This window comes from Streptomyces sp. NPDC001858 (assembly GCF_053594615.1).
This window is the reverse complement of sequence record NZ_JBSFEV010000006.1, coordinates 1-57,671: the sequence shown is the minus strand read 5'-3', so window position 1 is coordinate 57,671 and position 57,671 is coordinate 1. Positions and strand designations below refer to the sequence as shown.

The following is a 57,671-nucleotide window of genomic DNA, read 5'->3' as shown; positions in this document are numbered from 1 at the left end:
GGAAACACCGATCTTCTCTTTCTGCAGCTGGACGTACCAGTCCTGCATACGTGGATTCACCACGTTGTCGCCGGCCTTGTCCAGTGCGGCGACGCCCGACTTCAGGCCCGGGGTGAGCGTGATGCCGTCCGTGCCGCCGTTGTACGCGGTCAGCGACTTGACCTTGGAGGTGAAGTTCCTCGAGGACGCCTCGCTGAGCATGATGCGCAGTTGTTCCATGCCGCCCGCCGCGTTCTCCGCCTTGGCCGGGATGACGAACGGCTCGCCGCCGGAGGCCCAGATCGTGCCGAAGGGCATCTTGTCGGAGGAGTCGATGCCGGTGGGCGCGGAGACGGCGAGGTCGAAGTCCTTCGGGATGACGTTCGCCGACTCGTTCTCCACCCAGGATCCGTTGGGGATGAACAGCGCCTTGCCCTTCGCCCACGCCGTCTGCGACTGGATGTGGTCCAGGCCCGGGGTGCCCTGGAGGATGTAACCCTTCTTGTAAAGCTCGTAGTACGCGTCGAAACACGCCTTCACCGCAGGGTGTTTCCAGGCGTTCGGCTCCAGGTTGTCGATGGCGTCGAGAACCTCACGACCGCCCACCTTGCCGATCATCGGGTACAGCGAGAAGGGGATGTAGTACGGGTATTTGCCCGCATATGTCCAGCCCGCCATGCCCTTCTTCTTGGCCTTCTCGCAGACGGCGAGCATCTCGTCCCAGGTCTCCGGGTACGTGGCGTCGAGCGAGTCCAGGGCCTTCTGCGAGTACCAGACGCCGTAAACGGTATAGGCGTAATACATGATCCAGACCGGGTCACCGTCGAACTGGCCCATCTCGACGATGCCGGGGCGCAGCGTGTCGCGGACCTTCTTGTTCGGGTCGTCGTAGGAGGCGGCGTCGAGGAGCGGGGTGAGGTCGGCCAGCTGACCCTTGCCGACCAGGACGCCCATGTCCATCTGCTCGGCGCCGGAGTTGTCGATCAGGTCCGGCGGGGTGCCCTGGTTGAAACGGGGCTGCAGCGTCGACTGGATCTTCTGGGTGGCCGAGAACTTCACCTTCGCCTTCGGGAAGCTCTTCTCGTAGATCTTCACGGCGTCCTCGGCGTACTCCTTGCCGAAACCGCCGTCGAACAGGACGAATTCCAGCTGGGCGGTCTCGTTGACCGCGAGGGGGTTCTTCGCGGTCTTCTTCCCGGCCTCCGCCTTGTCCTCGTCGCCCCCGCCGCTGCTGGCGCAGGCGGACAGAAAGCTCATCGTGGGAACGGAGATCAGGCCCAGTGCCGCCGACCTCTTGATCAGGTCTCTGCGGCCGACACCAGCGGAGCCGTTGCTCTCAGTGCCGTTGATCTCGGAGCCGTTGTTCTCGGAGCCGTTGTTCTCGGTGTGGGATCCCATGCTCAAGTCCTCGCCTTCTCCAGGACTCAGGCGGTGCACCGGATCCTTCCCGGCACCGCGGTCAGGTCAAGCAGGGTCGTGCGGATCACGTGGTTCGACGGTTACGACGATCTCGACGGACGGACGCATCGACGCGCGTATCGACGCTTCGACGATGAATTGCCGACAGGTATAGTCCACTTCTGGTCGACGGAGCAAGATCGAATGCAAGGTTGACCGTTGGTCTTTTCCGAGTTGAGACCTCCCGGAAATATGAAGGACCGGTGGGCGCCTTGCCGGAAAATTGCATGACATGACCCCCGTCTGGCGCAATCAACATCCTTGACATCACTGTCCACTTGGCTCCCTACTGATTCCTGCGCAACCAGGAGGACAACGTTGTCCGAGGCGTTGTCCGGCGCGCGGGGAGGGTGCTCACGCATGCAGCGGTTCGGACGGTTGCGGGCGGTCGTGGTCACGGCCGCTCTGATCATGACGCTCGGCACAGCGGAAACAGCGGTGGCGCTGCCGTCGCCGCTCCCCCTTCCGAGCCGGGGCTTCGCCTCGTCCTTCGAAACCGGTCAACGCACCCCGGACTGGCTGAGCACGGTCGACACCACGCCGGGCGGCGGCAAACGGGCCTCGGGCGTCGACGGCGGCTACGGCGGCGGGCTCCCGGGCGACGTGACCGACCGGGTCACCGATGTCCGGGCGAGCGCGGAGAACACGGCCGGCGGCGAGGTGAAGGACAACCTCGTCGACGGCGAGGCGAGCACCAAGTGGCTGACGTTCGCCGCCACCGGGTGGGTCGAGTTCGATCTCGACGAACCTGTGCGCGTAAGCGGTTACGCGCTCACCTCTGCCAATGACTTCGCCGAGCGCGACCCGGCCGACTGGACGCTCTATGGCTCGACGGACGGCACCGCCTGGACGCCGCTGGACTCCCGCTCCGGGGAGTCCTTCGCCGAGCGGTTCCAGACCCGCACGTACGGTGTCGCGGCCCCGGCCGAGTACCGGCACTACCGGCTGGAGGTCACCAGGAACCACGGCGCCGGGATCCTGCAGCTCGCCGACGTGCGGTTCGGCACGGGCGGGAGCGACGGGCCCGTCCCGCCGGACATGCTCACCGTCGTCGACCGCGGCCCGAGCGGCTCGCCGACCGCGAAAGCGGGCGCCGGTTTCACCGGGCTGCGGGCGCTGCGCTACGCCGGCCGGCACACCGCCTCCGGCCGGGGATATTCGTACAACAAGGTTTTCGACGTGAACGTCCGGGTGGGTTCGCTTACGCAGCTGGCGTACCGGATCTTCCCCGCGATGGCGGAGGGCGACCGGGACTACGCCGCCACAAACGTTTCCGTGGATCTGGCCTTCACGGACGGAACGTATCTGAGCGGCCTGGGGGCGAGCGATCAGCACGGCTTCCCGTTGTCGCCCCGCGGGCAGGGCGCCGCCAAGGTGCTGTACGTCAACCAGTGGAACGACGTGGTGTCGGGGATCGGAGCGGTGGCGGCCGGCAAGACGGTCGACCGGATCCTCGTGGCCTACGACTCCCCCGGCGGACCGTCCCGGTTCCGGGGCTGGGTGGACGACATCGCGCTGCGCACGGCTGCCCCGGAGGCGGCGAAGGTGCATCTGTCGGACTACGCGGTGACCACGCGCGGCACCCACTCCAGCGGGAGCTTCTCGCGCGGAAACACGTTTCCCGCGACGGCCGTGCCGCACGGCTTCAACTTCTGGACCCCGGTGACGAACGCGTCCTCACTGGGCTGGCTGTACGACTACGCCCGCGCCAACAACGCGGACAACCTGCCGACGATCCAGGCGTTCAGCGCGAGCCATGAGCCGAGTCCGTGGATGGGAGACCGCCAGACGTTCCAGGTGATGCCGTCCGCTGCGGCCGGCGTTCCCGACACCGGCCGGACGGCCCGTGCGCTGGCGTTCCGGCACACGAACGAGACCGCCCGCCCGTACTACTACGGAGTACGTTTCGAGAACGGTCTCACAGCGGAGATGGCGCCGACCGACCACGCAGCCGCTCTGCGCTTCACGTATCCGGGCGCGGACGCGAGCGTCGTCTTTGACAACGTCACGGATCAGGCGGGGCTGACGCTCGACGAGGAAACCGGAGTCGTAAGCGGTTACTCGGACGTGAAGTCGGGGCTGTCGACGGGCGCGACCCGGCTCTTCGTGTACGGCGAGTTCGACGCACCGGTGACGGACGGGGCGTCGAGCGGGGTAAAGGGTTACCTGCGTTTCGACGCGGGCGCCGACCATGCGGTCACCCTGCGTCTGGCGACCTCGCTGATCAGCGTCGACCAGGCCCGGGACAACCTCCGCCAGGAAATCCCGGAGGGAACCGCTTTCGACACGGTCCGGTCGCGTGCCCAGCAGCAGTGGGACAAGCTTCTGGGCACGGTGGAGGTCGAGGGCGCGAGCCAGGATCAGCTGACCACGCTGTACTCCAGTCTCTACCGGCTGTACCTGTACCCCAACTCCGGTTTCGAGAAGGTCGGTTCCAAGCACCAGTACGCGTCTCCCTTCTCACCGATGCAGGGCCCCGACACTCCGACCCACACCGGGGCGAAGATCGTCGACGGCAAGGTGTACGTCAACAACGGTTTCTGGGACACCTATCGGACGACCTGGCCGGCATACGCCCTGCTGACGCCCACGCAGGCAGGTGTGCTGACCGACGGCTTCGTGCAGCAGTACAAGGACGGCGGCTGGACCTCGCGCTGGTCCTCACCCGGTTACGCGGACCTCATGACCGGCACGTCGTCGGACGTGGCCTTCGCGGACGCATTCGTCAAGGGCGTCGGCTTCGACGCCAAGGCGGCGTACGAGGCCGCCCTGAAGAACGCGACGGTCGTGCCCCCGACCTCGGGGGTGGGTCGCAAGGGCATGGCCACCTCTCCCTTCCTCGGCTACACGAGCACGGCCACGCACGAGGGCCTCTCCTGGGCGCTGGAGGGATACCTCAACGACTACGGCATCGCCCGCATGGGCCAGGCCCTGTACCGACAGACCGGGGAAAAGCGTTACCGGGAGGAGGCCGACTACTTCCTCAACCGGGCGCAGGGCTACGTCCATCTCTTCGACGCGAAGGCCGGGTTCTTCCAGGGGAAGGACGACAAGGGCGACTGGCGGGTGTCCTCGGAGGACTACGACCCGCGCGTATGGGGCTACGACTACACCGAGACCAACGGCTGGGGCTACGCCTTCACCGCCCCGCAGGACAGCCGGGGTCTGGCCAACCTGTACGGCGGCCGTGCTGGTCTGGCGAAGAAACTCGACGCCTACTTCGCCACGCCGGAAACCGCTTCCCCCGAGTTCGCGGGCTCGTACAACGGGGTCATCCACGAGATGACGGAAGCACGGGACGTACGAATGGGCATGTACGGGCACTCCAACCAGGTCGCCCATCACGCGATCTATATGTACGACGCCGCCGGGCAGCCCTGGAAGGCCCAGGCCAAGGCCCGCGAGGTGCTCGCCCGGCTCTACACCGGCAGTGCGATCGGACAGGGCTATCACGGCGACGAGGACAACGGCGAACAGTCGGCCTGGTATCTGTTCTCCGCCCTCGGCTTCTACCCGCTGGTGATGGGCAGCGGCGAATACGCCGTCGGCTCCCCGCTGTTCACCAAGGCGACCGTGCATTTGGAGAACGGCAAGGATCTGGTCGTGAAGGCGCCGAAGAACAGCGCGAAGAACGTCTACGTGCAGGGTCTGAAGGTCAACGGCCGTTCCTGGAAATCGACTTCGCTCCCCCACACGCTCCTGGCGAAGGGCGGCGTCCTGGAGTTCGACATGGGACCGCGGCCGTCGGCCTGGGGAACCGGCAAGACGGCTGCTCCGGTCTCGATCACCCAGGACGACAAGGCGCCGGCACCCCGCGAGGACGTGCTCCAGGGCGAGGGCCCGCTGTTCGACGACACATCGGCGACGCAGGAAACGGTTTCGGGAACACTCGACCTGCCGGTCAGGACGGGCGCGAAGGCGGTGCAGTACACACTGACGTCCGCCGATCAGGCGCAGGCTCCGGAGAGCTGGACCCTTCAAGGCTCCTCCGACGGACTGACGTGGACCGATCTGGACCGGCGCTCGGCTTCGGACTCCGGTGACATGTTCCGGTGGGACCGGCAGACCCGGGTGTTCACCGTCGCCCGGCCGGGCACGTACGGGCACTACCGACTGGTCCTCGGCAGCGACGCACACCTGGCGGAGATCGAGTTGTTGTCATGATCTCGTAACTAACAGCAATGACCCGCTGTACCGGGCGTCACCGGTGTTCCAAAATCATCAAGCCGCCCACGGACGCATCGGGCGGTCCGTCATGGAGGGGGAAAGCGGTTGTGAGCATCATCAGACGGTTCACCGGACTGGTCGCGGGTGCGGCGCTGGGGGCGGGGGCCCTTTTCGCCACGGCGGCTCCGGCGCAGGCGTACAGTCCGAACCCGACGTTCCACGCGTACTACTACGACACCGACAACTGCCCGTGCAGCGGCGGCAACCTGACCGACCCGTTCGACAACACCTACTTCGCGAACGACGCCGGCGGCTATGCCGTGAAGATGGAGTTGATCAACTCCGGCTCCTTCGTCGGCAAGGTGGAGTTCCATCCGAACGACGAGAAGCTGTGGGTGTACGACACCGCCAACGACAGTGACACCTACTACGTCAAGGTGAGCTACATGTCCGGCGGCACGACGCACAACCTGGGCACGTTCAGCCCGCCCGGGACCACGGCGGTGCTGGACTACGAGATCCAGGACTTCGACATCCCGGAAGGCGTTTACGTCGACATTTCCGTGTACGACGACGCCGGGCTCACCGACCTCATCGGTGCCGCGCGCGGCACCGCAGCCGCCGTCGCCTAACGACTCGTCCGGCCATACCCGCTGATCACGGCCGATCACGGCCGACCACGACCGGGCATGTCCCGGGCAAGCCCGTACCACTGGAGGGACACCATGCCGATCACCGTGCCCGTCCTGCCCGAGGGGGTCGACCCCGCCTGGCTGCCGCCGGACGCGTTCCGGCCCCTGGGCTCCCGGCGGACCCTGGTCCGCGGCTCGGGACCACTGGCGGACACGGTGCACGGTGAAGTGGCCTACGCCGGCGCGAAGTTCGGCGGAGAGGTCGTACGGGACGCCTCGGACGCCCCGTACGACCTCGTGCTGCGGTTGGCCGGTGAGGCTGCCGAGAGCCGGAGCCGCGCTGGGACCGGTGATGTCGACGACCTCAGCGATGTCGGCAATGTCAGCGATCTCGGTGATCTCGGTGACGAGGGGTTCGTCTTCGAGCGTTCCGACGGAACGACCACGGTTACGGCAACTGGTCAGCGCGGGCTGCTGTACGGGCTGTTTCACGTCGTGCGGCTCGGTGAAAACGCTTTCCAGGGCACGCGGGAGCGCGAGGTGCACCGCCCTGCGACCGCACTGCGGATGCTGGACCACTGGGACAACGTCGCCGTGCATCCGGTCATGGGCCAGGTGGAGCGCGGTTACGCCGGCGGCTCGCTGTTCTGGCAGGACGGGCGGGCGCGTGAAGAACCGGAACGGGTAAGGGCATACGGCAGGCTGCTCGCGGCCTGCGGGATCAACGCCGTCTCGGTCAACAACGTCAACGTGCACGAGACCGAGGCGCACCTCCTCACCGACCGCATCGACGAAGTCGCCCGGCTCGCGGGGGCGTTGCGGCCGTACGGAATCCGCACCCATCTGTCGGTGACGTTCGCCGCGCCGATCGTGCTCGGCAGACTCTCCACCGCCGATCCCCTGGACGAGTCGGTTCGCGGCTGGTGGGCGGAGGCCGTGCGCGGGGTGTACTCGGCGATCCCCGACTTCGGCGGGTTCGTGGTGAAGGCCGATTCGGAGGGCCAGCCGGGCCCGTTCACCTACGGCCGCTCGCATGCGGACGGCGCGAACATGCTGGCCGCCGCTCTCGCCCCGCACGACGGCACGGTCCATTGGCGGGCGTTCGTGTACGACCACCGCCAGGACTGGCGGGATCGTTCGACGGACCGGGCGCGGGCCGCCTACGACCATTTCGCCCCGCTGGACGGGGAGTTCGCCGACAATGCGGTGCTACAGGTGAAGCACGGGCCGATGGACTTCCAGGTACGCGAGCCGGTGTCACCGGTCCTCGGCGCGCTGCCGCGAACGCGGGTCGCCCTGGAAGTGCAGGCCACGCAGGAGTACACCGGGCAGCAGCGGCACGTGTGTTGGCTCGGACCGATGTGGAGCGAGGTGCTGCGCCTCCGCCCTGGCGGTGAACAGAGCCCGGCGGTCGGTGAGTTGGCGCGCGGCGGGCTGGTGGCGGTGTCCAACGTGGGCGACGACCCGTTCTGGACCGGGCATCCGCTGGCGCAGGCGAACCTCTACACCTTCGGCCGGCTCGCGTGGCAGCCGGACGTCGATGCGCGTCGGATCCTGGACGAGTGGATCGGGCTCACCTTCCCGTCCGCCCCCGAGCCCCTCGCCGAGGGGCTGCGCGCCGTGCTGCACGGCTCCTGGCGGACGTACGAGAAGTACACCGCGCCGCTGGGCGTCGGCTTCATGGTGCAGCCGGGACATCACTACGGCCCCAGTGTCGACGGCTACGAGTACAGCCCCTGGGGGACGTACCACTTCGCGGACCGGGACGGCGTCGGCGTCGACCGGAGCGCGGCGACCGGGACCGGATACGCGGCGCAGTACACCAAGGCGTGGGCCGAGGTGTACGAGTCGCCCGACTCATGTCCGGACGAGCTGCTGCTGTTCTTCCACCACGTGCCGTACGGGCATGTGCTGAAGAGTGGGAAAACGGTTGTCCAGCACATCTACGACACCCATTTCGAGGGCGTCGAGGAAGCAGAGGAGGCCCGCCGGGTCTGGGCGGGCCTCGTGGACCTGGTGGAACCGGCGTGGCACGCACGCGTGGCGGAACGGTACGAGGAGCAGGTGCGCAGCGCACGGGAGTGGCGGGACCAGGTGAACAGCTATTTCCTGCGGAAGTCCGGAGTCCCGGATGAGCGAGGACGCACGATCTACTGAAGCCGCAGGTTCTACTGGAGCCGCAGGACGGCCACGCCGAGCGGGTCCAGCGTCAGCGCCTCGCCCTGGTCGAACCCTTTGCCGGTGAGGAGGTCCGTGGCGGGGGCGTGAGCGGTCAAGTGGGCAGGTCGGACATCGTGGTTGAGCAGGAAGAGGAAGCGGGTGCCGTCGGGGCTGACGCGGGTGGCGGTCTCGACGGTGCGGTGGTCGGCGTAGGGGCCCACCAGATCGTGGCGGGCGAGGACGCGGCGCATGACATGGTCGACGCCTGGTTGGTCGAGGGCTGTCGCCACGTACCAGGCTTCTCCCGCCCCGAAGTCGTTGCGGGTCACGGCCGGGGTGCCCGCGTAGAAATCGGTACCGTAAACGGCGACCGCCTCTGCGCCGCGGAGCTGGACGATCTCGAAGACGAGACGTGCCTGGGCGGTGAGCTCCCCCAGGTCGACGGGCTGTACGACGTCTTCCGGCCGGGCGTCCCATTCGTCGACGCGGATGCCCATGAGGGGGGCGAGCGGGCCGGGGATGTCGGTGAGGAAGGCGCGGTCGTGCTCATCGGAGCGGGCCGTGAGAAACGTCGTGAGAACGGTTCCCCCACGTCCGGCCACCGCCTCCAGGCGGGCCGCCAGGTCTCCCTTGACCAGGTGGAGCACCGGTGCGAGGACCACGTCGTACGCCGTCAGATCGGCGGTCACCGCCACGACGTCCACGTCCGCGCCGGCCTCGCGGGCGGCACGGTAGTAAGCGTGTACGACGTCCGGGTAGCGGACCAGTCGCGAGGGGCCGTCGGAGATCTCCAGGGCCCACCAGCTGTCCCAGTCGAAGAGGAGGGCGACGCGGGCCGGGGTCCGGGCTCCCAGGGTGACCTCGCCGATCTCGCTCAACTCCCGTCCCAGGTCGGCGACTTCGGTGAAGACACGGGTGTCGTCGCGGCCTGCGTGACCGATGACCGCGCCGTGGTACTTCTCGCAGGCACCGCGTGAGGCGCGCATCTGGAAGTACAGAGCCGCGTCCGCGCCATGGGCGATGGCCTGCCAGGTGGCAAGGCGGAGCTCGCCGGGGCGGCGGAGCGGGTTGACGTCCCGGCAGGCGGTGGTCGACGGGGTCTGCTCCATCAGCCAGAACGGGGCGCCGTCCTTGAGGCCACGCATCAGGTCGTGGGCGAGGGCCGGACGCGTGGGCGGGGCGTCGAGGGGCGGGTAGTTGTCCCACGAGGCGAAGTCGAGGTGGGGCGCCCAGCGGTGGTAGTCGAGCGGGCGGTAGGCGCCCATGAAGTTGGTGGTGACGGGAGTGTGCGGGTCGTGGGCGCGGATGGCCTTCTTCTCCGCGATGAAGCAGCCGAGCAGGGCGTCGGTCATGAAGCGCTGGTAGTCGAGCGTGATGCCCTGGAAGGCGGTGTGGTCGGGGCCGCGCCAGTGCTCGGTGAGGGCGCTCGGCGGCTCGATCTCGTCCCAGTCGGTGTAGCGATGCGACCAGAACGTCGTCCACCAGGCGTCGTTGAGGGCGTCCAGCGTGCCGTGCCGGTCGCGCAGCCAGGCGCGGAAGGCGTCGGCGCACAGGTCGCAGTAACAAGCGCCGCCGTATTCGTTGTTGATGTGCCAGGCCAGCAACGCCGGGTGGGCTGCGTAACGTTCGGCGAGGCGGTCGGCCATGGCCGTGGACAGTCGGCGGTAAGCGGGCGAGCTGGGACAGAAGTTGTGCCGTTGGCCGTAGCGGTGGCGGCGGCCTTCGAAGTCGGTGCGGTTGACCTCGGGGTACTTTTTCGCGAGCCAGGGCGGGAGTGCGGCGGTCGCTGTGGCGAGGCAGACCTGTCGGCCCTCGGCGGCGGCCCGGTCGAGGATGCCGTCGAGAACCGTGAAGTCGTAGACGGCCTCGGCGGGTTGGGTGAGCGACCAGCTGAAGACTCCGACGGTGAGCGTGTCGATGCCGGCCTGGGTGAAGAGGCGGTGGTCCTGGTCCTGGACGTCCTGCGGCCACTGTTCGGGGTTGTAGTCGCCGCCGTACGGGATCTTGCCGGTGCGCGGGAGTCGGCCGTCGTTTGCGGTGTCGGGCGCGGTCATGCGGTGAAGTCCTCCTGGGTCTCGACGATCACCGTGCGGCTCGACTGCAGCAGGGAGAGCAGCAGCGGTGCGGCCAGCAGAGCGGGCAGGGCCTCCGTCAGCAGGGCGGTCAGTCCGCCGGCCAGGACGAGCAGGGAGGCCGCGCCGAGGGTGGCGCGCCCTCGCCGGAGCAGGAAATACGCGGCGAGGCGGGCGGTGTCGCGGGCGCGGAACGTGAACAACGAGGTGAGGACGAGCGCGTGGGCGCCCCAGAGGAGCGAGGCCACGCCGATGACGCCGAGGAGCACCGCCCACCAGCGGGGCAGTCCGGTCGCGGCGAAGTGGGTGAGGGTGAAGACGATCACGGTCAGCCAGGCCAGCAGGGGCGCCCAGAGTTTGAGGGCCGGCAGGGCGTTGAGGCGCCAGCCCCGCCCGTACGCGCGGGCCGGGTGCAGGTCGGTGAGGTCGCGGCTGCGGTGGTGCAGGGCGTACAGCGCGGCGGAGGCGGCCGGACCGAGCGGCAGCAGGCAGAGGGCGGCCAGGGGCAGGTTCGCCGGGTCGGGGCCCAGGAAAAGCAGGCCGATGAGACCGGGGGCGGCCGTCGCCAGGAGCAGGGTCTCGACGATGAGGAGGGTGTGCAGAAGGGCGGCGGCACGGGAGAGCAGACCGGTGCCGAATCCCATGGTGTCCACGGTGCTCATGAGCACTCCTTCTCCGACGACCGGGTGCAGCAGCTACAGCAGCGACGGCGACGGCAGCAGCGAGAGAAACCGGTTACGAGGCAGACCGCCGGGCTGCTCATGACGCCGTCCCGCCGAGCAGCCGTCGTTCGTCCCACCAGGGCGGGGTCTCGTCGGCGACGGGTGTGAGCTCGATGAGGGTGATCTCGTTGCGGGTCAGGGTGAGGTCCAGTTCTGCGCGGCCCTCCCGTGCGGGCAGCCGCCGGTGGCTGCGGGCGGGTTCGGCGGCCTCGTGCAGGACGTCCAGTTGTCGGGGCTTCGGAGAGCGCGGGCTGCCCATGTGCCGCCAGGCGGTGTAAGCGTTTCCGTGCTCGTCGTCGACGGTGGACCGGCGGACGAAGACCTCTCGGGCCGCGACCGGAAGGGACAAGCGCAGTATGTGCCGGTCGGGGCCGGGCGTCTGGCCGGTCGGGTCGACGGGCGCCCAGGCCAGGACCGTGACGCGACCGTCGGGGTGGCGGGTGACCAGGTGGTCGTCGCCGCGGGCCAACAGATCGGGGCCCATGCGCGCCATGAAGGCGTACAGGTGGTAGGTCGGTTTCCTGATCTGCCGGTGGGTGAGCAGTCCGAACCCGCCGTGGAAGAGCGCCGTGGGGACACCGGTTTCCTCGAACATGTCGCTGAACGTCCAGTAGGAGAACGAGTCGACGTGGTCGCCGCCGTGCACGAGCACCGGGGCCAGATAGGCGGCATGGAACGCGGTGTCGTGGATGGGGTTGTCGGGGCGATAGGAGGAGTTGAACTCCGTGATGTGAACGGGAAGTTCGGCTAGCCGGGTGCCCTTGAGGCGGGCGCGGGGCGTGGCGAACTGGTCGAGGAGGTCGAGGGCCGGGGCCAGCGTCTGATGGACGCCGAACGGTACGTGCTGCGCGGGGCCCGAGGTGTAGGCGTGCTTCGAGACGAAGTCGACGGGCACGTCCCGGTGTTCCGCGAACTCGGCGAACCTGTCCAGCCAGTCGTCGGCACCCGGTGAGATGGCCGGGCCGCCGACCCGGAGGTCGGCGTCCACCTCTTTCACGGCGTGCGCGGTGACCTCGTACAGCCGGTGGTACGCCTGTTCGTCCGCGTCCTGCCAGAAGTCGGTCAGGTTGGGCTCGTTCCACACCTCGATGGGCCAGCTGCGGACCTCGTCGAGGCCGTAGCGGTCGACGAGGTGGGCGAGGGTGGCGCGCACCAGGTCGGCCCACTCCCGGTGGGAGCGGGGCGGGGTGACATTGCCGCGCCACCAGAAGACGGTCTGCGTGCCCGAGGCCAACTCCTGGGGCATGAAGCCGAGTTCGATGAAGGGGCGAAGGCCGGCGGCCAGATATGCGTCGACGACCTGGTCCACGTAGGTGAAGGAGTGATGGATGCGGCGCGCGCCCTCGTGGTCGTACGGGCGGTGGACACCCATGCCGTCGCTGAGCAGGCCGTGGCCGCGGATGTACCGGAAACCGATGTCGCGTTGAAGCACGGCGAGGGAGTCCTGGTAGTCGCGGCGCAGGGCGAGTTCGACGCGGCCGGTGCCGACGCACGACCGCCAGGCGTCGGAGAGCCGACCGGTCGGATCGGCGGGAACGCGGATCACCCGTTTTCCTTCTTGAAGCGTTCGCGCGCCTTGTTGTGCAGGCCGACGAGCTGGTCCATGTTCTTGGCCTTCAACTCGGTGACGTAGTCGTCCCATTCGGACAGCGGGCGCTTGCCGAGGGCGAACTTGAGCATGTTCTGGGTGACGTGGTCCCTCAGTGGGGTGTCCCAGAGCGAGGCCTGCTCCTGCTCCACGGACTGGAGTGGGTGGGCCGGGTCGATGGGCAGCTGTTGGCGTTGAGCCATCGCGTCCTGGAACTTCTGCTCGTCCGGGCTGAAGGAGGAGGAGACCAGCGCCCAACTGCCGCCGTAGGTGAAGACGCCGTTGTAGAAACCGTAGTCCTTCTGCATGTCCTTCGGGGCGTCCGGGTCGGATCCCATGAGGCTGATGCCGGGTTCCAGCTTGTACTTGCCGTCGGTGTAGGTGTAGGTGGTGCCCTGGACACCCCACTTGGAGAATCGCTGGCCTTCGTCCGAGTACCAGAGCCAGTCGACGAACTGCATCATGGCGACGAAGGTGTCGCTCTTGAGGGCCTTGGTGGAGATCATGACCCCGTTCTCCAGCCGGACGCCGCCCATCACCACCGGACCCGCCGGGCCGAGTGGCACCGGCACCATCTCGATCTTCGCGCCCTTGACCTGCCTCTCCAGGTTGTAGCGGTAGTTCTGGACCAGTTCCTGCGGGTTGGCGCTGATGGCGAAGGACTTCTCGCCCAGCAGTTTTTGCACCGCGTCGTCGTCGGTCTGGGTGAAGCTCTCCGGGTCGATGAGCTTCTCGGCGACCAGCTTTCTCAGGAACTCGATCATCTGCCGGTACCCCTCCGTGGCACCGGTGAAGACGAACTCCCCCGCCTTCGAGTCGAAGCTGATGTTGTCGTAGGTCCAGCCGGCTTTCACGCCGTAGGCCTGACCCAGGTAGCTGAGCAACGCGGCTGCGGGGAACGGGGTGTTGGTGCTCCAGCGGTCGGTGAAGGGGTAGCGATCCGGGTACTCGGCCTTGATCGCCTTGAAGACGTCGTAGACCTGGTCCCAGGTGGTGGGCAGGCTCAGACCGAGCTTGTCGAGCACGTCCGTGCGGAAGGACATCGAGTAGCCGGACTTGGCCTTTTCGTGCAGACCGGGGAGGAGGTAGTACTTGCCATCGGACTGCCGGATGGAGTCGAGCTCCGGCTCCAGCTTCCATTTCTTGACCTTGTCCTGGAAGTTGGGCATCAGGTGCACGTACTCGCTGACCGGGAGGATCGCGCCCGACGACACGAAGGCCGCCTCCGACGGGTGGTACGTCTTGGGAATCAGGAACGGGGCGTCGCCCGAGCCGATGAGAACGCTGCGCTTCTTCTCGTAGTCGCTGAGCGGGACGGCGATCGGCTTCAGGGTGATACCGGTGCGCCTGGTGAGTTCCTTCCAGAACAGCCAGCTGTCCTTCATCGGATAGTTCGGGCTGTTGTTGTGCAGAACTGAGAACGAAAGCGGTTTCGACGCTTTGAACTGCTGACCGGCGCGGTACTCCGTCATCGCTCCGTTCTGCTTCTTGGAGAGGTCCTTGGAGTCCCCTCCCTCGTCGCCGCTGCCGCAGCCGGTGAGCGTGGCGAGGCCGATGAAGCCTGCCGCGGAGAGGATCTGACGTCGTGACAGCTGACCTGCGTTCTTCACGGATACTCCCTTGTTCCGTAAGAGGTACGGCTCTCAGCCCTTGACCGCGCCGAGGGTCACGCCCGAGACGAAGTAGCGCTGGACGAACGGGTACACGCAGAGGATGGGCAGCGACGTCAGCACGATCGTGACCGCCTGGATGTTCGCTCCGACCTGACTGAGCTGCTCGGTTCCGGCACCTGCGTTACCGCCCGTGGTGGCGCCCGAGATGATGTTGCGCAGATAGACGGTGACCGGCATCAGCTCGGTCCGGTCCATGTAGAGGTATGCCGAGAACCAGGAGTTCCAGAAGGACACCGAGTAGAACAGCACCATGGTCGCGATGACCGCCTTGGACAGCGGCAGCACGATCCGGAGGAGGATGCCGTACGTGCTCAGCCCGTCGATCTCCGCGGCCTCCTCCAGTTCGGTGGGCAAGCCCTCGAAGAAGGCCTTCATCACCAGCAGGTTGAAGACACTGATCGCGTTGGGCAGGGCGATCGCCCAGACGGAGTTCTTCAGACCGAGGCTGGTGACCAGGACATAGTTGGGAATCAGTCCGCCCGTGAAGAACATGGTGAACACGGCGACGCCGACGAGAACGCCCCGTCCCTTGAGGTTCCTCTTCGACAGGACGTAGGCGTAACAGGTCGTCAGCACCATGGCGACGACGGTGGACAAGACCGTGTAGAGCACGGTGTTTCCGTAGTTGCGCCAGAACATCGAGTCATGGAAAACGATCTTGTAAGTGGTGAGATTGAACCCCTTCGGCAGCAGGGTCACTTCACCGGCACGGATCTGACGTTCGCCACTGAAGGACCGGGCGACGATGTTGACGAAGGGATAGAGGGTCACCAGCACGACCAGGGTGAGGATCACACCGTTGACGCCCTGGAAAACGCGGTAACCACGCGTGGGCTGGTTCACGGAGGTGCGCGGGCGCGGCGCACGGGAGGTCAGGAGGCTCACCACAGGCTCGTCCCCATCGTGCGACGTGACAACTGATTGGCGCTCGTGATCAGCACCAGGCCGATGATCGCTTCGAAGAGGCCGATAGCGGCCGCGTAACTGAAGCTGTTGGACTCGACGCCGGCCCGGTAGAGATAGGTGGAGACCACGTCGGCCGTCGGATACGTCAACGGGTTGTACAGCAGCAGGACCTTCTCGAAACCGACCGCCATGAACGTGCCGATGTTGAGGATCAGCAGCGTGATCATGGTGGGGCGGATACCCGGCAGGGCGACGTGCCAGATCTGCCGCCAGCGGTTCGCGCCGTCGATGCGGGCCGCCTCGTAGAGGTCCTCGTCGATCGTGGTGAGCGCGGCGAGGTAGAGGATCGTGCCCCAGCCCGCGGTCTGCCAGATCTCCGAGCCGATGTAGACCGTGCGGAACCACCCGGGTTCCTGGATGAAGCGGATCGGATCGTGGCCGAGCCAGCCCAGTGCGTGGTTGACCGGGCCGTCCGTGGCCAGCATCTGCATCGTGATGCCGGCGACGATCACGATCGACAGGAAATGCGGAAGGTACGAGATCGACTGCACGAATCGTTTCAGCGAACGTCGGCGTACCTCATTGAGCAACAGCGCCAGCACGACCGGTATGGGGAAACAGAACACCAGCGTCAGCGCACCGAGCCACAGGGTGTTGCGGAAGACCTGCCAGAAGGTGGGGTCGGTCAGGAACATCCGCACATAGCGCAGCCCCACCCACTGCTCCCCCAGGATCGAACCTCCCGGTTCGAAGCGGCGGAAGGCGATCACATTGCCGATCATCGGCAGGTAACGGAAGACCAGGAAGAACAGCAACGGCAGCACGGCCAGCGAGTACAGCTGCCAGTCCCGGCGCAGCGCACGCCGCCAGCTGCGGCGTACGACCGGCCGCGCGGGACCGTGCCGGGTCTTCGGCGGCGGGTCCTGGGTTCCTGCGGACGGGGCCGATGTGGTGGAGGTACTCATGCTCGGGCCTCCCGGGACGTTCTTCGAAACGCTCGACTCGCGGCGTCTGATCTCGAAACTTTCGTTCTCTTACCGGTAACTCTGCGGAAACGTAAGGGCTCACGGAAAGCGCTGTCAATGGGTGCTGCACGGTGGACTGGTGGGATGTCGTGTGGCGTTGGAATCCCTTCCGGGCGGGGTAGAACCGGGGAGTTGGGTGCTACCGTCCTCCGCAAATTTCTGGATGACCTACGCAACGATCGATCGGCCGCGACCCCTGAGAGGTGTGCCCGTGCCCGCGTTCGACCTGCCCCTGCCGGAGCTGGAGCGCCACCGCCCCGAGCCTGCCGAGCCCGCCGACTTCGACGCGTTCTGGAGTGAAACCCTGAAGGAGGCCGACCAGCGGGACCCGCTGGTTTCGGTGCATCCCGTCGAAACCGGTCTCCGTCTCACAGAGACCTGGGACGTGACGTTCCGGGGTTTCGCCGGGGATCCGGTGCGGGCCTGGTTCAGCCGCCCGTCCGGCGTACGGAAACCGCTTCCGGCGGTGGTCGAGTACATCGGGTACGGACGCGGACGCGGCCTCCCCCATGAGCGGCTGACCTGGGTCAACGCCGGGTACGCGCATCTGCTCATGGACAACCGCGGCCAGGGCGACCAGTACGGCGACGGGGGCGCCACCCCCGACCCGCACGCCACCGCGCCCGGCGGCCCAGGGCCGGCCGTCCGCGGGCTCCTCTCCCCGCAGGACTACCACTACCGCCGCCTGATCACGGACGCGGTGCGCGCGGTGACGGCGGTCCGCGCATTGCCCGGCGTCGACCCCGCCCGCACGGTCGCCGTCGGCAACAGCCAGGGCGGCGGGCTCGCCCTCGCGGTCGCGGGTCTCGTCCCGGACCTGACCGCCGTCCTCGTCACGGCCCCACTCCTGTGCGGCATCCGGCGTGCCCTGGACCTCACCGACGCGGGTCCGTACGGCGAGATCGCCGCTTACCTCTCCGTCCACCGCGGCGCTGAAGAAGCCGCTTACCGCACGCTTTCCTACGTGGAGGGCGTTTCCTTCGCCCGCCGCGCCCACGCCCCCGCCCACTTCGGAACGGGCCTGCGCGACACGGTCTGCCCGCCGAGTGGGGCGTACGCAGCGTTCAACCGATACGGAGAGCTGAGCGTCGGCGTGAATCCCCGGAAGGAGATCCACGCGTATCCGTTCAACGGGCACGAGGGCGGCGAGGGGGTGCATGTGAGACGCCAACTTCAGTGGCTGTCCGATCAGTTGGGCAACTGACGACCGCTCCCGCCTTGCTTTGCCGCCCGCCGCCGACGGCTACGACCCGGTCCCTTGGCTCCGGCCGCGAACCGGTGAACCTCGCGCGCATCCGCCGATCGCGGGTGACCAGCGCCAGGGCGCCCGCGCTGCCGGCCAGCGCCATCTTCAACTCCTCAAAGAGGGACGGCGAGAGGTGGTTCGTGGGCTCGTCCGTACGAGCCCAGCAGAAGGAGGTGCATCCGCTCGCTCACCAGCCGGGCACGCTCGATACGCCGTCGCTGCTCGTACGACAACTCATGGGTGCTCAGTGCGAGTTGACGATGGATGGGCAGGCCGGGCGACGGCAGCCGGTCGGCGTGTTCGTCCCGGCCGCCGGGGCGGCAGTACGCGAACGCCACCAGCACGCTCAGCCCCGGCCGCCACCGCACACCCTCCTGCCACAGGTGCCCCACTCGGCCGGAAACGTCCACCGTGCCCGTGTCCGACCGCCGCGGTCGGTTTACCGGGTCGCCCCCGGCCAGGACGCACAACAACGTGCCTTGGCCGCGCCGTTGGGACCGGTGACCGGCAGCCGCTCGGCAGCACCGAGCCGTAGCGCCGAGCCGTTGCGCCGAGCCGTTGCGCCGACACAGCCAACAGGCCTTCCGTGGACGCGCCGTCGAGCAGGACGGCTCCTCGCCGGTCCTGCCCACGGTGTCGATGCAGGCGGCAAAGGTCAGCGTGTCCGGTGCCGGCGCGACGGCGACACCCGGTTCGTGGTCGGCCGCTCCGTGCGCTCCTTGGCATCGCTGATCCGGCTCATCGCGCCGTGAGCGCGATCCCGCGCACGGAAAGCGTCATGACCTAATCCGACGTCGAATCCGTGTCTTCGTCGACTTGCGCGGGATGCCGCCGACCCGCTCCACATTGGTTTCGGCCAGACTGCGGCTGCGGTCCAGATCGGCCCGCCACTCGTCGTACTGGCGTTACCGCCGACGGCAATCGGCGGCCTTCGCGGCGGGGAAGTTGACGTAACCGCTTCCACGGCCGGTTACACAGCCCTCGTCCACTTCCAGGACGGTGGTAGTAAGCCGTTCCAGAAACACCCGGTCGTGAGTGTGCTGCAGCGGAAACAGTGCGCGATGGCGGAGTCGTGCTCTACGCGGTCGGGCGAGGGCGATCACGGAGTTTCCATGTGACCGACCGTGCGCGGCCGTGCGAGAAGCAGGCAACGCGTTTTCGGCCGATGCTCGCCAACTCGGTTGGCCGCTACACGGGTTGAGTCGATAGAGTCGGCAAGCGGCATCAAGACAACGTTGTCGCGCACACGTGCTTCCCGACCCCTGGCATCGCCTGGGCGGGGACACCCCGGACCGCCCTACTCCCCCCTTGGGGCCGGCCCGGCTCGCGGACCCGGTGGGCGCACGGCTCGCTGCCCACCGGGTCCGCCCAGAGCGGCTGCCGCTCAGCCGACCCGGCAGGGAAGGCTTGTGGCGCTGTCACCGCCCGAGCCGGAGACGACGTATCCGAACGTCGCACTCTGGCCCGGACTCAACGAGCCGTTCCAGTCGGCGTTATGGACCATCACCGCCTGCCCGTTGTACGTGGCGTTGCCGCTCCACAGACTCACCACCGACTGGCCGGTCGGCAGCGTCCAGTCGACCATCCAGCCGAGCATCGGGACGTCGCCGGAGTTGGTGACGGTCACCTCGGACTGGTAGCCGCCGTTCCAGCTGTTGGTCGTCCTGCGCGTGGCGGTGCACGTGCCGGGGACGGGCTCGGTCGGGTTGCCCGGTTCGTGGATACCGGTTACCTCTCCGTTTCCCCCGTCGAAGACGATGTCGGAGCAGGAGTAGAAGGTCTCGGCGCTGTCGGAGCGCTGCCAGACCATGTAGATGATGTGCCGTCCGGACTTGTTGGCCGGGAGTTGCCCGGTCCAGGAGTAGTTGGCCTCGACCGTGCCCGGGCTGCCGTTGAGCGGCGGGTGGTCGACGGAGAGGAACGGCTGGTCCTCCATGTCGTCCCAGGCGAGGGTCTGGGTCGGGTCGAAGCCGTCCTTGGTGACGTAGACGTAGAACCAACCCGGGTGCGCGGCCCAGGCATTGTAGGAGAAGTCGACGGTCGCGCCCGAGGTGAGGTGGGTGAGCGGCCAGTCGCTGCGCGGCGCGTTGAAACCGGTGAAGTTGGCGTTGCCGCCGCTGCACAGCTGACCGTCCGGCACGAAGCCGCGGGTGCGGCCTGCGCCGTCGGAGCGCAGCACGGAGAACCAATTGTAGAACGGTGTGGTACCGCTTACCTGCTGCGCGTTCTTGCAGGCCGGGTTGACCGGTTTGATCTCACCGGTGTCGGTCAGTCCGTCCTGCCAGCACAGGAAGGTGCGACTGGCGGGCTTCATGGGGGTGCCGTGGGCCTCGGCCTTGCCGCCGGTCGTGACGATCAGGCCGAGGGCGGGGACCGTGGCCAGCAGGGCCAGGAGGACGAGGAGGAGGGCTCGGGGGCGTAACCGGGATTTGAGGTCTGGCGCGATCATGACAGATGACATGGCGAATGAGTCCGCCTTCCGTGTACGGACCGTGCTTGCATGGAGGCACTGCGGGTGCGGGTGCGGTTGTGGATGCGCGAAGCGGGAGCGTCCCGGGCTCGCGCCCGACGGGTTCCGGTCCATCGGACGCGGGTCGATGTGGGAGCGCTCCCACTCCACCTGTGGCGGAAGGTAGCGCCGTACGGCCCACTTGTAAACGGGCCTGTACGGCGCTTCTGTGAGGGTCCGTCCGTCAGTGGTGGTGCGGCGACGTCAGAAGGTGCTGGCGCAGAAGTTCCTTGCCGTAGTCGTTGCCGTTGGGCGTGCGGACCACGCAGTGCAGGTGCTGCTGGGTCGGGTCGCCGCCATTGGTCTCGCCGTAGAGCGAGCCGAACGCGAACGGCGACTGACAGTCGACCTCGATCCAGATGACGGGACTCTGGATACGGCAGTAGAAAGCGGATTCCGCGGCTGTACCGCCCATCCAGGCGAAGTAGGTCTCGCCGAGATGCTGCTTGATCTCAGCAAGCTGGATCTTCGCGACGTCGTCCTTGGCCTTGCCGACGAAAAGACCGACCAGCGTCAGCAGCGACTTGCGCTGGCCGGGGGTGAGCCGGCTGGCGAGGATGCCCTTGTACTCGACGACCGCGTTGTCGGTGAAGGCGCCGGCGGTGATCTCGTCGTTGTCCTTGTCGGACTTGAGGATCGCCGTCGACCGCTGGGTGGTGTCCAGAGAGTTGACGACCGCGAGCGCCGCTTTGATCTCCTCCTGCATCACCTCGGTCTTCGTGCCGTCGATCTCCATGGAGGTCGGCTCGCAACCCCAGAAACAGGGGCTCATGACGACCTGGTCGCCGAGGACGAAGTAGTTGACGACGAGGTGGTGGCCGTCGAACTGGAAACCCCACGGCTCGATGGCGGAGGGCGTTCCCATGATCGTCCAGTAGTAGGCCTCGGCGTACTGGGTGTTGTTGACGGCCTCGCAGGCCGCCTTGTTGATCTTCCGGGTGAGCTGCGTCGTTTCCAGTCCCTGGGCGCTCAACGCGGCCTTCAGCAGGGCCTCGCCGAGGGCGTTCTTCTCGTCGGAGAGATCGGCGATGGAAACACCCTGACGGGAGTAGGCGTCGGTGTTGCTCCATAGCCGCCACTCGGTGGAGTGGATCGCGAACTGCGCGTCGGACTTCTCGCTGTCGCTGAGTCCGGCGAGGAAGGCCTTGGCGGCGGCGATCACCGGGGCGGTGGTGACCTTCTGCGAGTGGATCGCGTACAGGTTGTCGATCCGCTTGCCGTCGGTGGTGAGGCCGAAGAACTCCTCGGTGATGCCCTCGGTCGGCATCGCGCCGCCGGCCCCGCCGCCCGGTCCGCCGCTGGGCGCTCCGCTCGGCGAGGCGGAGGCGGAGGCGGAGGCGTCCGCCGTGGCGGTGGTGTCGTCGGCCATCGCGGCCCAGGCGCCGGCGCCGCCCATGGTCGCGACGGCGGTGGCGCCGCTGGCGAGGAAAACCTTGCGCATGAAGTTTCGGCGATCGGCGTGAGCGCGTCGGCCGGCACCGCGCTGCGGTTCCGCCTGCGGTTCCAGTTCCCCGGTGGTGGAATCGGTCATCTCCGCTGGCTCCCTTCATCGTTGGCACGTCCGTGGCGGACTGCCGGGCGTTGATGACTCTGCGAGCGGAAGCTGAGCGAAAGCTGAAGAGATGCGCTCATCGAGGCATGGCCAGCCGGCCGCTGCGCACACTGAGCGGTATGGCCGTCTACGACATGCTCGGTGGGACCTACGGTCGGACGCGGCGGCCCGATGCGCGGATCGCGGCGCGCATTCACGCCGCGCTCGCAGACGCCGTCGATGTGATCAACGTCGGGGCTGGAACCGGTTCCTACGAACCGCCGGGGACGGTTCTCGCCGTCGAGCCCAGCGAGGTCATGATCGGACAGCGTCCGCCGGGGACCGCGCCCGTCGTGCGTGCGGTCGCCGAGCGGCTTCCGGTACGCGACGACGCCGCCGACGCCGTCATGGCGGTGCTGACCGTTCATCACTGGACGGACCTGGAGGCCGGACTCGCCGAGCTGCGTCGGGTCGCCCGGCGTCGGGTCGTCGTCCTGACCTGGGACCAGTCGATCTACCGCGAGCGGCTGTGGCTCGTCCGTGAGTACCTTCCGCAGGCCGCTGCGCTCGACGACGGCCGCGCCGTGCCGATCGAGCGGCTGGTCGCTCTCCTCGGCGGGGCGCGTCAGGAGATCGTCCCGGTGCCGCACGACTGCACCGACGGATTCGGTGCGGCCTACTGGCGGCGGCCCCACGCCTACCTCGACCCGCAGGTGCGGGCCGGGATCTCGATGCTCGCCCAGACCGGCGAGGACGCCCTCGCGCCCGGTCTGGCCGCGCTCGAGGACGATCTGGCGACCGGCCGTTGGCACGAACGGCATGCCGACCTGCTCGCCCTCGACGCGATCGACGTCGGCTACCGGCTCCTGGTCGCGGACATCTGACCCTGGTCCGGCGGCCCGAGGCCGCCCGAGCCGGCACGAGGTGACCCGAGGCGGTACTGGGTGGGCGAGGCGGCACGAGGTGGACCGGCTCACCTTGTCGATCGCGCCGCCTGAGCTTGTTTCTGCTGTCGTTTCCCACCGGCCGTCTGTTTCACGGTGTTTCCTGCTCGCCGCAGAGCACGCACGTCCACGGCGTGCCGGTTCGTCATCTCAGCGCACCGACACCCGCGGACTCCAGGTCAAGGTGTCCGCTCCCGCCTCCCCCGCCAGCGGCAGTTCCAGGATGAACTCGGTGCGGCCCGGTTCGCTGTGGACGGCAATGTGGCCGCCGTGGGCCGCGGTGATCGCCGCGACGATGGCGAGGCCGAGCCCGGCGCCGCTGCCTGTGGTGGCGCGGGCCCGGGAGACGTCGGCGCGGGTGAAGCGTTCGAAGACCGTCGGGAGGAGGTCGGCCGGAATGCCGGGGCCGTCGTCCCGGACGCGCACCACGCACAGCCCCCGGCGTGCTTCCACCACTGCCACGACCCGCGTGCCCACAGGGGTGTGCACCCGCGCGTTGGCCAGCAGGTTGGCCACCACCTGATGCAGGCGCGCCTCGTCGCCGAGGACCAGCGGCGCCTCGTCGAGGCACAGCTCCAGTTGCCAGTCGTGGCCGCTGCCCGCGGCGCGGGCGTCCCACACGGCCTCGGCGGTCAGCGCGGCCATGTCCACTTCGAAGGACTGCAGAGGCCTGCCCTCGTCGAGCCGCGCGAGCAGCAGCAGGTCCTCCACCAGCCCTGTCATGCGCGCCGACTCCGCCGTCACCCGCCGCCAGGCCAGCCCCGGTTCGATGCGGTCCGTTCCCCGGTTCATCAACTCCGCGTATCCGGCGATGGAGGCGAGCGGTGTGCGCAGTTCGTGGCTGGCGTCGGCCAGGAAACGCCGCATGCGTTCCTCGCTGCGGCGCACGACCTCCTCGCTGCGCTGGCGTTCGGCGAGCGAGGATTCGACATGGTCGATCATGCGGTTGAGGGCGGCTCCGACCTGGCCGGCCTCGCTGCCGGGATCGGTGTCCCGGTCGGGAACCCGGGTGAGACCGGTTACCTCGCCGCGGCACAGCGGGGCGTGCGAGACCTCGACGGCGGTAGCGGCGACCCTGCCGAGCGGGCGCAGCTGACGTCGTATGACCACCGCGCACACACCGCCGGCCGCGGTCAGCCCGGCCGCCGCGACGACCGCTTCGATCGCCACCAGGCCGCTGATCATGTTCTGGACGTCGTCCATCGGGAGGCCGGTGAGAACCCGGACACCGTTGTCGTCGAGGGCGGTGAGGCGATAGCTGCCGAGGCCTGGAACCGTTCTCGTATGGAAGGAACTGTCAGCTTTGATGCCCGACAGCGCCCTGGTCTGCGCGGCGGTGAGGTTCTGCGGCGGGGCGTCCTGGCCGACGGTGGCCGCCGCGAGGACACCGCCGTCGGTGTCGAGGCGGGCAGCGAGCATCCCCGCGGGGTGGCCGCTCTCGTTGAGGAAGGTCAGGTCGCGGGTGAGGTTCGGGTGGAGCGAGGCCCCGCCGACGCTGCGCTTCGCGGCGTCGGTGACGCGGTCGTCCAGATTGCCGAGCAGGTAGGCGCGCTGCGCGAAGACCGTGGTGACGGCCATCGTCGCGCAGACGGCGACCAGGATCGCCGTGATGAAGAACAGGAGTCGGGTGCGCAGGGAACGGCCCCCGAGCCTGCGGGCGTTCGTCTCCGATCCACCGCGCGCGCCCACCTCCCGACTGCTGCCCGTGCCCGATTCCGGTCCACCACGAGCGCCCGCCTCCCGGCCACCGCCCCCGCCCGCCTCAGACCCGCTGCGGATGTTCGTCGCCGGGCCGCCGCTGCGACCACGTGTCTCGGGTCCTCCGCCGGTGCTCATCTCCCGTCCTCCACCGGCCTGATGGCGTATCCCAGCCCGCGCACGGTGTGGATCATGGGCGCGCGACCGCGGTCGATCTTTCGGCGCAGACTGGAGATGTACACCTCGACGAGGTTTCCGCCGCCGTCGAAACAACTGCTCCAGACCCGGTCGAGGATCTGCGCCTTGCTCAGCACCTGGCGCGGGTGTTCCATCAGCACGCTGAGCAGGTCGAACTCCTTGGCGGTGAGGGTGATCCGGGCACCGTCACGGTGCACCTCTCTGGATTCGGCGGCCATCATCAGGTCGCCGAGGACGCGGACGGAGTCGTCCGTGCGGGTGCGCTCGGCACCGGAGCGGCGCAGGAGTCCGCGCAGCCGGAGCACGACCTCCTGGAGTGAAAACGGTTTCGTGACGTAGTCGTCGGCACCGTTCTCCAGTCCGTCGAGGCGGTGCTCGACGGCGTCGCGGGCGGTGAGCATGAGGACGGGCAGCTCGGGGTTCTCGTATCGCAGGCGTCGCAGCACCTGGATGCCGTCCAGGTCGGGCAGCATCCCGTCGAGGACGACCGCGTGCGGGGCGCAGCGGCGCGCCTCGCGCAGCGCGCTCTGTCCGTCCGGCGCCGGATAGGGGTGCCAGCCCGCCTCCGAGACGGCCACGGACAGCACTTCGGTGAGCGCGGGTTCGTCGTCGACGATCAGGACGCGAACGCGGACGGATCGCAGCCCGTGGGTGCCAGTCATGTCCGGATTCTGTCCCGGTCGGCTGAGGGAACCCTGTGTTCCGACTGAGGTCAAGCCGTGGGACATGGCGTGCACGGCCGGACGGCACCCCACCTCTACGCGTACAGCACCCCACGTCTGCGCGTACGACAGCCCTCCGCCATCCTGCGGAAACCGTCGTCAACGCTTACGGAAACGTCTGGTCGGCGCGCACGGAAACCACCGGTCGACACGGACGGAAACCACCGATCCGCGCGCTACGACGCCGTCGATCGACGCGCATGACAGCGTCTGCCGTCCTGGCCGAAACAACGTTGTGCGCCCTCAACTGCCGTGGCCGATGCGGGCATTGGCACACCCTGGCCACACGAATCCCTTGAGCCCCTTTCCGTACAGCGCCCACCCTGATCACTGGCTTCCGCTCACCAGGCCGGAAGCGTTTTCAGAGTTCAGGGGAGGACGTCCACCCATGCGAAGACTCCATGCCCTCTGGGCCGTGGCAGGCGCGGCCGGGTTGGTCGCGGGCGCGGTCGCGCCCGCGGCGGCCGGTCCCGTGTCCCCGGTCACCGAGCCGGGAGCCAGCAGCCCGCAGAGTGTCACCACGCCCGACACCCGACAGGGCGCCACGAGCACCCAGACCGTCACCCTCATCACCGGCGACACCGTCTCCGTCACGACGGGAGCGGACGGCAAGAACGCCGTCGACGTCCGGCGCGGCAAGGGCCGCGAGGCCGCCACCTTCCTGTCCAGTGAGAAGAACGGCGAGGTCAGCGTCCTGCCGACGGACGCCATCCCGCTCATCAAGGCGGGCCGCCTCGACCCCACCCTGTTCAATGTCAGCCGGCTGGTGAGTCAGGGCTACTCGGACGCGAAGACCGGCGCCACCCCCGTGATCGCCACCTACAGCAAGGGCAGCGCGACCCCCGACGGCGCGCGCCGGACGCTCGCGCTGCCCGGGATCGACGGCGCCGCGCTGAGCGCGAAGAAGTCCACCGCCTTCTGGGCGGACATCGCCCCGACGCTCGGCACCGAGCCCACCGCGAAGGCCGCGAGGCAGCTCGGCGAGGGCATCGACAAGCTCTGGCTGGACGCCCAGGTGAAGGCGTCCCTCGATGTGAGCGTGCCGCAGATCGGCGCGCCCGAGGTGTGGCAGGCCGGCTACGACGGCAAGGGCGTCAAGGTCGCCGTCCTGGACACGGGCGTGGACACGGGGCACCCGGATCTCGCGGGGAAGATCGCGGAGTCGACGAGCTTCGTACCGGACCAGGCGGTGCAGGACGGTCATGGCCACGGCACCCATGTGGCGTCCACGATCGTCGGTTCGGGCGCGGCCTCGGGCGGCAGGCTCAAGGGAGTCGCCCCGGGCGCGGAGCTGCTGGTCGGCAAGGTGCTGGGCAACGACGGCCGGGGCCAGTCCTCCTGGATCATCGCGGGCATGGAGTGGGCGGCGCACTCCGGTGCGAAGATCGTCTCCATGTCGCTGGGCGGTACGGCGACCGGTCCCTCCGACGTGCTGAGTGAGACCGTCGACGAGCTGTCCGCGTCGACGGGCACCCTCTTCGTGATCGCGTCGGGCAACGCGGGCCCCTATGAGCAGTCGGTCGGCACCCCGGGCATCGCCGACTCGGCGCTGACGGTGGGCGCGGTCGACAAGTCCGACAAGCTGGCCTCGTTCTCCAGCCGCGGCCCGCGTCCCGGTGACTTCGCGGTCAAGCCGGAGATCACCGCGCCGGGCGTGGGCATCGTGGCGGCCCGTGCGGCGGGCACCACCATGGGTACGCCGGTCGACGCCAACTACACGTCGGCGAACGGCACTTCGATGGCGACCCCGCATGTCGCGGGTGCGGCGGCGCTGGTCGCGCAGGCCCATCCGGACTGGACGGGCGAGCAGATCAAGCAGTCCCTGGCCAGCACGGCGAAGACGAATGACGTCAACTCCGTGTTCGAGCAGGGCGACGGTCGGGTCGACGCCGTACGGGCGGTCGGGCAGAACGTCTTCGGGACCTCGGCGTTGAGCTTCGGCAAGTTCGAGGACGGTGACAGCGGGGCCGTCAGCAAGGACATCACGTACACCAACACCACTGACAAAGCGGTGGAGTTGAAGATCGCGTCGTCCCTCACCGGCGTCACGCTGGGCACCGGCACGCTGACCGTGCCCGCGCGGGGCACCGCCACCGTCCCGGTCGGCGTGGACCCGGCGAAGGAGGCCCAGGGCCGGTACGAGGGCCACATCACGGCGACCGCCGACGGCGTCCAGGTCACCACGGGCGTCGGCTTCGAGAAGGCGCCGAAGACGTACGACCTCAAGGTCTCCCTCCTGGCTCGCGACGGCAAGGCGCCCACCGGGGGTTCGATCTACACGCTCATGGAGCTGAACGGCGACTACCCCGACGAGTACGGCTTCCTCGGCAGCGGCTGGACCTGGCAGGTCCCGGCCGGCACGTACGCCATCTCGACCTGGATCCCGGACCGTGACGGGGGCGGGACGGCCGTCGGCACCTCGGTCGTCTCCAGCCCCGAGATCAAGGTGGGCGGGGACACGGAGGTCGTGCTCGACGCCCGCAAGGCGGTGGAGATCAAGCCGAAGACCAAGCAGAACTCCGAGTTCAAGGGCTTCAGCACCAATGTGCACCGCGAGGGGCCGGGCAACGCCTGGGGGCTCACCTACAGCCAGGGTTTCTGGACCGACCACGTCTATGTGACGCCGACCCCGAAGGTCACCATCGGAAACCTGGAGTTCTCCGCCAAGTTCCGGCTGTACGAGAAGGAGTTGACGGCGAGCGTCACCAGCCCGGAGAAGACCGAGCTGTCCTCGCTCTACTACTCGCAGACGTACACCGACTTCCCGTTGAAGATCAGCGGTGACCACAAGGTCCGGGCGGTGGACGCGGGCGCCGGTACCGAGGCCGACTTCGCGGGCCTCGACGTCAAGGGCAAGGTCGCGGTGGTCAAGGTCGGCGCCACGGACCGCGCACAGAGCGCTCTGGACAACGCGACCAAGGCCGGCGCCGGTTACCTCATCGTGTACCGCGACAAGCCCGGTTTCTGGATCGAGGCCGTGGACCGGGCGACCACGGTCCCGCTGATGATCGCCACCGGCGAGGAGGGCGCCAAGCTCACCGGCCTGCTGAAGACCGGCAAGAAGGTCACCCTGAAGCTGAGCGGCACGCCGGTCAGTCCGTACGTCTACAACGTGCTCGTCGCGCAGAGCGGTTCCATCTCCGCGGACCAGACGTACAGCCTGGACAAGTCCAACACCGTGAAGCAGCACGCCCGTTACTACGGGGCGACGGCCGGCGAGATCGGCGCGGACGCGCTGTACACCTTCCGCCCCTGGCAGCTCTTCGGCATCGAGAGCAGCGTCTACACGCAGCTGGGCACGGAGCGCGACGAGTACTACTACGTCGACCCCGACACCCGTACCTGGCACACCGTCTACCCCAACTGGAACACGTTCAGGGGCCAGTGGAGCCCGCTGCGGACCTTCACCGAGGCGGGCACGGAGAAGACCACGGAGAACTGGCTGCGCCAGGTCATCCGCCCCGGGACCAGCGAGGAGTACGGCCTCTCCGAGCGCACCGGCGACAAACTCACCATGTCGGTAGCGGAGTTGACCGACTCCACGCCGGGCCACTACGGATACATCAACGGCACCGACAGCACCGCGAAGGGCAAGCTCTACGCGGACGGACAACTGGTCGGCGACTCGACGTTCGGCGGGTACGGCATCTTCGACGTCCCGGCGGGCAAGGCCTCGTACCGCTTCGATCTGGATGTGCAGCGGCAGGCGGACTGGGCCAAGTACTCCACCAGCACCCACACCGAGTGGACCTTCGCCTCCGCGCACACCGACGCCTCGACGGCGCTGCCGCTGCTCACCGTCGGCATCGCCCCTAAGGGGCTGGACCTCCTCAACCGCGCCGACGGCAAGCAGGAGTTGGAGGTCGCGTTGCCGGTCTCCGACCAGCTGGGCAGCGTCCGGGCGAGCAGCCTGAAGGCGTGGGTCTCCTACGACGAGGGCGCCTCCTGGAAGGAAGTGAAGGTCAAGAACGGTCAGGCCCGGTTCAAGGCCGCCAAGGGCGCCGAGACGGTGTCGCTGCGGGTGCGGGCCGCCGACCGGAACGGCAACGGGATCGACCAGACCGTGCTGCGGGCGTTCGGCCTGAAGTAGGAGACGCCGGCACCTGTGCCACCTGCACCATCTCTGCGACCTGTGCCACGTGTGCCTCGGCCTTAACAAGGATCCTCTAGCGTGCCGAGTCATGGTTAACACGGCATTTGACACTGCGGGGCGGACCCCTGCCGCGAGCCCTTGGGCCGCGGTGGGGGTCTCTGCTTTCGACGAGCTGGTGTACCAGTCGGTCCTCCATCAGCCCGACGCGGGCGCGGCCGGCTGGGCGCTGCTGACCGGAGCCTCTCCGGGACGGGTCCGCGAGTCCTGCAACCGGCTGCTGGCGCTCGGTCTGCTGCAACCGCCGGACTCCATGGGCGGGTTACGCGCAGTCGACCCGCGGGTGGCGATCCGCGCGCTGATCCGGCAGCGGGAGACGGAGTCCGAACTGCTCGCCGCGACCGCCGAGGAGATGGCGACCTCGTACGAGGCGGGGCTGCTGCGAGAGGAGCCGTCCCGGCTGGTCGAGGTGGTTTCCGGGGAGGGTGCGAACGCTGCCCGGCTGGAGGAGCTGTACGCGCGCGCCGAGCACGAGGTGTGCGTCTTCGACACTCCCCCGTATCTGGCCCCGCGCACCCCGCAGTTGGACCTCCAGTCCGATCTGCTCAGCCGCGGGATCGTGTACCGCACGGTGTACGCGGCGACCGCCCTGGAGGATCCGGACGTCCTCTTCCACGCCTGGAAGATGGTCGAACTCGGCGAGCAGGCCCGGGTGTTGCCCTCGGTGCCGGTCAAGTTGCTGCTGGTCGACGGGCGTCGGGCGATGCTTCCGCTGACCTCGTTCGAGGCGGGCGGTTACTGCTCCGCAGTCGTGCGGCACTCGGCGGTGACCGATGCGCTGCAGCAGCTCTTCGAGCTGGCCTGGCAGCAGGCCGCGCCGCTCGGCCAGGGCGTCGGGGAGGGTGAACTCTCCGAGGGCGAGCGGACGTTGGCCCGGTTGCTGGCGGCCGGGATGAAGGACGAGGCGGTGGCCCGTCATCTGGGGGTGAGCCTGAGGACCCTGCGGCGGAGGGTCAGCGACTTGCAGGACCGGCTGGGGGCGGCGAGCCGGTTCCAGCTGGGGGTGCGGGCGGCGCAACGGGGCTGGGTGTAGCGGGTCACCGGACAGCGAAGGGCCGCACTCCCCTGTGGTGGGGAGTGCGGCCCGACTGCCGTACCGGAGCGCCTACTTGGCGATCAGGCGGAGCGCCCTACTTGGCGATCAGGCTGCGCAGCACGTACTGCAGGATGCCGCCGTTGCGGTAGTAGTCGGCCTCACCGGGGGTGTCGATGCGGACGACCGCGTCGAACTCGACGCCCGTGTCGGTGGTGACCTTGACCGTGGCCGGGGTGGTGCCGTCGTTGAGCTCGGTGATGCCGGTGATGGAGAAGGTCTCCTCGCCGGTCAGCCCGAGGGACTCGGCGGACTGGCCCGCCGGGTACTGGAGCGGGATCACGCCCATGCCGATGAGGTTCGAGCGGTGGATGCGCTCGTAGGACTCGGCGACGACGGCCTTGACGCCGAGGAGCGCGGTGCCCTTGGCGGCCCAGTCGCGGGACGAGCCGGAGCCGTACTCCTTGCCGGCCAGGATGACCAGCGGGACGCCCTGCTCGATGTAGTTGCGCGAGGCGTCGTAGATGAAGGAGACCGGCCCGCCGTCCTGCGTGAAGTCGCGGGTGTAGCCGCCCTCGGTGCCCGGCGCGATCTGGTTGCGCAGGCGGATGTTGGCGAACGTACCGCGGATCATGACCTCGTGGTTGCCGCGGCGCGAGCCGTAGCTGTTGAAGTCACGACGCTCGACGCCGTGCTCGGTGAGGTACTTGCCACCGGGGGTGTCGGCCTTGATCGCGCCGGCCGGGGAGATGTGGTCGGTGGTGACCGAGTCGCCGAGCTTGGCGAGGACACGGGCGCCGGCGATGTCCGAGACCGGGGTGGTCTCCATCGTCATGCCCTCGAAGTACGGGGGCTTGCGGACGTACGTCGACTCCGCGTCCCACTCGAAGGTGTTGCCGCTCGGGATCGGCAGCGCCTGCCACTGGGCGTCGCCCGCGAAGACGTCCTGGTAGGACTTGTTGAACATGTCCTCGCCGATGGCGTTCGCCACGACGTCGTTGACCTCGGCCTCGGTCGGCCAGATGTCGGCCAGGAAGACGGGCTTGCCCTCCTGGTCCACACCCAGCGCGTCGCGCGTGATGTCCACCTTCATGGAACCGGCGAGGGCGTACGCGACGACCAGCGGCGGGGACGCCAGGTAGTTCATCTTGACGTCGGGGTTGATCCGGCCCTCGAAGTTGCGGTTGCCGGAGAGCACCGAGGTCACGGCCAGGTCGTGGTCGTTGACGGCCTTGGAGACCTCCTCCGGCAGCGGGCCGGAGTTGCCGATGCAGGTGGTGCAGCCGTAGCCGACCAGGTTGAAGCCGACCTTGTCGAGGTACGGGGTGAGGCCCGCCTTGTCGAAGTAATCGGTTACGACCTTCGATCCGGGGGCGAGGGTGGTCTTGACCCAGGGCTTGCGGGTCAGGCCCTTCTCCACGGCCTTCTTCGCGACGAGCGCGGCGGCGACCATGACGTACGGGTTCGAGGTGTTGGTGCAGGAGGTGATGGCCGCGACCGTCACCGCGCCGTGGTCGATCTCGTAGGTCGAGCCGTCGGGGGCGGTCACGGTGACCGGGTTCGACGGCACGCCGTCGGATGCGGCCGGGGAGTCGGAGGCCGGGAAGGACTCCTTGCCCGCCTCGTCGTCGTCGGCGACGTAGTTGCGCACGTCGGACTTGAACTGCTCGGCGGCGTTCGCGAGGACGATACGGTCCTGCGGGCGCTTCGGGCCGGCGATCGACGGGACGACCGTCGACAGGTCCAGCTCCAGCTTCTCGGAGAAGTCGGGCTCGGCGGCCGGGTCGAGCCAGAGGCCCTGCTCCTTGGCGTACGCCTCGACGAGCGCGAGCTGCTGGGCGTCGCGGCCCGTCAGCTTCAGGTACTTGATGGTCTCGTCGTCGATCGGGAAGATCGCGGCGGTGGAGCCGAACTCCGGCGACATGTTGCCGATGGTGGCGCGGTTCGCGAGCGAGGTGGCGGCAACGCCCTCGCCGTAGAACTCGACGAACTTGCCGACCACGCCGTGCTTGCGGAGCATCTCGGTGATGGTCAGCACGAGGTCGGTGGCGGTGGTGCCGGGCGTCAGCTCACCGGTGAGCTTGAAGCCGACGACGCGCGGAATCAGCATCGAAACCGGTTGTCCGAGCATCGCGGCCTCGGCCTCGATGCCGCCGACGCCCCAGCCGAGCACACCGAGGCCGTTGACCATGGTGGTGTGGGAGTCGGTGCCGACGAGGGTGTCGGGGTACGCCTGTCCGCCCCGGACCATGACCGTACGGGCCAGGTGCTCGATGTTGACCTGGTGGACGATGCCGGTGCCGGGCGGGACGACCTTGAACTCGTCGAACGCGGTCTGGCCCCAGCGCAGGAACTGGTAGCGCTCCTTGTTACGGCCGTACTCCAGCTCGACGTTCTGCGCGAAGGCGTCGTTGGTGCCGAACTTGTCGGCGATGACGGAGTGGTCGATGACCAGCTCGGCCGGGGCCAGCGGGTTGATCTTCGCCGGGTCGCCGCCGAGCTCCTTGACGGCCTCACGCATGGTGGCGAGGTCGACGACACAGGGGACGCCGGTGAAGTCCTGCATGATCACGCGGGCCGGCGTGAACTGGATCTCCTGGCTGGGCTGCGCCTGCGAGTCCCAGCCGCCGAGGGCTCGGATGTGGTCGGCGGTGATGTTCGCGCCGTCCTCGGTACGGAGCAGGTTCTCCAGCAGCACCTTCAGGCTGTACGGAAGGCGAGCCGAGCCTTCCACCTTGTCCAGCCGGAAGATCTCGTACGACTCGTCGCCCACGCTGAGCGTGCTACGGGCGTCGAAGCTGTTCGCCGACACGACAGTCTCCTTCATTGATGTGCGCGTACCACCGCATCCTGCCGTCACACGGGCTTGGCCGATCCGCTAAGGTCAGGCTAAGTTAGGTAACCCTTACCGGGGTGGCGGCTGCGGTGCGCCTCGGCAGATATCTCGATGTCGAGATAACTCTAGTACACGAGGGCTGAATGGTCATGCCCGGGCTCGCTGTCCTTGCCCGGTGAAGCCGATCGGCCTGTCATCCGATCGAGGCGTTCGACAGCGAACCCGGGCGCCCGCGACATGATCCACCGGACAGGCCCCAGGCGTCCGCCGTCGAGGAGGGCCGGGGCCCGTCCTCGACGGCGGCAACCTGGCCGGCAGCACGCCTACCGGCTGACGCGGGCCTACGGCCTGCCGCGCGCGTGCCGGCTGCCGTGGGCCTGCCGTCAGGCGTCAGGCGTCAGGCGTCAGGCGTCAGCCGTGAGCCTGACGGCCCGGTCTCACTTCAGGTGCCGGTCGAAGAACCGGTTTCCGTCCTCTCCTTCGAACCACGGGGTGCCCGTGTGCCCGCCCAGATTGGCGTGCAGCGTCTTCTCCTTGCTGCCGAAGGCGTCGAACAGGTCCAGGGCGCGTTGCCGGGGGTTTCCTTCGTCGTCCCACTGCAGGAGGAGCAGCAACGGAATGGTGATCTGCCGGGCCTCCTCGCGCTGGGCGCGGGGCACGTAGCCCCCGGCGAAGAAACCGGCGGCCGCGATGCGCGGATCGGCCGCCGCCAGCCGGATGCCGACGGCGGTCCACCCCGAGTACCCGACCGGGCCGCCGATCTCGGGCAAGGCGAGGAGGGCGTCCAGGGTGGTCCGCCAGTCCGGGACCGCCTTTTCGACGAGCGGGCCGATGTAGGACTCGAAGATGTCGTCCACCGGCTCGCCTGCCTGCATCGCCCGGCGGATCTCGGCGCGGGCCTGTTCGTCGGCGGCGGACCGGGGACGGTCGCCGCAGCCGGCGGCGTCGATGGTGGCCACCGCGTAGCCGTACGCCACGGAGTGCCGGGCCCGGGCCACCAGCCGGGGTTCCCGCTTGGGCAGGCCGTTGTTGTGGGCCATCAGGATCAGCGGGACCGGCGTGGTGGATGTGGCGGAGGTAGTGGAGGAGGCGGAGGTAGCGGATGTGGCGGATGCAGGCGTCCACAGGGTGCCGGGAATCTCGCCGAGGGTGAATTCGCGTGCGAGGACGCCGTCGTCGAGGCGTTGCTCGGAAGTGAAGTGCATGGTCGTGCCTTTCGGGAGTGCGCAGGAACGGCGCTCCCGGACGACCTACCGCCCGACCGTGACCCCGGAGGAGAGCACCCATGTCGAAACTGCGTTCACGGGTACCACCTCCTCGTTCTCTCGCACGGCCGCCGGAAAGCTAACACTCGTCTCCGTGGTCCGCCAACGGGTTTTCGCGCGCCCTACCGGCTGCTCGCCTCGGGCGCGACATCGCTCGTGCCGGAACGCGAGCCCGCCTGCCCGGGAGGCGACGGCGCCAGCAGTGCGGCGGAGACCAGCGTCAAGGAAGAAAGCAGGGTCACCAGCGCGATGCGTTCTCCGGTGGAGAACATGCTCAGGTGCTGCAGGTGGTAGAGCAGATGGAAGACGCAGAAAACAAGCCAACCCGCACCGACCGTGATGACGTACCGGTCGCTGTCGGCGAAACGCCAGGCCGCGGCCGTCACGACCAGGAGGGCCATGTACAACGCGGCCATGTCCGTGACCAGATGCTCGTTGTACGGACCGAGGCGGGGCTGCCAGGGCCGACCGATGTGCGGAAATGTGTCGTACCAGACCTCGGGCGCGAAGTAGGCCCACACATGCCCCAGGCATGCGAGAACCAGGAAACCGAGAAGTACCCGTCGTGTCCCAATCTTTCCCATGGCCATAGGACAGCGGCCCACCTTCGTCCGTGACACGTGATCACTGTGATTGTCGCCACGCTACTGCCTGCGTTTCGGGAGCGTCATGGACCCGCCGAGTCGGGGTAGCCGAGACACGAGACAAGAGCGCGCCCCTCCCGGACAGCGCGCCCCTCCCCCGACGAAGGAGGCCCGATGCCCCTCACCTTCCGCAAGAGTTTCCGCATCCTCCCCGGCGTGCGGCTGAACATCGGCCGGCGATCGTGGTCGATCACCACGGGCGGCGGACGGCACGGTCCGCGCCATACGCACAGCAGCACCGGACGTCGTACGACATCGGTCGATTTGCCCGGACCTTTCGGATGGCGTCGCACCCGTAGCGCCAGGCGGCGTTGACGGGACGTCACCCGAACGGACCCCCCAAGAGGTGCGATCTCATATCTGAGATAACCTCAGCCTCATGGCAGACGACTACCTCGTACGCATCGGCAAGCTCATCCGTGACGCCCGTCAGCACCGGGGCTGGACACAGGCACAGCTGGCCGAGGCGCTCGGAACCAGCCAGAGTGCCGTCAACCGCATCGAGCGGGGCAACCAAAACATCAGCCTTGAGATGATCGCTCGAATCGGTGAAGCCCTGGACAGTGAAATCGTCTCTCTGGGCTACGCGGGACCGATGCATCTGCGGGTGGTGGGCGGCCGTCGGCTGTCCGGCGCGATCGACGTCAAGACCAGCAAGAACGCGTGTGTGGCCCTGCTGTGCGCCTCGCTGCTCAACCAGGGGCGCACGGTGCTGCGCCGGGTCGCCCGTATCGAGGAGGTCTACCGCCTGCTCGAGGTCCTCAACTCCATCGGCGTACGGACGCGTTGGATCAACGACGGCGTCGATCTGGAGATCGTGCCGCCGGCCGAGCTGGACATGGCGGCCATCGACGCCGAGGCCGCCGTGCGCACCCGTTCGATCATCATGTTCCTCGGTCCGCTGCTGCACCGCATGAACCACTTCAAGCTGCCGTACGCCGGCGGCTGCGACCTCGGCACGCGCACCATCGAGCCGCACATGATCGCGCTGCGCCGGTTCGGGCTCGAGGTCGCGGCGACGGAGGGGCAGTACCACGCCATCGTCGACCGTGCCGTCCGCCCGGACCGGCCCATCGTGCTGACCGAGCGCGGGGATACGGTTACCGAAAACGCGCTGCTGGCGGCCGCCCGCTATGACGGTGTAACCGTTATCCGCAACGCCTCTTCCAACTACATGGTCCAGGATCTGTGTTTCTTCCTGGAGGCGCTCGGGGTCAGGGTCGAGGGCATCGGCACCACCACGCTCACCGTGCACGGTCTGCGGAACATCGACGTCGACGTGGACTACTCGCCCTCCGAGGACCCGGTCGAGGCCATGAGCCTGCTCGCCGCCGCCGTCGTCACGGAGTCGGAGCTGACGGTGCGCCGGGTGCCCATCGAGTTCCTGGAGATCGAGCTGGCGGTCCTGGAGGAGATGGGCCTCGACCACGATCGCACGGCGGAGTACCCGGCCGACAACGGTCGCACCCGGCTGGTGGACCTCACGGTCCGGCCTTCCAAGCTGGAGGCGCCGATCGACAAGATCCACCCGATGCCGTTCCCCGGCCTGAACATCGACAACGTCCCGTTCTTCGCGGCCATCGCGGCCGTCGCGCAGGGCAAAACCCTGATCCACGACTGGGTCTACGACAACCGCGCGATCTACCTCACGGACCTCAACCGGCTCGGCGGGCGGCTCCAACTCCTCGACCCGCACCGGGTGTTGGTGGAAGGGCCGACGCGCTGGCGGGCCGCCGAGATGATGTGCCCGCCGGCCCTGCGCCCCGCCGTGGTCGTCCTGCTGGCGATGATGGCGGCGGAGGGCACATCGGTGCTGCGCAATGTCTACGTGATCAACCGCGGTTACGAGGACCTGGCGGAGCGGCTGAACTCCATCGGAGCGCAGATCGAGATCTTCCGGGACATCTGAAGATCGCGAGGAAGGGTACCGCCACACCCCTGTTGACCTGCATGAATGCGGGGCGGGAGGGGAGGTGGCGGTGCCCCTCGCCCGCCTTCGAGCCGAACGCACCGCCTGGCGAACCGGTCAACCTGACACCCAGACCCCAGCCCGGCGTCGACTCAGACGCAGGCCGGGCAGACGGACGGCAGTCCGGTCGGTGACCGCGCCGGACACAACACTGACCTGGCCCCCGGTCACCGCAACATCACCGGTCAGCGCGTGGACCCGGACACGACGCTGGTCTCTTCCACTGGCAGTACGCCGGAACCGGCCTCCTGCCCGAACTCGAAGACCTCGCCGGCCTCCTGGCCGCAAAACGGCAGACCCGACCCGAACAACCGACCCGAACCCGGCGCTCGAAGCGCTCCGGTGACACGCCGGTCACCCGGTCGGTCACTCCACTGATCGGCTAACCAGTGCTGTCCGGCCTGGGGCCGTCGCGTGACCGCCGGCACCGAACTCCTCACCGTCCCCCAGTTGCCAACACCACCGAGCACGGAGCGCCACAATCACTCGCCTCCTCTACGGAGACCCGAACCTCGACAGGGTGTCCTGTTTCATCGTTGCCCAGCAAGATACGCACCCGAGCAGCATCGGCCACGCGGGCATCGATCTCTCGCAGCATGGCAATCAATCGCCGTCGGTCAGCCGCCGTACACCCGAACTCGGCAAGGCGGGACTTCTGAAAGTTGGGCAGCCGATGAGTTACCTGTCCCAGTAGCCGACTCGACCATTTCGAAGATACCTGGTCTCGACGTTGGGGACATCCCCGTTGATCACGCCATCGACATGGTCAGGGAGAGCCTTGTCGTCGACAACAACAGCGTACTGCTGATGCAGTAGAAGAGGCTCGATGTCAGTGCCGTGATGTTCACTTGGCCGCGTGGACATCTCTGCTTTGCGCGCCCGTCTGAACGACGCCTGGCGCGCGCCCGAATTGCACTGCCCGCTGCCCATCCATGGGGCAGGGCATGTCTGTGTGCCCAGTGACGCGGAGGATCTGGCCGAGCTGGAGCGCGTCGCTGCGGACATGGTCGACGGGGCGGGTCTGCCTGTACGTGCGTGGGTCGTCGGGGGTAGGGCGGCAGGGGTGTCCGACGGTCCGCCGGTGGGCGGGGAGGGCGGGCTCCCTATCGGCGGGGAGGGCGGGCTGCTGGAGCTGCGCGGGTGGGTGCTGGCCGAGCACTGGTTCGGATACGGCGTGACGGCCACCGCCGATGGCGCGTGCAGCGTCGTGATCCTCGCCCGGCGCGCGTTCACCCGCCAGCCCGGTGTCGGGTGGGTGGAGTTGCTGCGGGAGGCCACCGGGTGGACGGAGCCCGATCGGTGCGGCGTCGACTGGGCCGCGACGGAGGCCGCGCTGGGCACCGTGCTGCCCGGTGACTACAAGGACATCGTCGACGCCTTCGGCGCGGGCAGCTTCGACGAGTACCTGGACCTGCTGGTGCCGGGTGCGCTGGGCACGGATCTGGTCTCCTGGGGCCAGGACATGGTGCGGTTCGCCGACCTGTACCGGCCGTACCCGGTCCACCCCGCGCCCGACGGCGTGCTCATATGGGGGACTTCCGAGCAGGAGATGACCTTCCACTGGCTGACCGGACCGGCCGATCCCGACGACTGGCCGGTTCTGGTGCAGTATCTGGACGGTGAGTGGCAGCGCTTCGACTGCGGCACCGGCGAGTTCGTGCTGCGCCTGCTCACCGACCGCAACCCGCCGTTCGCATTTCCGCCCTCCGCCGGACCGTTCCCCCACTGGTTCGCTTCATGGGAGTTGCAGGAGCGCTGAGCCCTTTCTCACCCGGCTGTCAGCGCCGCTGACCATGCTCGGCGAAGCGTCTGGGCCGCCGGGACCGACTGCGGATCTGCTGGTCATGGACTCGCTGCAGATCGGTTCAGTCGTCAGCAGGCCGATGAGCAGCACAGGTATGAGGTTGGAAAAGGCTCAGTACGTGTGGAGGTCGGCGATAGTGAGGTTGTACATGCCAGCCACACCCGGACGGGACAGCACGCCACTCGGCGTGACCCTGGCTGTCGTCGGCGGTCTACCTGCCCATCGGTGCCGGCCAATTCCTGTATCTGGCAATGGTGTTGGACCTGCGCTCGAAACGGGTGGCGGGCCGGTCGATCGCCGACCACATGCGCACCGGGCTGGTCACCTACGCCCTCGGATCCGCAGCCCGTACTCGCAGCGGAACCCTTGGCGGGGCGATATTCCACAGCGACTACGCCGCCGCCGAATCCTTCAGCGCAGGCGGGAAACGGGAGACCCTGCAGGGAAGGAAACATTGGCCAGAAGCGCGTGAGGCTCGCTTTGCGGTGTTCCGGTGGGTCACTCGCAGACGCGGGGTGTGGCACGCCCCCCAGAGGGGACCCAGCGGCGTTGTCGTCGGTTGCCGACTCCCCCATCACCCCGCTCACCGACGCCGATTCGGCACTGCCGCCATCCTGCGACTTGATCCGCCGGACAGGCCTGGGCGGCGCATGACAGGAATGAGTGGCCGCCCGGACATACGGGCGGCCGGATCGGTGTCACACACTGTCACACGCGGGGCGCCACACACTGGCGCAAAAGCGGTGCCCAGCGCCATGGGACGTCCTCCGGTCGCCTGGGCGAAGGCGCGGGCCTCGGGTCGGTCCGCGCGGAGGCTGCCAGGGGGCGCAACACCTTGTCGGGGTCGTCCAGTTCGCCGTGCGGGCGATGTGCTCGGCCGACCAGGAGCGGCCGTCCGCCGGTCAGCTCGTGGAGACGGTCCAGGCGGTCCGGGCACCTCCCCGCCCGTGCACCGGGCGGGGAGGTGGCCTACCGCGCGACGGTCAGGACGTGTACCACTTCTGGTTGCTGGTCCCCTGGCAGCTCCACAGTTGGAGCTTGGTGCCGTTCGCGGTCTGCTTGTCGACCACGTCGACGCATTTGTCCGCTTGTATGTTCACCAGGTCGTGGGCCTTGTTGAGCACGAACCGCTGGGCCCAGCCGCCGTTGCACCTGGCCAGCTGGATCACTGTGCCGTTCGTGGTCGAGGCCCCCGCCACGTCCATGCACAGGCCGAACGCGCGGACCGTGCCGTCGGAGCGCAGGTCCCACTTCTGCCAGGCTCCGTTGTCGCAGTCCCGGATCTCCAGCCGGCTGCCGTCGCGGCCGGCGCTGCTCTGCGCGCCGCTCACCGCGATGCAACGGCTGCTCGCGTAACTGCGGATGCGTACGCCCGGGACGACCGGCGTCGAGGCGGGGGCGGTGGGCTTGGGCGTGGCCGCGAACGGAGGCTGCTCGTCCTCGTCGACCGGGCTGGAACCGGACTGCGTCGCGGACGGGTTCGGGGCGCCGCTGGGAGTGTCCGCACCGCTGCCGTTCGCGGGTACGCCGCCGAGGCCCGCGCCTCCGGTGCCGATACCGCCCGTCGTGCCGCTGCCGCCCATCGTGCCGCTGCCGCCCGCCGCGCCGCTGCCGGTCAGCCGGCTCCCGGACCCGGTCGCGGGGGGGATGTCGCCGCCGGAGCCGCTCGAACCGTCCCCTGCGTCCGTCAGTGGCGATGCCGACGGCACGGCGGTCGCGGAGGCGCCAGCGGCAACCGCCACCGTGTCACTCTTGCCGTCCTTGTCGGGCAGTATGTCGATCTGCGCCACGAGGGGCACGACGAGTGCCGCGCACCCTACGACGGCTGACGCCGCCGCGAGTACCCTCCAGGCCCGCCGGTCCGGCAGCAGCTTCCGCCGGGGCAGGGTCGGACGTCGGGCGAAGGTGTCCGCGAAGCGCGCAGACGCTCCGTCAGGGACATCAGGGTCCCGTATGTCGGGATGGGGAGGCACATGGTCTCCTGTCGGTTCGGGGGGAGGCCCGGCAGCGTAAGATCCGGTTTCGCTCGCCACTGCGCAAGATGTGCCAATGGTCGAACGGCTGAGGAAGTCTCACTTACATGCCAATTCGGGCCTCACTTGACCGTGAAAGCGTTATAAGTTTCGACACCTTGTGATCGGACAGTGTCACTCGACACTTTAATCTGTACGCCATGTGTGTGAACGAGCCCGACGGTCGTGAGGGCGAGCCGGGGATTTCCGGAGAGCGCGCCACCATATGTACCGATGAGAGCACCATCGTCGCCTGCCTCATAGTCGCAGAACGGGACAGTCTGAGGCGTTTCATCATCGGCCTGATGGGGCGCGACGTATATGCCGCCGAGGACGTGCTGCAAGAGACGCTGTTGCGGGCCCTGTCGCGTAGCGAGCGGCTCGACGTGCACGAGCGTCCGATCCGCATGTGGCTCTTCCGCGTCGCCCGCAACCTCGTCGTCGACCACCACCGCCGCGACCGCATGGTGCCCATCGGGGTCACCCCCGCCGACTTCGCGGGCACCGCGATCGCGCACGTCCGCGACCATGCCGGGGCCGTCGAGGACCGCACGATCGTCGAGTCCGCCCTGAGCGCTCTCCCGCCCGCGCACCGCGAGGCGGTGGTGCGGGTGCACCTGCTGGACCAGTCCGGCGCCGTCGCCGCCGCCGAGATGGGCGTGCCGCAGGGGACGGTCAAGTCCCGCACCCACCACGGCGTACGGGTACTGCGTGCGGAGCTGGAACGGCACGGAGTCGTCGGAGCCGCCGCGTGAGCCCCGCCACCGACTGGTCCCGGCTGATCGGACTCGTCGGCGTCGTCCTCCTGTTGACCGTGCTGGCGCACTGGCTCGTCCGCCGCAAGGGCGGCTGGGGTGCGCTGCGCCGACGCGTCGTCCGTGAACTGGCCGCGGCCGCCCATGGCTTCGCCAAGCCGGTCCGCACCGAGCTGCGCCACCGGCGCGGACTGCGGCTGCTGCGCCGCCTGCTGCGGGATCCGTCCGGCTGGGCCGACGCCGACCGGGCCGTCCGGCGGGCAGCCGCCGAGCACCCCGGAACGCTGCCGTACGCCGTCCTGCTCGGCAGTGACGTGGCCGGCGTGTACGTCGCCCACGGACAGGACGCCGGCGGGCCGGCCGAGCCCTGGGAACGCGACGCAGCCGAACCGCACCTGTGGTGGATCAGCCGCGCCGACCTCGGCTCCGGATCCATGGTCGCCGAGCGGCCCCCCCTGCTCGTCTGCGTCGGTACCGCGGGCCCCGACGCGGTGCTGCTCGACCTGGCGGCCGGCCCGTCCGCGCTGTCCGTCACGGGAGCCCCGCGCACGGCCCGCGCGGTCCTCCAGGCCCTGGCGGCCCAGGCCGACGTCCGCCTTCCGGCGGGCAGGGTCAGGGTGGGCACCGGGGTGCACCCCCACTACACCGGTACCGCCGACGTGTTCGACCGGCTGGGCGCCGGCGACTACGCCGTGTGCGCGCAACCCCCCGAGCGCGCCCTGCCGGCCGGCGCACGCCTGCTCACCCTGGGTGTCGCCCACGGGAGCACGCGCATCCTCGAAGCCGACGAGGAGGGATTCCTGCGGCCGTACGGCGCACCCGCGTCCCTGCGCGTCGACGCGCTGCCGCTGGGCCGCGCCGTCGCGCGGCTGGTCGGCACGCTGCCCCCGGTCCCGGGGGACGGGGAAGGCGGCGGCACGACCACGGCGCCCGCCGCCGGCCTCCCGTCGTCCGAGGACGACCTCGTCGAACAGGGCCTCCCCGGGGGCCCCGCCGAGGCCGTGTCCGCAGCCGCGCCCGCGCCCGCCCCTGTCCCCGCCCCCCGTACCGAATCCGGCGCCCTGACCGCTGCCGGCCCCGATGCCCCTGCTTCGCGGGACGGCGATCTCGCCGAGCCGGCCTCGCAAGGCCCGGCCGGCGTCTCCGCCTCCACCGCACGGCCCTCCTCCTCGTGACGCGCGAACCGGGAAGACAGTGAACCTCACCATCACCACCGTGGACGGCCCGGACGGCGTCCACCGCGACCACCTCGTACAGCTGCCCGCGGGCAGCACGTTCGCGGACCTCGCGAAGGCCGTCGACGAACGCGGCCCCCGTGAGCTGTACATGGACGACGAGCCGCTCGACGCCGACGCCCCCGTGGCCGGGGCGGGGCTCCGGGAGGGCGGCGTGCTGGGCCTCGGCGCCCCCGACACCCGGCCGGACCGGGTCCGCGTCGAGTCCGGGCCCGTCCCCGGGCCGGTCCTCGCCGAAGTGCACGTGGTCTCCGGACCGCAGGCCGGGCGCACCTGGCGGCTCGGCTTCGGCACCCACGAGCTCGGCTCCGGGCGGCTGTGCGCGATACGCCTGGAGGGCGCCGGCGTACCCGAGGGCGGCCTGTGGGTGACGGTCGGCGCGGACGGCACCGCCCACTGGCACCGGACCGGCACAGCGGACGACGACGAGGTGCACGGCCGGCTCGCCGCGCCCCCGCCGGACGACGCCGCCACCGCGCTGCGCCGGACGCGCCCGGAGCTGGTCGCCACCGAACGCACCGGCGCACCCGGTGAGTCGATCCCGTGGCCCGAGGGGGAGGACCTGACGGTCGGGCCCGCGCTGCTGAGGCTGAGCGCGCCCGTCGAGGCGGACGCCGCCGTGACGGCGTCCGCGGACGGCTTCGGGGTCGACTACAACCGTCCGCCGCGGATCGCCCCGCACCTGGACGCCGAGCGGGTCCGGCTGCCCATGCCGCCCTCGCCGCCGAACAAACAGCCCTTCCCCGCGCTGATGATGATCGCCCCGATGATCCTGGGCCTGTTCATGATCAGCATTTTCAAGTCGTACTACTTCATCCTCTTCATCGCGCTCGGTCCGCTGATGATGGTCTCGAACTGGGTCACCGGCCGCCGCACCGGCCGCAGGGACTACGAGAAGGCGACCCGTGAGTACACCGAGCGCCGGGCCGCGCTGGAGGACGGCGTCCGCGACGCCGTGGTCCGCGAGCGCGGGGTGCGGCACTTCACCGGGCCCGACCCCGCCGCCGTCGCCCTGATCGCCACGGGGCCCGGCAGCCGCCTGTGGGAGCGGCGCCGCCACGACGGCGACCACCTGGTGCTGCGGCTGGGCACCGCCGACCAGCCCTCGGTACGCGAGTTGGAGGACCCGGCCCGGGACGAGAACGCCCGCGTGATCCGCTGGAACATCCCCGACGCGCCCGTCGGTGTGGACCTGTCCGGTCACGGAGTGGTCGGCGTCGCGGGCCGGACGGCCGCCGTCCAGCCGCTCGCCCGCTGGCTGGTCGTCCAGGCGGCCGTCCTGCACAGCCCGCGCGACCTGCGGATCGTGCTCCTCACCGAGCCCGAGCGCGCCGCGGACTGGGCCTGGGTGCGGTGGCTGCCGCATATGCGCAGCCCCCTGCCGGACGGGCCGCTCGTGCTGATCGCGAACGACCCCGAGTCCACGACGTCCCGCGTCTCGGAACTGGTCTCGCAGATCCAGGCACGCAAGCGCATGGCCGGCTCCAACCGCGACATCGTGTTCTCCGATCCCGACGTCCTGGTGATCGCCGACGGGGCGCGGCGGCTGCGCGACGTGCCGGGCATGGTCCAGGTGCTGACCGACGGACCGGCCATGCGCGTCTTCAGCCTGTGCCTGGACGAGCAGGAGCGGCTGCTGCCCGAGGAGAGCACGGGTGTGGTGCTCGTCGAGGCGGGTCGGTCGACCGTCAAGCGGCCCGGTGTTCCCGACGTCGCGGAGGTGCGCACCGACGCGGTGGCGCCCCAGTGGTGCGACCAGGTGGCCCGCGCCCTGGCGCCGCTGCGGGACGTCAGCCCCGAGCACGACGCGGGGTTGCCCGGGCGGGTGCGCCTGCTCGACCTGCTCCGCCAGGAGCCGCCCAGCGCCGACCGGATCGTCGAGGGCTGGCGCAAGCGCCCCGCCTCCACGTCCTTCGTGCTCGGCACCGGCTTCGACGGTCCGCTCTCCCTGGACCTGGTGCAGGACGGCCCGCACGGCCTGGTGGCCGGCACCACCGGCTCCGGCAAGTCCGAGCTGCTGCAGAGCTTCGTCGCCTCTCTCGCGGCCGTCAACCGGCCCGATGAGCTGACCTTCGTCCTCGTCGACTACAAGGGCGGCAGCGCGTTCAAGGAGTGCGCGCAACTGCCGCACACCCTGGGCATGGTCACCGACCTGGACGCGCACCTGGTGGAACGCGCACTGGATTCCCTCGGTGCCGAACTGCGGCGCCGCGAGCACATGCTGGCGGACATCGACGCCAAGGACCACCCCGAGTACCAGGCCAAACGCGCCGCCGACCCGAGCCTCGCGCCGCTGCCCCGGCTGCTCCTGGTCATCGACGAGTTCGCCACACTCGTGCGCGAAGTGCCCGAGTTCGTCGCCGGACTCATCAACATCGCCCAGCGCGGCCGCTCGCTCGGCATCCACCTGATCCTGGCCACCCAGCGCCCGGCCGGCGTGGTCACGGGCGACATCCGGGCGAACACCAACCTGCGGATCGCGCTGCGGGTGACCGACCAGACCGAGAGCCAGGACGTCATCGACGTCAGGGACGCGGCGGACATCGCCCCCAACACCCCCGGCCGCGCACTGGTACGGCGCGGCCCGAAGGTGGCCGAGCCGTTCCAGACCGCCTGGGCCGGCGCCGAACGTCCCGATCCGAAGGCGCGGCAGAACGCGGCGCCCGAGCCGGGGGCGTCCGCCCCCGTGCGGACGGCCGCCCTGTCCTGGGAAGGCCTGGGACGCCCCGCCGAGCTGCCCGCCGAGGCCCGGGCCGCGATCTCGGCCCCCCAGGCCCCGGCCCCCACCGACCTCCAGGCGCTGGTCGCCGCAATCCGCGCCGGCGCGGACCAGCTGGCGGACTTCACCCCGCAGCCCAGCCCCTGGCTGCCACCGCTCCAGGAGGAGCTGCTCCTCGACGACCTCGACGCGCTCGGCTCCACCGGCGGTCAGCGGCTCCTCGTCCCGTACGCCCTGGAGGACGTACCCCAGCTCCAGCAGCGCCGGGTCGCCGTCGCCGACCTCGCCTCCTTCGGCCACCTGTACGTCATCGGCTCCCCCCGGTCCGGCCGGACCCAGGTGCTGCGTACCATCGCCGGTTCCGCGGCCCGCAAGCTGAGCACGGCCGACGTGCACATCTACGGCATCGACGCCGGCGGCGGCGGCCTGGCCGCCCTCACCGCGCTGCCGCACTGCGGGGCCGTGGTGTCCCGGCAGGACATGGAACGGCTGGGCCGGCTGCTGCGCCGCCTCAACCAGGAACTGACGGCCCGCCAGGACCTGGCGCAGCAGCACAACGCGTCGGGCATCGTCGAACTGCGCAGACTGCTGCCGAAGTCCGAGCGTCCCGCGCACATCCTGCTGCTCGTCGACGGCTGGGACTCGATCTCCGCCATCCTGGACGAACACGACCACGGCCAGCTCGTCGCCGAGGTGATCCGCCTGGTCCGTGAGGGCGCCGGTGCGGGCATCCACCTCATCGCCACCTCGGAACGGTCCCTCCTGGGCGGCCGCCTGGCCGCCCACAACGACCACAAGCTGCTCCTGCGCCAGGGAGACCGCACCGACTACCAGGCCGTCGGCCTGATGCCCCGCAAGATCCCCTCGATCATCCCGCCCGGCCGCGGCTGGCATGTGCTGAGCGGCACCGAGACCCAGGTCGCGCTGCTCGCCCCGGGCGGCGGAACCGAGCAGGTCGAGGCGCTGCGCGAGATCGGCACCGCCGCCCGCAAGCGGGACCTGAAGGTGCCGCAGCTGCAGCGGCCCTTCCCGGTCGCGTCGCTGCCGCGGTCGGTGGAGTTCGCCGAGGTCTACGACCGTGTTCCGGCCGACTCCCGCCGTCCCATGTGGGGCCTGCTCGGGGTCGGCGGCGACGCGGGCCAGCCGGTCGGTGTGGACCTCGCCGGTTCCTCGTCCGTCTTCGGCGTGTTCGGGCCCGCCGGGTCCGGGCGCAGCAACGCCCTCGCCTCGCTGGCGGTGTCCCTGCTGGCCGCCGGCACCTCGCTGGTCGTCATCACCCCGCGCGAGTCGCAGCTGCGGGCGCTGGACCGGCACGCCACCGCCCGGGTGCTCACGGCCGCCGATCCGTCGGCGGACGAACTGCGCGCCGCGCTCGACGCGCTGCCGGGCCCGCGCGTGGTCGTCATGGACGACGCCGATCTGCTGACGAATCCCGCCGCGGACAAGGTCCTGAAGGACATCGCCGTCTCGGGCCGCGACCAGGGCGCCGGACTGCTCTTCGCCACGTCCGCGGAGGCGATCCAGGGCGGCATGAGCGGCTGGACGCTGAGCGCGCGCCGGGCCCGGCGCGGGCTGCTGCTGGCGCCCAAGACCATCGGGGAGGGCGAACTGATCGGCGTACGCCTGCCGCACAGCGTCACCCGGGCGGTACCGCCCCCGGGTCGCGGATGGACCGCCGGGGACGACGGCAACGTGATGGCCGTCCAGGTGGCCCTGACGACGCTGCGGAAGGGGTGACGGTCCGGCAGCGTGATCCGCGCTGACGGTGCGAAAGGCGCCCCCGGCCATGGCTGGGGGCGCCTTTCGTACCGGTCACCTCGGCGTGCGCCGGGGTGTCGCTACTTGCTGAGGCTGTTGGCGATCTCCTCGTCGAACTTCCGGGCGTTCTCCATGATGCCCTTGAACATCTCCGAGAAGTCGTTGATGCCCTTCACGGCGGCCAGCAGGCTGGTGTCGAACTGGTTGTAGGTGTTGCGGATGACCTCGCTGGAGTGCTGGAAGACCATGCCGTCCTCGACGAGCGCGTTCACCCTGTTACGCAGGTTCGTCAGCGTGGGGAGGATGTTCTCGTGGGCGCTCTGGAGCAGGCCCGAGACTTCCTCGATCTTGGAGTAGTTGAGATTAATACCGTCGTAAGGCATGTCTTTCCTCTGTTTCTAGAAGGGGTCGAGAAAGTACGGATCATCCTTGGGGTCGTCGCCGGGCGTGTTGCCACCCTGGTTCCCCGACGGGTCGTTCGTCTCGACCTCCTGCCACTCCGGCAGTTCGCCGGCGCCGTCCCTGGGGCCGCGGGTGTACTCCGTGCGCTTGCCGTCGGTGTCCGTGACGACCATGGTCCCGCTGCCGTCGTCGTTGATGTGGCTCTCTGAGCGCATCGTGGTGTTGTCGGGGTAGGTCGTTTCCGTCGTGCCGCTGCCGTTTTTGTCGGTGTAGTTCGTGACGGTCTTGTGCTCCTTGCCGTCGTAGGTGACGGTCGTCTCCTCCCTGATCACGTTGCCGTCGGCGTCGAGCGTGAGCTTCGTGTGGATGTTGCCGTGCTCGGTCGGGAACGTCTGCTCCAGCGGCGGCGGGCCCGGGTCCGTGGCGGAGCAGAAGCCGGGGACCTCGCCACCCTCGCCGGGTGTGCACTGGTCGAGATGGGCCTGCTTGTAGTCCCATACCGCCTTGTCGCGCCGCCAGTTCTGCAGGCCCAGGGTGCTGCCCATGACCCCCATGTTCTGGGCGAGGTCGGCGTCGAAGGACAAGGCCGCCGCGCCGACCTGCCCGAAGGCGACCGCGAGTTCCTTGAGACCCTTTTCGGCCGCGTGCAGGGTCTGGAAGGCGTTCGAGTGGAACACGCGCATCGCGCCTTCCAGCGAGTGGTCGCCGAGCGTGTAATAGAAGTTGTTGTCCGACAGCTCGCTGAAGATGCCGGTGGTCAGCAAGGGACCGATCTCCTCGGCCAGGGCCTCGAGGTCCTTCTGGGCCTGGTGGAGGAGGTCGTAGTCGATCCTGAGTCTATCGGGCAAGGGGTCTGCCTCCCGGCACTCCGTCGGTGTTCCGTTCCACATGACCACGCGCCAGGGGGCCTGCCGGTTCACCGCCCGCGGAGGTCGCCGAACCGCTGCTGACGGCAGGCACCCGGGTGCCGGGAAGATCGTGTGAACCGCACCGGCCGCCCGTGCGTGGTCCTCGTGGTTACACCCCAGTTCCGTCGCTCCCCGGAGGGGCCCTGACATGCCGACTGACGTGCCGCCCGACCCCGCAGATCCGATTTCCTGGGAGAAGGTCCGGGGGAGAAAAGTAGGCCCTCCGGCTCTGGGGCAGGTCAACCGGACCAGGGTCCTGGCCGGCGAACTGCAGAAGTTCGGCGAACGGGCCCGGGCCATCAGGGCGCAGATCGTCGCGGTCATGAACACCGCCGACGACAGCATGTTCGCCGGTGCCGCCGCCGACGCCCTGCGGGCGAAGGTCGACCACCGGCTGCAAGAGCACATCGAGGACGTGGCCAGGGCGTTCGAGACCGCCGCCACCGCCCTCAACGGGTGGGCGGACACGCTCGCCGAACTCAAGCAGCGGGCCAACCGCGCCCACGCCGCCGCCGAACCACTGGCCGAGGACGATCCGCAACTGCTGGAGCACCGCAGGGAAGTCGAGCAGGTGGCCGCCGATCACAAGGCGGCGGCCGGCGTCGCGGCCGGCGCCATCAGGAGCGTGTCCCACATCCGCATGCCCATCTCGAAGTGCGAGGTGTTCTGGGAGGCGTTCAAGTGGCTGGCGATCGCCTTGATCGTGCCGGCCATCCTGATCGGTGGCGCCTTCGGCATACTCGCCTTCGGCGTGAACCTGGCGCTCTTCCTCAAGACCGCCGTCGATGTCGCCCGGGGCAAGGCCGGCTGGCTCGAGATGTTCCTCGCAACGCTCGGCATCATCGCGCCGAGCACCAGGGGCCTGCCCGTCTTCGGGGCGGTCAAGGCCGGTTGGAACGGTGCGATGAGGGGGCTCGTCGCGGGCTCCCACGCTGCCATGCAGGGGTGGCGCAACCTGTTCAGCAAGGGCTACTGGATGACCACCATCCTGCCGGGCATGCGCGACTTCGCGCGGCTCGCCCTGACCTTCGTACGCCAAGGAGCGCTGTGGGTGCCGCAGGCACTCCACGCCCTGCCGGGTGTCTTCCAGCGGGGTGGACTGGCCGTCGTACAGGGCATTCGCGCCTTCCCGGCCATCGTGCGCGGTGTTCCCGCGGCCATCGGCCGCGGCATCAGCACGACGTGGAGCGGTGTGAAGATCGTAGGGAGCTTCGCCAGACACACCCTCGGCGGCTGGAGGTGGCTGCGGCTCATCCTCCCCGTGGCCGGCCATGAGATCCGCCAGTTCGGGCTGGTCAGTGCCGCGAATCTCAGCATCTTTGGTCGCGGCGTCATGCACAGCCACTTCTTCGACGGGTCCTTGAAGGGCTCCTTCTTCGGGGTCAGCCACGGTGTCGGCCACTCGGTCCCCGGCGACGCAGGGATGCGGCCCTTCTCCCTGAACGGCGGTCCGGTGGACCTGGCCGCCGCGCTGCGGATGCCCGATCTGAACCTGAACGGCATCGGCGCGATCGGCGACCGGACCGGATTCGGCTTCCAGGCCGGCCGGCACATCGACGCCCTCGGCAGCCCGGCAAGCCAGCTGAACGGGCTGCGGATGGACGGGATCGGCGCCCTGCCGGGGCGGGCCGACGGCAGCCTCGGCGTCAGCGTCACCCCCACCCTCCACCCCTCCGGCCTGTACGTGCCCGCGTCCGCCGGCTCCCCCGCAGCCGCCCACAGCGTCAACGTGACCGCGGGCACGCCCGTCGCGGGGGGCGCGCACTCCGCGCTCGCCGCCCTTCAGGCGCCGCCGCCGGGGGCCGTACACGTCGGCGATCTGCTGGTGCCGGGCAACTCTGCCGGGGCGGCACACGCCGGGAACACCGTGCTCACCGGCACGCCGGCCCCGGGCGCCTCGGTCACCGGCAACCTGCTGGTCCCGGGCCCCCAGGCCCCCGGCGTCGGCGCGCACACCGTGCTCACCGGACCTCAGGTGCCGCACGCGGGCGCCACGGGCGTCCGCGACCTGTCGGTCGCCGGCCCCGCCCCGGCCGGTACGACGGCGGGAGTCCACCCGCCGGTCACCGGGGTCTCCCAGGTCCACTCCGGCAGCGGTTCGGCCACCTCGGCGTTCGATCTGCTCGCGACGGGCGGCCGCCCGATGCCGGAGAACCCCGTCTCTCCGAACACCGCAGCGGCCATCGCCGACCACACCACCAACGCCCTGAAGGCGAAGCACACCGGTCTCCACCTCGACGAACTCGTCCACCAGCCGGGCTCCCTCCGGCCGGGGGCGGTCCCCGAAGGCGGGGTGCCCGGCAGCGTGGCCCCCACCGCCGCCGTATCGGATGCCACGCGTCTGACCGGCGACGCCGGCGCGGCCGCTCCGGTCGCCCGCGCCGCCGCCCTGGACCTGCTGGACACCGGCGCGGGCGCGCGCCCCGCCGCCGGCAACCAGGCCCTCGCGGGCGTTCCCGGCAAGGGCGGCGCGGGGGACGGCGTGCAGGGTGCGCCGGTCCGTGCGGATGTGGACGGTCAGGGGGCGCAGGGTCCGCAGTCCGTTCCGCACGGCGCCGCGGATCCGGCGTCGGCTGCCGGGGAAGCCGGTCAGGCCGCCGTACGCCTGGACGACGCAGCACTTCCCGGCGCCGGGCACGGCACTGCCGGTGGGCCGGGCGAGGATGTGTTCGCCGGGGGCCGGGTCTTCGACGCTTCGGTGGCCGAGGGTGTCGTGGTCCCGGCCGGGGGCGTCGGCCCTGGCCGTGCCGGTGACGACAGTGTTCCCTCCGGCCTCCGGCCGGATGCGGGGCCACGGCCCGCGTGGCAGTCGAAGGCCGACCGGTGGGACGACTTCACGCGGGAACACGGCGCGTTTCACGCCAAGGTGCTGGGGGCGGAGTGGCGCCTGTGGTTGCGGGGGGAGGAAGAGCTCGATGCGGCCTGGCAGAAGGGGTACGAGAAGTTCGGCGCGGGCGATGAGCTGTTCTTCGGGAAGACCCTGCCCCAGGACGGGCACGCCGTGGCGGAGGCACGGCGTGGGTGGCGCGAAGACATCACCCGTGCGTTCAAGGACGAGATCGACAGGTCGGGTGTCGTCACCAGCGAGGCCCACCACCGGATCGTCGTCGAGGCGATGGAGGACGCGTACAAATACCTGATCCGGGCCGAACAGAGGGAAAGGTTCATCGCACGCTTCACGGAGGCGGTGGACGCGTACAGGTCGTCGCGTCCCGGCGACGTCGGCCGGTCCCTTCCGCCGTTCGAAGCGGTGTCCTCCAGGTACCGGTTCGACTCGGACCTCCAGCTGTATGTGAAGGACGACGCGGCTGTTCCCGGAACGGGGTCGGGTCCCGGCGGGCGGCCCGTCCGGGCCGGTGACGAGGACGCCGTCGCGGTGGACCACTTCCGTGACAAGTCGGGCGACTTCAATGTGCTGGAGCAGTACTTCCTCGGGAAGCTGGACGAGTTCGACCGGGCCTTCGACGGCTTCCTGCGGGACAGGAACGCCGGCGATCACCTGCCGGCGCCGGTGATGCGGCAGATCGACAACGTGTTGTCGGACATCGTCACGGATCTCGAACGCGTAGCGATCCGGGAACACGACATCCAGCCGGTCAGGACAGAGTTCGAGCGCGAGGTCCAGCGCCTCACCGCGACCGAGGACGTACTGAAGAAGTCGGACGATCTGAAGAGCTTCAACGCGCCTGGCAGGGTACTGCAGGAGTTCCAGCGGGACCTGCGCGCCAGGCACGAGGGACCGGCCCCGAGAATCGACGCTGCCGAATGGACCGAGAACTGGCAGCAGGCCGCACTCGACGCTCTGAAGGGCGCCCAGCAGCGTGTGGGGCGCGAGCATTTCCTCCACACCCGGCTGCGGATCGAGGCGGGCTTCGCGGAGGGCGTGCTGTCCGCTCCGGGTGGGCCGTCCGGCTCCTGGGGGCACCTGTCGGCCGGACCGCAGCAGCGGCTCTCGGTGGACGATGCCCTGGCCCGGCTCGGGAACGACGGGCGGCAGCGGGTGGTCGCCGAGCACCTGGACGCGGTGCGCAGGGAGTATCTGGACACGGTGCGGAAAAGCCCCGCCCTCTACTTCTCCGAGCGCTCCCCCGGCCGCCCGTACGCCCAGGCGGTCGAGCTGTGGGCCGAGGTGAGCGACCGGCTTCGCGCGACCCTGCCCGACCGCATCGTCCACCAGGCCGAGCTGAACACCGTCATGGACGACGCCGCGCGGGACTCCCACCCGCTCGCCGGTCAGCCCAACGACCCGATCCGGGCCGAACAGCGGGATAGGTTCGTCGCACGCTTCAAGGAGGCGGTGGCCGAGTACAAGTCGGGTACCGGCGATCCGGGGCGGTCCCTCCCGCCGTTCGAAGCGGTGCCGTCGAGGTACAGGTTCGACTCGGACCTCCAGCTGTATGTGAAGGACGACGCGGCTGTTCCCGGAAGGGGGTCGGGTCCCGACGGGCGGCCCGTCCGGGCCGGTGACGAGGACGCCGTCACGGTGGACCACTTCCGTGACAAGTCGGGCGACTTCAATGCGCTGGAGCAGTACTTCATCACGAAGATGGAGGAGTTCGACCGGGCCTTCGACGGGTTCTCGCGGGACAGGCACGTCGGCGATTTCCCGATGCGGCAGTCCGACCACGTGTTGGCGGACGTCTTCACGGATCTCGAACGTGTGGCGATCCGGGAACGCGACGTCAAGCAGATCACGGAAGCGTTCGACGGCGAGCTCCAGCGCATCACCGCGACCGAACACGATCTGAAGAACTGGGAAAACCTGAAGCTCTACGCCAAGGACCCGGAGTACACGCTCGCCGAACCCGGGGAGCGCCGGATTCTGAACGAGTTCGAGCGGGACCTGCGCGTCAAGTACGAGGAACTGGCGACGAGGAGCGACCGTCGCCTGTGGGACGACGAACTGGCGACGGAGACCGACCGTGTCCTGTGGGCCGATCAGTGGCAGCAGGTCGCACAGGACGCTCTGAAGAGCGCCAAGGGGCGGGTGGCGCACGAGGATTTCATCCAGATCCGGTTGCTGCACGAGAAGGACTTCGCCGAGGACGTGCTGTCCGGTCCGGGCGGGCCGTCCGGCTCCTGGGAGAGCCTGCCGGCCGGACAGCAGCAGCACCTCACCGTGCTGGACGCCCTGGCCCGGCTCGGGGACGACGGGCGGCAGCGGGTGGTCGCCGAGTATCTGGACGCGGTGCGCAAGGACGCCGGCCGCTACTTCACCGAGCAGCACCTCGGCGACCCGGCCGCCGACGGTGCCGCTAGGGCGCCGTGGGAGGAGGTGCGCGACCGGCTTCGTCTGACCTTGCCCGACCGCATCGCCCACGAAAGCCACCTGCACAACGTGGTGGACGACGCCGCGCGGGACTTCAACCGGCTCGTCGGTCACCCCGCCGACATCCGGACCCTGCACGTGCCGGACGAGACCGTCGGCAAGCTGGCCGACGACTTCCGCACCGAACGCGTCACCGCGTACGACGCGCTGTTCGCCCCGCAGGGACACAAGACCGACGTGTGGCTCGCGCACGAGGCCCACCACACGGACGGGTTCCGCTCCACGTTCGACGAGCTGCGCACCTGGAAATACCGGCCGGAGCAGCCGGCGCAGCCCGAGCCCGACCTGCACAATGCCCTCTCGACGGCGCCGGAAAGTCCCGGACGTGCGGAGGGCGCAGATCCCTCCCCGTCCCCGAGCCCCGTCGGCGAGCACGAGGCGGCGCCCACCCCCGCCTCCGGGTCGTCCGACGGCCTGGCCGACCTCGGGACGCACACCCCCGCGCGCGGTCTCCCGGACGCGGGGGACCATGTGCAGGCACTGCTGTCACGGGAGACGGCCGGCCGGCCGGGCGTCGTGTCCGAGACACCGTTCACGGCCAGGACGCCCGAGAGCCGGGTGGAGACCGTACTGCGGCAGACGGTGGACAGCGACCGGTTCAAGGCTCTGGTCGAGGCGCACCTGCCGCGGCGCGGTACGGACGTCCCCCTGACCCGCGGGGACGTCGTGGCCGCCTACCAGGAGGTGCGCGCCACGTACGGTGACGTGCGTCTCGACGGGCTGCGCGAGCGGTTCCAGGCCGAGGTGGTCGCCCGTCACCTGCGCGGCGAGCGACTGGACGACTTCTTGACGACCGTGCAGGTCAACAATCTGGCGCGCTACACCTTCGGTCCCGCCGAGGTGGAGCAGGCCAGGACGCGGCTGGAACAGGACCCGGTCTTCACAGACGCGAGCGGCTGGGTGCAGGCCCTCCGGATCGCCGTCCACCTGTCCTCCTCCCTGGACGAACTGGCGAAAACCACCAGAAGCCTGATGCCGGACCAGTACAGGTACGAACTCGAGACCACCGAAGTGCAGCGCGTCGACAGAAGCCTGGCCGAACGCTTCGGCACCTCGTACACCGGGTTGCCCGTCATCTACCAGGCCGCCGGCATCGCCTCCGAACTGGGGCAGCAGAGCCGGCCCCCCGCCGCCGAAGTCACGGCACAACCCGTGCAGATCGGTCCGCAGGCCGGACCGCGCCAAGCCGATGGACCGGCAGAGCCCGCGGCGGTCACCGGGCTCCGGCCCGAGGTCGCGGTCGCCGCCCCCGAGGCGGTTGCGACGGGTGTCTCTGCCCTGGGTCGCGATCAGGGGCATGCTCATGCCGCAGTCGACGCGGGTGCGGCACTGACGGACGCCAGGAATGCCTGGGACGACGCGCTGTCGGACTTCGCGAGTGCGGAGCATCGGCATCTCGACGGGGTCGGCGGCTCTGCTCACGCCGACGGGTCCGGCCTCGCGCAGGCGTGGAACCGTTTCGTGCGGGCGGACCTGGAACAGGCTCTCGCGGAGGAGCAGTGGTCCGAAGTCTCCGACGGTGCTCCGCTGCCCCAGGTGGCGGAAGTGGAGGCGCGCTACGGAGTGCTGCCCGGCGGGTCCCGGGTGTCCCACTGGCTCAAGAATCTGCTGCGTCATCACCGTGCGGCCCCGGACGCGGCCCCCGAGGGGGTCGTGTTGTCGGCGAGCCCGGTGCCCGCGGCCGGCCATGTGGTGATCAGCGCCGAGAAGGCCCATGAGATCCTGGGCCGCGAGGTCCGTGTGCTGATTCCCACGAGCCGCGACCTGACGGTGGCGTACTGGCTGCAACACCCCAACCGGGCCGAAGCCATGTTCACGACGGACATGGACGCGCTGAACAAGGCATACGCCACGGCAGCGGACGACAGGCTCATCACCGCCTTGGACGTCCGCGTCGCGTCCCTCACGGACGATCTCGACCTCTTCCGCAGCCTTCAGGCCCGTCAGGTCTGGAACACGGTGCGAATACCGCAGATTGCCGCACTCGTCATGGCGGAGCGGCGTGGTCTGCAGTCCCTGGCCCTCGACCGTGCCGAGCTGGTCTCCAAGCTGCGCAGCGGCGAGTGGCCATGGGCCAAGGGGTACCTGCTCGGTGGCGGTATCGACGGGGTGCTGCACAGCCTGGTGGACCGCGTGATCCTGCACCTGCGCAACGATCTGTCCCTGACGGTGAACGTGCGTCTGGACAAGCCCGTCGACGCCAAGGGCACGGTCACGGTGGTCGAGCAGATGCTGAAGGACCACAAGGTCCTGTTGCGTAACATCTGGGAGAGCCCGTTTGGCGCCGACCGTGGCCGTGGGCCGGCTGAGGAGGCTCTGGGGTATCCGGCCACGGTGAAGCGGACCGTCCAGGGATCCGGGATCTACCAGGGCCGGACAGGCAAGGCTGACGAGCTGTTCGCGCCGACGGAACCCTCGGACCTGCCCAAATACGCGGCGCTGACCTCGCCCCACCGGCCGCAGGGCGTGGAGTTGTACGGCAATGCCGTCTTCCATCTCAAGCACGGGCTGATGGAACGGGCCTCCTACACTCCGTCGGACAGCTTCAGCAGTGGGCCGAGGGGAGCGGAGGGTGTGACCGGCCTGGGCAACCTGGTGCCGCTGCTCAACCACGGCGACCAGTCCCTGGTCAGGCTGGCGTTCGCCGAGGCCACCGACTTCGCCTTCGACCCCCTGTACCGTGCTTTGCGCGACTCCGGGCGCCTTCCTTCCCGGCTGCAGGGCTTCTTCGAGGCGCAGATCCATGGCGAGGTCGCGTGGCAGGACCTGGACCGGGTTGTGCTGTTCCACGATGCGCAGAGCGCAAAGTCGTCTCAAATGGCGCTGGACCACAAGAAGCAGTTCGAGGATTTCGCCGACAGGCACGGTTTCTCGTTCACCGTGGACACGGCCCCGCTGGTCCACACGACGCGGCTGCCGATGGCCCCGGTCACCGCGCCCGACCCAGACCTCCACGAGAGCTTCGCGGACCTCGGCTTCACCGCAAAACTCCTGGACGAGGACGGTGTTCCGATGGCGCACCGCATGGACGAGGCCGCCGCGGCTATGGCCGCTGCCTCCAGGGTTGACGCCAAGGGGACATTCGGGCTGACGGGGCCTCAGCGTTCGGAGGCGTTGCGTTCGTTCCAGCGGGCGTGGGCCAAGTCGCCCGCCGAGGCGCCGTCCGAGGGTGAGCTCGGCAACCCGGTGCATGTCGCGTTGTTGAGGGCGTACGCGCTGGTGGGGCGGTTCCAGCGGTTCCCGTTCGGAGGGATGGCCGCACGGCTGGAGGAGCATGCCGGGAACTTCCACATGCTTTCCCCGGCGGACCAGGATGTGGTGGTCGTCGCCGATTTCCTGCGGCGGCAGCCCACGGCGCACCCCGATGAGGCCGTACGGCTCGCCCGGGAGCTCTCCCGGGGCAAGCCGACGCCCGATGCCAAGGCGTTGGCGGGCAGCCCGACCTTCACGGGGTTCCAGGGCCTTCCGGATCTGGTTTCTCCGGCCCAGTCAGGGTCTCAAACGGTGCCCGCCGCCGTGCAGGCTGTTTGGGTGGAGGGGCGGCCGGTCGATTTCCTGAACCCGGCGCGCTTCCGTGAGCAGACCGCGGATCCTTCGGTTCTCCATCCGCGTTCGCGTTCAG

The 57,671-nt window shown here is 69.3% G+C and carries 31 protein-coding genes and 2 pseudogenes (1 of these 33 running past the window's edge); 15 read left to right on the top strand and 18 right to left on the bottom strand.

Annotated elements, in window-relative coordinates:
• A protein-coding gene (gene ngcE / locus ACWCPF_RS10640) for an N-acetylglucosamine/diacetylchitobiose ABC transporter substrate-binding protein (RefSeq protein ID WP_451044619.1) crosses the window boundary here: on the bottom strand, window positions 1-1,377 show its 5' portion. The gene continues 117 nt to the left of window position 1, outside the view; the window shows 1,377 of its 1,494 coding nt (coding positions 1-1,377); its start codon is at window positions 1,375-1,377; its stop codon lies off the left edge, out of view.
• A gap of 420 nt (window positions 1,378-1,797) precedes the next feature.
• Here ngcE and ACWCPF_RS10635 point away from each other — a divergent pair, with 420 nt between their 5' ends.
• The 3 genes from ACWCPF_RS10635 (at window position 1,798) to ACWCPF_RS10625 (ending at window position 8,393) form a co-directional block, all read left to right on the top strand.
• Entirely contained in the window at window positions 1,798-5,601 is a 3,804-nt protein-coding gene (locus ACWCPF_RS10635; RefSeq protein ID WP_451044618.1) for a GH92 family glycosyl hydrolase, read from the top strand.
• 110 nt (window positions 5,602-5,711) lie between these two features.
• Entirely contained in the window at window positions 5,712-6,236 is a 525-nt protein-coding gene (locus tag ACWCPF_RS10630; protein WP_451044617.1) for a hypothetical protein, read from the top strand.
• A gap of 93 nt (window positions 6,237-6,329) precedes the next feature.
• Window positions 6,330-8,393, top strand: coding sequence for an alpha-glucuronidase (locus ACWCPF_RS10625; RefSeq protein ID WP_451044616.1), 2,064 nt, complete (start codon window positions 6,330-6,332; stop codon window positions 8,391-8,393).
• Between the two features lie 11 nt (window positions 8,394-8,404).
• Here the strand turns inward: ACWCPF_RS10625 and ACWCPF_RS10620 are convergent, their stop codons facing one another.
• The 6 genes from ACWCPF_RS10620 to ACWCPF_RS10595 form a co-directional block, all read right to left on the bottom strand.
• On the bottom strand, window positions 8,405-10,450 hold the full coding sequence (locus ACWCPF_RS10620; RefSeq protein WP_451044615.1) for a beta-galactosidase: 2,046 nt from the start codon (window positions 10,448-10,450) through the stop codon (window positions 8,405-8,407).
• Complete coding sequence (locus ACWCPF_RS10615; protein WP_451044614.1) at window positions 10,447-11,130, bottom strand: hypothetical protein; 684 nt, start codon at window positions 11,128-11,130, stop codon at window positions 10,447-10,449. The genes ACWCPF_RS10620 and ACWCPF_RS10615 overlap by 4 nt, the downstream gene beginning before the upstream one ends.
• Window positions 11,131-11,227: 97 nt before the next feature.
• Window positions 11,228-12,736: a GH39 family glycosyl hydrolase gene (locus ACWCPF_RS10610; RefSeq protein ID WP_451044613.1), complete on the bottom strand. Its 1,509-nt coding sequence runs from the start codon at window positions 12,734-12,736 to the stop codon at window positions 11,228-11,230.
• Window positions 12,733-14,388, bottom strand: a complete 1,656-nt coding sequence (locus ACWCPF_RS10605) for an ABC transporter substrate-binding protein (protein WP_451044612.1) — start codon at window positions 14,386-14,388, stop codon at window positions 12,733-12,735. The genes ACWCPF_RS10610 and ACWCPF_RS10605 overlap by 4 nt, the downstream gene beginning before the upstream one ends.
• Window positions 14,389-14,421: 33 nt before the next feature.
• Window positions 14,422-15,336: a carbohydrate ABC transporter permease gene (locus ACWCPF_RS10600; protein ID WP_451044611.1), complete on the bottom strand. Its 915-nt coding sequence runs from the start codon at window positions 15,334-15,336 to the stop codon at window positions 14,422-14,424.
• On the bottom strand, window positions 15,333-16,322 hold the full coding sequence (locus ACWCPF_RS10595) for an ABC transporter permease (protein WP_451044610.1): 990 nt from the start codon (window positions 16,320-16,322) through the stop codon (window positions 15,333-15,335). The genes ACWCPF_RS10600 and ACWCPF_RS10595 overlap by 4 nt, the downstream gene beginning before the upstream one ends.
• Window positions 16,323-16,593: 271 nt before the next feature.
• Here ACWCPF_RS10595 and ACWCPF_RS10590 point away from each other — a divergent pair, with 271 nt between their 5' ends.
• Window positions 16,594-17,586: an acetylxylan esterase gene (locus tag ACWCPF_RS10590; RefSeq protein ID WP_451044609.1), complete on the top strand. Its 993-nt coding sequence runs from the start codon at window positions 16,594-16,596 to the stop codon at window positions 17,584-17,586.
• 155 nt (window positions 17,587-17,741) lie between these two features.
• Here ACWCPF_RS10590 and ACWCPF_RS10585 read toward each other — a convergent pair whose 3' ends face one another.
• The 3 genes from ACWCPF_RS10585 to ACWCPF_RS10575 all read right to left on the bottom strand — a co-directional run bounded on the left by ACWCPF_RS10585 (window position 17,742) and on the right by ACWCPF_RS10575 (window position 21,668).
• The gene (locus ACWCPF_RS10585) at window positions 17,742-18,038 is read right to left on the bottom strand and encodes a hypothetical protein (protein WP_451044608.1); all 297 of its coding nucleotides are present in this window, start codon (window positions 18,036-18,038) and stop codon (window positions 17,742-17,744) included.
• Between the two features lie 974 nt (window positions 18,039-19,012).
• Entirely contained in the window at window positions 19,013-20,077 is a 1,065-nt protein-coding gene (locus tag ACWCPF_RS10580; RefSeq protein ID WP_451044607.1) for a lytic polysaccharide monooxygenase auxiliary activity family 9 protein, read from the bottom strand.
• Window positions 20,078-20,321: 244 nt separating this feature from the next.
• Window positions 20,322-21,668, bottom strand: a complete 1,347-nt coding sequence (locus tag ACWCPF_RS10575; protein ID WP_451044606.1) for a DUF3500 domain-containing protein — start codon at window positions 21,666-21,668, stop codon at window positions 20,322-20,324.
• A gap of 140 nt (window positions 21,669-21,808) precedes the next feature.
• On the opposite strand from ACWCPF_RS10575, the gene ACWCPF_RS10570 reads away from it, so the two are divergent.
• Window positions 21,809-22,552 carry a class I SAM-dependent methyltransferase gene (locus ACWCPF_RS10570; protein WP_451044605.1) on the top strand — a complete coding sequence of 248 codons (744 nt, stop codon included), beginning with the start codon at window positions 21,809-21,811 and terminating at the stop codon, window positions 22,550-22,552.
• A gap of 210 nt (window positions 22,553-22,762) precedes the next feature.
• On the opposite strand, the gene ACWCPF_RS10565 is transcribed toward ACWCPF_RS10570, so the two are convergent.
• Together ACWCPF_RS10565 and ACWCPF_RS10560 are read right to left on the bottom strand one after the other, a co-directional pair.
• Window positions 22,763-24,190 (bottom strand): HAMP domain-containing sensor histidine kinase, encoded by a 1,428-nt coding sequence (locus tag ACWCPF_RS10565; protein WP_451044874.1) that lies wholly within the window; start codon window positions 24,188-24,190, stop codon window positions 22,763-22,765.
• A 254-nt stretch (window positions 24,191-24,444) separates the two neighbouring features.
• The gene (locus ACWCPF_RS10560; protein WP_451044604.1) at window positions 24,445-25,170 is read right to left on the bottom strand and encodes a response regulator transcription factor; all 726 of its coding nucleotides are present in this window, start codon (window positions 25,168-25,170) and stop codon (window positions 24,445-24,447) included.
• A 448-nt stretch (window positions 25,171-25,618) separates the two neighbouring features.
• Here ACWCPF_RS10560 and ACWCPF_RS10555 point away from each other — a divergent pair, with 448 nt between their 5' ends.
• Window positions 25,619-29,320 (top strand): S8 family peptidase, encoded by a 3,702-nt coding sequence (locus ACWCPF_RS10555; RefSeq protein ID WP_451044603.1) that lies wholly within the window; start codon window positions 25,619-25,621, stop codon window positions 29,318-29,320.
• A gap of 151 nt (window positions 29,321-29,471) precedes the next feature.
• The gene (locus tag ACWCPF_RS10550; RefSeq protein WP_451044602.1) at window positions 29,472-30,413 is read left to right on the top strand and encodes a LuxR C-terminal-related transcriptional regulator; all 942 of its coding nucleotides are present in this window, start codon (window positions 29,472-29,474) and stop codon (window positions 30,411-30,413) included.
• Window positions 30,414-30,510: 97 nt separating this feature from the next.
• Here the strand turns inward: ACWCPF_RS10550 and acnA are convergent, their stop codons facing one another.
• The 3 genes from acnA to ACWCPF_RS10535 all read right to left on the bottom strand — a co-directional run bounded on the left by acnA (window position 30,511) and on the right by ACWCPF_RS10535 (window position 35,098).
• The gene (acnA, locus tag ACWCPF_RS10545; RefSeq protein ID WP_451044601.1) at window positions 30,511-33,225 is read right to left on the bottom strand and encodes an aconitate hydratase AcnA; all 2,715 of its coding nucleotides are present in this window, start codon (window positions 33,223-33,225) and stop codon (window positions 30,511-30,513) included.
• A 461-nt stretch (window positions 33,226-33,686) separates the two neighbouring features.
• Complete coding sequence (locus ACWCPF_RS10540) at window positions 33,687-34,454, bottom strand: alpha/beta hydrolase (protein ID WP_451044600.1); 768 nt, start codon at window positions 34,452-34,454, stop codon at window positions 33,687-33,689.
• A 182-nt stretch (window positions 34,455-34,636) separates the two neighbouring features.
• Window positions 34,637-35,098: a hypothetical protein gene (locus tag ACWCPF_RS10535; RefSeq protein WP_451044599.1), complete on the bottom strand. Its 462-nt coding sequence runs from the start codon at window positions 35,096-35,098 to the stop codon at window positions 34,637-34,639.
• A gap of 174 nt (window positions 35,099-35,272) precedes the next feature.
• Between ACWCPF_RS10535 and ACWCPF_RS10530 the strand changes: the two genes are divergently transcribed.
• The 4 genes and pseudogenes from ACWCPF_RS10530 to ACWCPF_RS10515 all read left to right on the top strand — a co-directional run.
• Window positions 35,273-35,473 (top strand): DUF4236 domain-containing protein, encoded by a 201-nt coding sequence (locus ACWCPF_RS10530; protein ID WP_451044598.1) that lies wholly within the window; start codon window positions 35,273-35,275, stop codon window positions 35,471-35,473.
• A gap of 64 nt (window positions 35,474-35,537) precedes the next feature.
• The gene (locus ACWCPF_RS10525; protein ID WP_451044597.1) at window positions 35,538-37,067 is read left to right on the top strand and encodes a helix-turn-helix domain-containing protein; all 1,530 of its coding nucleotides are present in this window, start codon (window positions 35,538-35,540) and stop codon (window positions 37,065-37,067) included.
• A 916-nt stretch (window positions 37,068-37,983) separates the two neighbouring features.
• On the top strand, window positions 37,984-38,886 hold the full coding sequence (locus ACWCPF_RS10520; RefSeq protein ID WP_451044596.1) for a hypothetical protein: 903 nt from the start codon (window positions 37,984-37,986) through the stop codon (window positions 38,884-38,886).
• A gap of 239 nt (window positions 38,887-39,125) precedes the next feature.
• A pseudogene (locus ACWCPF_RS10515) lies at window positions 39,126-39,437 on the top strand (IS3-like element ISRhosp5 family transposase); the annotation flags it as partial.
• Window positions 39,438-39,914: 477 nt separating this feature from the next.
• Here the strand turns inward: ACWCPF_RS10515 and ACWCPF_RS10510 are convergent.
• A complete protein-coding gene (locus tag ACWCPF_RS10510; protein ID WP_451044595.1) occupies window positions 39,915-40,721 on the bottom strand; it encodes a ricin-type beta-trefoil lectin domain protein in 807 nt (268 codons plus the stop codon).
• Between the two features lie 425 nt (window positions 40,722-41,146).
• Between ACWCPF_RS10510 and ACWCPF_RS10505 the strand changes: the two genes are divergently transcribed.
• From ACWCPF_RS10505 to ACWCPF_RS10495, 3 genes are read left to right on the top strand one after another with little or no spacing between them, the layout of a single operon-like run.
• Window positions 41,147-41,698 carry a sigma-70 family RNA polymerase sigma factor gene (locus tag ACWCPF_RS10505; RefSeq protein ID WP_451044873.1) on the top strand — a complete coding sequence of 184 codons (552 nt, stop codon included), beginning with the start codon at window positions 41,147-41,149 and terminating at the stop codon, window positions 41,696-41,698.
• Entirely contained in the window at window positions 41,695-42,873 is a 1,179-nt protein-coding gene (locus ACWCPF_RS10500) for a hypothetical protein (RefSeq protein WP_451044594.1), read from the top strand. The genes ACWCPF_RS10505 and ACWCPF_RS10500 overlap by 4 nt, the downstream gene beginning before the upstream one ends.
• A gap of 19 nt (window positions 42,874-42,892) precedes the next feature.
• A complete protein-coding gene (locus ACWCPF_RS10495) occupies window positions 42,893-47,389 on the top strand; it encodes an FtsK/SpoIIIE domain-containing protein (RefSeq protein WP_451044593.1) in 4,497 nt (1,498 codons plus the stop codon).
• Between the two features lie 101 nt (window positions 47,390-47,490).
• On the opposite strand, the gene ACWCPF_RS10490 is transcribed toward ACWCPF_RS10495, so the two are convergent.
• Both ACWCPF_RS10490 and ACWCPF_RS10485 read right to left on the bottom strand, forming a co-directional pair.
• Window positions 47,491-47,793, bottom strand: a complete 303-nt coding sequence (locus tag ACWCPF_RS10490) for a hypothetical protein (protein WP_451044592.1) — start codon at window positions 47,791-47,793, stop codon at window positions 47,491-47,493.
• A gap of 15 nt (window positions 47,794-47,808) precedes the next feature.
• Window positions 47,809-48,660 carry a hypothetical protein gene (locus ACWCPF_RS10485; RefSeq protein ID WP_451044591.1) on the bottom strand — a complete coding sequence of 284 codons (852 nt, stop codon included), beginning with the start codon at window positions 48,658-48,660 and terminating at the stop codon, window positions 47,809-47,811.
• A gap of 208 nt (window positions 48,661-48,868) precedes the next feature.
• On the opposite strand from ACWCPF_RS10485, the pseudogene ACWCPF_RS10480 reads away from it, so the two are divergent.
• Window positions 48,869-57,671: pseudogene (locus ACWCPF_RS10480) on the top strand (hypothetical protein); the annotation flags it as partial.

Bases quoted from the DNA above. Each gene is read 5' to 3' on its own strand.
- ACWCPF_RS10570 (WP_451044605.1), top strand. From the start codon at position 21,809: ATGGCCGTCTACGACATGCTCGGTGGGACCTACGGTCGGACGCGGCGG.
- ACWCPF_RS10575 (WP_451044606.1), bottom strand. From the start codon at position 21,668: ATGACCGATTCCACCACCGGGGAACTGGAACCGCAGGCGGAACCGCAG.
- ACWCPF_RS10555 (WP_451044603.1), top strand. From the start codon at position 25,619: ATGCGAAGACTCCATGCCCTCTGGGCCGTGGCAGGCGCGGCCGGGTTG.
- ACWCPF_RS10540 (WP_451044600.1), bottom strand. From the start codon at position 34,454: ATGCACTTCACTTCCGAGCAACGCCTCGACGACGGCGTCCTCGCACGC.
- ACWCPF_RS10565 (WP_451044874.1), bottom strand. From the start codon at position 24,190: ATGGCCGTCACCACGGTCTTCGCGCAGCGCGCCTACCTGCTCGGCAAT.
- ACWCPF_RS10620 (WP_451044615.1), bottom strand. From the start codon at position 10,450: ATGACCGCGCCCGACACCGCAAACGACGGCCGACTCCCGCGCACCGGC.
- ACWCPF_RS10595 (WP_451044610.1), bottom strand. From the start codon at position 16,322: ATGAGTACCTCCACCACATCGGCCCCGTCCGCAGGAACCCAGGACCCG.
- ACWCPF_RS10625 (WP_451044616.1), top strand. From the start codon at position 6,330: ATGCCGATCACCGTGCCCGTCCTGCCCGAGGGGGTCGACCCCGCCTGG.
- ACWCPF_RS10615 (WP_451044614.1), bottom strand. From the start codon at position 11,130: ATGAGCACCGTGGACACCATGGGATTCGGCACCGGTCTGCTCTCCCGT.
- ACWCPF_RS10525 (WP_451044597.1), top strand. From the start codon at position 35,538: ATGGCAGACGACTACCTCGTACGCATCGGCAAGCTCATCCGTGACGCC.
- ACWCPF_RS10535 (WP_451044599.1), bottom strand. From the start codon at position 35,098: ATGGGAAAGATTGGGACACGACGGGTACTTCTCGGTTTCCTGGTTCTC.
- ACWCPF_RS10530 (WP_451044598.1), top strand. From the start codon at position 35,273: ATGCCCCTCACCTTCCGCAAGAGTTTCCGCATCCTCCCCGGCGTGCGG.
- ACWCPF_RS10560 (WP_451044604.1), bottom strand. From the start codon at position 25,170: ATGACTGGCACCCACGGGCTGCGATCCGTCCGCGTTCGCGTCCTGATC.
- ACWCPF_RS10490 (WP_451044592.1), bottom strand. From the start codon at position 47,793: ATGCCTTACGACGGTATTAATCTCAACTACTCCAAGATCGAGGAAGTC.
- ACWCPF_RS10635 (WP_451044618.1), top strand. From the start codon at position 1,798: ATGCAGCGGTTCGGACGGTTGCGGGCGGTCGTGGTCACGGCCGCTCTG.
- ACWCPF_RS10580 (WP_451044607.1), bottom strand. From the start codon at position 20,077: ATGATCGCGCCAGACCTCAAATCCCGGTTACGCCCCCGAGCCCTCCTC.